This window comes from Actinoplanes flavus (assembly GCF_017592555.1).
Lineage (GTDB): Bacteria > Actinomycetota > Actinomycetes > Mycobacteriales > Micromonosporaceae > Actinoplanes > Actinoplanes flavus.
Window position 1 is genome coordinate 337,244 of the sequence record NZ_JAGFNS010000003.1, and the last position, 57,476, is coordinate 394,719.

At 71.7% G+C, this 57,476-nt stretch carries 48 protein-coding genes, 1 pseudogene and 1 riboswitch (1 of these 50 cut by a window edge); of the genes and pseudogenes, 25 read left to right on the forward strand and 24 right to left on the reverse strand.

The genetic code is table 11. The annotated features are described in order from the left end of the window. Positions 1–110: 110 nt before the first annotated feature. The gene (locus J5X75_RS44000) at positions 111–923 is read right to left on the reverse strand and encodes a C40 family peptidase (protein ID WP_307797960.1); all 813 of its coding nucleotides are present in this window, start codon (positions 921–923) and stop codon (positions 111–113) included. A 6-nt stretch (positions 924–929) separates the two neighbouring features. Beyond that, a riboswitch (cyclic di-AMP (ydaO/yuaA leader) is annotated at positions 930–1,067 on the reverse strand. Positions 1,068–1,507: 440 nt separating this feature from the next. On the opposite strand from J5X75_RS44000, the gene J5X75_RS06840 reads away from it, so the two are divergent. The 4 genes from J5X75_RS06840 to J5X75_RS06855 all read left to right on the forward strand — a co-directional run bounded on the left by J5X75_RS06840 (position 1,508) and on the right by J5X75_RS06855 (position 7,255). Further along, positions 1,508–2,728, forward strand: coding sequence for a Mur ligase family protein (locus tag J5X75_RS06840; RefSeq protein ID WP_208466509.1), 1,221 nt, complete (start codon positions 1,508–1,510; stop codon positions 2,726–2,728). Next, positions 2,718–3,431 (forward strand): type 1 glutamine amidotransferase, encoded by a 714-nt coding sequence (locus J5X75_RS06845; RefSeq protein WP_208466421.1) that lies wholly within the window; start codon positions 2,718–2,720, stop codon positions 3,429–3,431. Before J5X75_RS06840 ends, J5X75_RS06845 begins: the two co-directional genes overlap by 11 nt. Before the next feature lie 50 nt (positions 3,432–3,481). Next, positions 3,482–4,225: a TVP38/TMEM64 family protein gene (locus J5X75_RS06850; RefSeq protein WP_208466422.1), complete on the forward strand. Its 744-nt coding sequence runs from the start codon at positions 3,482–3,484 to the stop codon at positions 4,223–4,225. Between the two features lie 108 nt (positions 4,226–4,333). Beyond that, positions 4,334–7,255 carry a tetratricopeptide repeat protein gene (locus J5X75_RS06855; protein WP_238487406.1) on the forward strand — a complete coding sequence of 974 codons (2,922 nt, stop codon included), beginning with the start codon at positions 4,334–4,336 and terminating at the stop codon, positions 7,253–7,255. 41 nt (positions 7,256–7,296) lie between these two features. Here J5X75_RS06855 and aroA read toward each other — a convergent pair whose 3' ends face one another. Beyond that, positions 7,297–8,550, reverse strand: a complete 1,254-nt coding sequence (gene aroA, locus J5X75_RS06860) for a 3-phosphoshikimate 1-carboxyvinyltransferase (protein ID WP_208466423.1) — start codon at positions 8,548–8,550, stop codon at positions 7,297–7,299. A gap of 65 nt (positions 8,551–8,615) precedes the next feature. Continuing rightward, a complete protein-coding gene (leuS, locus tag J5X75_RS06865) occupies positions 8,616–11,417 on the reverse strand; it encodes a leucine--tRNA ligase (RefSeq protein ID WP_372450846.1) in 2,802 nt (933 codons plus the stop codon). 435 nt (positions 11,418–11,852) lie between these two features. On the opposite strand from leuS, the gene J5X75_RS06870 reads away from it, so the two are divergent. From J5X75_RS06870 to J5X75_RS06880, 3 genes are read left to right on the forward strand one after another with little or no spacing between them, the layout of a single operon-like run. After that, a complete protein-coding gene (locus J5X75_RS06870) occupies positions 11,853–12,887 on the forward strand; it encodes an AAA family ATPase (protein WP_208466425.1) in 1,035 nt (344 codons plus the stop codon). 2 nt (positions 12,888–12,889) lie between these two features. Further along, the gene (locus J5X75_RS06875; RefSeq protein WP_208466511.1) at positions 12,890–14,188 is read left to right on the forward strand and encodes a DUF58 domain-containing protein; all 1,299 of its coding nucleotides are present in this window, start codon (positions 12,890–12,892) and stop codon (positions 14,186–14,188) included. Continuing rightward, positions 14,185–16,635, forward strand: coding sequence for a transglutaminase TgpA family protein (locus J5X75_RS06880; RefSeq protein ID WP_208466426.1), 2,451 nt, complete (start codon positions 14,185–14,187; stop codon positions 16,633–16,635). The genes J5X75_RS06875 and J5X75_RS06880 overlap by 4 nt, the downstream gene beginning before the upstream one ends. A 226-nt stretch (positions 16,636–16,861) precedes the next feature. Here J5X75_RS06880 and J5X75_RS06885 read toward each other — a convergent pair whose 3' ends face one another. The 8 genes and pseudogenes from J5X75_RS06885 to J5X75_RS06920 all read right to left on the reverse strand — a co-directional run bounded on the left by J5X75_RS06885 (position 16,862) and on the right by J5X75_RS06920 (position 28,137). Further along, a complete protein-coding gene (locus J5X75_RS06885; RefSeq protein WP_208466427.1) occupies positions 16,862–17,251 on the reverse strand; it encodes an SCO2097 family morphological protein in 390 nt (129 codons plus the stop codon). A 328-nt stretch (positions 17,252–17,579) separates the two neighbouring features. Next, the gene (locus J5X75_RS06890) at positions 17,580–18,815 is read right to left on the reverse strand and encodes an alkaline phosphatase family protein (RefSeq protein ID WP_208466428.1); all 1,236 of its coding nucleotides are present in this window, start codon (positions 18,813–18,815) and stop codon (positions 17,580–17,582) included. A 160-nt stretch (positions 18,816–18,975) separates the two neighbouring features. Continuing rightward, the gene (locus J5X75_RS06895; protein WP_208466429.1) at positions 18,976–19,731 is read right to left on the reverse strand and encodes a methyltransferase domain-containing protein; all 756 of its coding nucleotides are present in this window, start codon (positions 19,729–19,731) and stop codon (positions 18,976–18,978) included. Between the two features lie 26 nt (positions 19,732–19,757). After that, entirely contained in the window at positions 19,758–20,132 is a 375-nt protein-coding gene (locus J5X75_RS06900; RefSeq protein ID WP_238487407.1) for an SSI family serine proteinase inhibitor, read from the reverse strand. Between the two features lie 64 nt (positions 20,133–20,196). Further along, positions 20,197–23,718, reverse strand: coding sequence for an error-prone DNA polymerase (locus tag J5X75_RS06905; RefSeq protein WP_238487408.1), 3,522 nt, complete (start codon positions 23,716–23,718; stop codon positions 20,197–20,199). A gap of 12 nt (positions 23,719–23,730) precedes the next feature. Next, a complete protein-coding gene (locus J5X75_RS06910) occupies positions 23,731–25,584 on the reverse strand; it encodes a DNA polymerase Y family protein (RefSeq protein WP_208466431.1) in 1,854 nt (617 codons plus the stop codon). Positions 25,585–25,850: 266 nt separating this feature from the next. Beyond that, positions 25,851–26,600: pseudogene (gene imuA' / locus J5X75_RS44005) on the reverse strand (DnaE2-dependent mutagenesis accessory factor ImuA'); the annotation flags it as partial. Positions 26,601–27,735: 1,135 nt separating this feature from the next. Next, the gene (locus tag J5X75_RS06920; RefSeq protein WP_372450851.1) at positions 27,736–28,137 is read right to left on the reverse strand and encodes an SAV_6107 family HEPN domain-containing protein; all 402 of its coding nucleotides are present in this window, start codon (positions 28,135–28,137) and stop codon (positions 27,736–27,738) included. 581 nt (positions 28,138–28,718) lie between these two features. Between J5X75_RS06920 and J5X75_RS06925 the strand changes: the two genes are divergently transcribed. The 7 genes from J5X75_RS06925 (at position 28,719) to J5X75_RS06955 (ending at position 34,794) form a co-directional block, all read left to right on the forward strand. Then, a complete protein-coding gene (locus J5X75_RS06925) occupies positions 28,719–29,525 on the forward strand; it encodes an SDR family NAD(P)-dependent oxidoreductase (RefSeq protein WP_208466433.1) in 807 nt (268 codons plus the stop codon). A 30-nt stretch (positions 29,526–29,555) separates the two neighbouring features. Continuing rightward, positions 29,556–30,029: a YbaK/EbsC family protein gene (locus tag J5X75_RS06930; RefSeq protein ID WP_208466434.1), complete on the forward strand. Its 474-nt coding sequence runs from the start codon at positions 29,556–29,558 to the stop codon at positions 30,027–30,029. 36 nt (positions 30,030–30,065) lie between these two features. Further along, positions 30,066–30,833 carry a monooxygenase gene (locus J5X75_RS06935; RefSeq protein WP_208466435.1) on the forward strand — a complete coding sequence of 256 codons (768 nt, stop codon included), beginning with the start codon at positions 30,066–30,068 and terminating at the stop codon, positions 30,831–30,833. After that, positions 30,830–31,387: a GNAT family N-acetyltransferase gene (locus tag J5X75_RS06940; RefSeq protein ID WP_208466436.1), complete on the forward strand. Its 558-nt coding sequence runs from the start codon at positions 30,830–30,832 to the stop codon at positions 31,385–31,387. The genes J5X75_RS06935 and J5X75_RS06940 overlap by 4 nt, the downstream gene beginning before the upstream one ends. A gap of 3 nt (positions 31,388–31,390) precedes the next feature. Continuing rightward, positions 31,391–32,116 carry a carotenoid biosynthesis protein gene (locus tag J5X75_RS06945; RefSeq protein ID WP_208466437.1) on the forward strand — a complete coding sequence of 242 codons (726 nt, stop codon included), beginning with the start codon at positions 31,391–31,393 and terminating at the stop codon, positions 32,114–32,116. Then, positions 32,113–33,195 (forward strand): glycosyltransferase family 2 protein, encoded by a 1,083-nt coding sequence (locus tag J5X75_RS06950; RefSeq protein ID WP_208466438.1) that lies wholly within the window; start codon positions 32,113–32,115, stop codon positions 33,193–33,195. The genes J5X75_RS06945 and J5X75_RS06950 overlap by 4 nt, the downstream gene beginning before the upstream one ends. Before the next feature lie 162 nt (positions 33,196–33,357). Further along, positions 33,358–34,794 carry a phytoene desaturase family protein gene (locus tag J5X75_RS06955; protein ID WP_208466439.1) on the forward strand — a complete coding sequence of 479 codons (1,437 nt, stop codon included), beginning with the start codon at positions 33,358–33,360 and terminating at the stop codon, positions 34,792–34,794. Between the two features lie 12 nt (positions 34,795–34,806). Here J5X75_RS06955 and J5X75_RS06960 read toward each other — a convergent pair whose 3' ends face one another. The 3 genes from J5X75_RS06960 to J5X75_RS06970 all read right to left on the reverse strand — a co-directional run bounded on the left by J5X75_RS06960 (position 34,807) and on the right by J5X75_RS06970 (position 38,356). Beyond that, positions 34,807–36,441: a substrate-binding domain-containing protein gene (locus J5X75_RS06960; protein WP_238487410.1), complete on the reverse strand. Its 1,635-nt coding sequence runs from the start codon at positions 36,439–36,441 to the stop codon at positions 34,807–34,809. A 179-nt stretch (positions 36,442–36,620) separates the two neighbouring features. Further along, positions 36,621–37,379, reverse strand: a complete 759-nt coding sequence (locus J5X75_RS06965; RefSeq protein ID WP_208466441.1) for a class I SAM-dependent methyltransferase — start codon at positions 37,377–37,379, stop codon at positions 36,621–36,623. A gap of 53 nt (positions 37,380–37,432) precedes the next feature. After that, positions 37,433–38,356 carry a LysR family transcriptional regulator gene (locus J5X75_RS06970; RefSeq protein ID WP_208466513.1) on the reverse strand — a complete coding sequence of 308 codons (924 nt, stop codon included), beginning with the start codon at positions 38,354–38,356 and terminating at the stop codon, positions 37,433–37,435. Positions 38,357–38,520: 164 nt separating this feature from the next. Here J5X75_RS06970 and J5X75_RS06975 point away from each other — a divergent pair, with 164 nt between their 5' ends. From J5X75_RS06975 to J5X75_RS06990, 4 genes are all read left to right on the forward strand, one after another. Beyond that, the gene (locus J5X75_RS06975) at positions 38,521–39,168 is read left to right on the forward strand and encodes a succinate dehydrogenase cytochrome b subunit (protein WP_307797965.1); all 648 of its coding nucleotides are present in this window, start codon (positions 38,521–38,523) and stop codon (positions 39,166–39,168) included. A 2-nt stretch (positions 39,169–39,170) separates the two neighbouring features. Next, the gene (locus J5X75_RS06980) at positions 39,171–41,120 is read left to right on the forward strand and encodes a fumarate reductase/succinate dehydrogenase flavoprotein subunit (RefSeq protein ID WP_208466443.1); all 1,950 of its coding nucleotides are present in this window, start codon (positions 39,171–39,173) and stop codon (positions 41,118–41,120) included. Beyond that, positions 41,120–41,863: a succinate dehydrogenase/fumarate reductase iron-sulfur subunit gene (locus J5X75_RS06985; protein WP_208466444.1), complete on the forward strand. Its 744-nt coding sequence runs from the start codon at positions 41,120–41,122 to the stop codon at positions 41,861–41,863. Before J5X75_RS06980 ends, J5X75_RS06985 begins: the two co-directional genes overlap by 1 nt. A 124-nt stretch (positions 41,864–41,987) precedes the next feature. Beyond that, complete coding sequence (locus tag J5X75_RS06990; protein ID WP_208466445.1) at positions 41,988–42,560, forward strand: cadmium resistance transporter; 573 nt, start codon at positions 41,988–41,990, stop codon at positions 42,558–42,560. 82 nt (positions 42,561–42,642) lie between these two features. On the opposite strand, the gene J5X75_RS06995 is transcribed toward J5X75_RS06990, so the two are convergent. After that, positions 42,643–43,047, reverse strand: a complete 405-nt coding sequence (locus tag J5X75_RS06995) for a nuclear transport factor 2 family protein (protein ID WP_208466446.1) — start codon at positions 43,045–43,047, stop codon at positions 42,643–42,645. Positions 43,048–43,114: 67 nt separating this feature from the next. On the opposite strand from J5X75_RS06995, the gene J5X75_RS07000 reads away from it, so the two are divergent. Next, positions 43,115–43,684: a TetR/AcrR family transcriptional regulator gene (locus J5X75_RS07000; RefSeq protein ID WP_238487411.1), complete on the forward strand. Its 570-nt coding sequence runs from the start codon at positions 43,115–43,117 to the stop codon at positions 43,682–43,684. 197 nt (positions 43,685–43,881) lie between these two features. Here the strand turns inward: J5X75_RS07000 and J5X75_RS07005 are convergent, their stop codons facing one another. Further along, entirely contained in the window at positions 43,882–44,484 is a 603-nt protein-coding gene (locus tag J5X75_RS07005; protein ID WP_238487412.1) for a TetR/AcrR family transcriptional regulator, read from the reverse strand. Positions 44,485–44,530: 46 nt separating this feature from the next. Between J5X75_RS07005 and J5X75_RS07010 the strand changes: the two genes are divergently transcribed. Next, the gene (locus tag J5X75_RS07010) at positions 44,531–45,925 is read left to right on the forward strand and encodes an FAD-dependent monooxygenase (RefSeq protein WP_208466447.1); all 1,395 of its coding nucleotides are present in this window, start codon (positions 44,531–44,533) and stop codon (positions 45,923–45,925) included. On the opposite strand, the gene J5X75_RS07015 is transcribed toward J5X75_RS07010, so the two are convergent. After that, positions 45,903–46,403: a hypothetical protein gene (locus J5X75_RS07015; protein WP_208466448.1), complete on the reverse strand. Its 501-nt coding sequence runs from the start codon at positions 46,401–46,403 to the stop codon at positions 45,903–45,905. The genes J5X75_RS07010 and J5X75_RS07015 overlap by 23 nt on opposite strands. A 7-nt stretch (positions 46,404–46,410) precedes the next feature. Next, a complete protein-coding gene (locus tag J5X75_RS07020; protein WP_238487499.1) occupies positions 46,411–47,112 on the reverse strand; it encodes a TetR/AcrR family transcriptional regulator in 702 nt (233 codons plus the stop codon). A gap of 86 nt (positions 47,113–47,198) precedes the next feature. Here J5X75_RS07020 and J5X75_RS07025 point away from each other — a divergent pair, with 86 nt between their 5' ends. Next, complete coding sequence (locus tag J5X75_RS07025; RefSeq protein ID WP_208466450.1) at positions 47,199–47,915, forward strand: DUF2306 domain-containing protein; 717 nt, start codon at positions 47,199–47,201, stop codon at positions 47,913–47,915. A 69-nt stretch (positions 47,916–47,984) separates the two neighbouring features. Here the strand turns inward: J5X75_RS07025 and J5X75_RS07030 are convergent, their stop codons facing one another. The 3 genes from J5X75_RS07030 to J5X75_RS07040 form a co-directional block, all read right to left on the reverse strand. After that, entirely contained in the window at positions 47,985–49,439 is a 1,455-nt protein-coding gene (locus J5X75_RS07030; protein WP_208466451.1) for a glycoside hydrolase family 18 protein, read from the reverse strand. A 510-nt stretch (positions 49,440–49,949) separates the two neighbouring features. Next, positions 49,950–50,390, reverse strand: a complete 441-nt coding sequence (locus J5X75_RS07035) for an HNH endonuclease (protein ID WP_208466452.1) — start codon at positions 50,388–50,390, stop codon at positions 49,950–49,952. 182 nt (positions 50,391–50,572) lie between these two features. Next, positions 50,573–51,643 (reverse strand): polyprenyl synthetase family protein, encoded by a 1,071-nt coding sequence (locus J5X75_RS07040; RefSeq protein WP_208466453.1) that lies wholly within the window; start codon positions 51,641–51,643, stop codon positions 50,573–50,575. Positions 51,644–51,909: 266 nt separating this feature from the next. Here J5X75_RS07040 and metF point away from each other — a divergent pair, with 266 nt between their 5' ends. Together metF and J5X75_RS07050 are read left to right on the forward strand one after the other, a co-directional pair. Then, positions 51,910–52,833, forward strand: a complete 924-nt coding sequence (gene metF / locus J5X75_RS07045) for a methylenetetrahydrofolate reductase [NAD(P)H] (RefSeq protein ID WP_208466454.1) — start codon at positions 51,910–51,912, stop codon at positions 52,831–52,833. Between the two features lie 116 nt (positions 52,834–52,949). After that, positions 52,950–53,615, forward strand: a complete 666-nt coding sequence (locus tag J5X75_RS07050) for a CDP-alcohol phosphatidyltransferase family protein (protein ID WP_208466455.1) — start codon at positions 52,950–52,952, stop codon at positions 53,613–53,615. A 79-nt stretch (positions 53,616–53,694) separates the two neighbouring features. On the opposite strand, the gene J5X75_RS07055 is transcribed toward J5X75_RS07050, so the two are convergent. The 3 genes from J5X75_RS07055 to J5X75_RS07065 are packed head-to-tail and all read right to left on the reverse strand — an operon-like array spanning position 53,695 to position 54,729. Beyond that, positions 53,695–54,045 carry a lycopene cyclase domain-containing protein gene (locus tag J5X75_RS07055; RefSeq protein ID WP_208466456.1) on the reverse strand — a complete coding sequence of 117 codons (351 nt, stop codon included), beginning with the start codon at positions 54,043–54,045 and terminating at the stop codon, positions 53,695–53,697. Then, entirely contained in the window at positions 54,042–54,374 is a 333-nt protein-coding gene (locus J5X75_RS07060; protein WP_188121739.1) for a lycopene cyclase domain-containing protein, read from the reverse strand. The genes J5X75_RS07055 and J5X75_RS07060 overlap by 4 nt, the downstream gene beginning before the upstream one ends. A 4-nt stretch (positions 54,375–54,378) precedes the next feature. Then, the gene (locus tag J5X75_RS07065) at positions 54,379–54,729 is read right to left on the reverse strand and encodes an Rv2175c family DNA-binding protein (RefSeq protein ID WP_208466457.1); all 351 of its coding nucleotides are present in this window, start codon (positions 54,727–54,729) and stop codon (positions 54,379–54,381) included. 35 nt (positions 54,730–54,764) lie between these two features. Here J5X75_RS07065 and J5X75_RS07070 point away from each other — a divergent pair, with 35 nt between their 5' ends. Next, complete coding sequence (locus J5X75_RS07070; protein WP_208466458.1) at positions 54,765–55,433, forward strand: hypothetical protein; 669 nt, start codon at positions 54,765–54,767, stop codon at positions 55,431–55,433. 91 nt (positions 55,434–55,524) lie between these two features. Beyond that, positions 55,525–57,476 carry the 5' portion of a Stk1 family PASTA domain-containing Ser/Thr kinase gene (gene pknB / locus J5X75_RS07075; protein ID WP_208466459.1) on the forward strand. 37 nt of this gene lie beyond the right edge of the window, so 1,952 of the gene's 1,989 nt are visible here — the first part of the coding sequence; the start codon lies at positions 55,525–55,527; the stop codon falls past the right edge of the window.

Here is a 57,476-nt window from a genome sequence, read left to right on the forward strand (position 1 = left end):
CGCCCCCGGGGGGGCGGGGGGGGGGGGGGGGGGGGGTGGGGCCGCGGGGGGGGGGGGGGCCCCCCCCCGGGCCCCCCCCCCACAGCGCCGTTCCTTATCTACTACGGGCGCTACGCGACGAGGCGCCGTACCACGTAGTTGCTGTTCCAGATCTTGTGCTTGCCGACCCGGGCCCCGCTGTGCGGCGAGTCGTAGACGTAGCCGTTGCCGGCGTAGATCCCGGCGTGGTAGCCGTACGACCCGTTGCGGAAGATGATCAGGTCACCGATCTTCTTGTTGCTCTTCGCGACGGACTTGCCGTACTTCTGCTGCGAGTTCGCCTTGTGCGGCAGGCTCTTGCCGGCCGCCTTCTTGTAGACGTACTTGGTGAAGCCCGAGCAGTCGAAGCGCTTCGGGCCCGCGGCGCCGAACAGGTACAGCGCGCCCTTGTGCTTCTTGGCCTCGGCCAGGACCTTGGCGCCACTGGCGCGGACCTTGACCTTGACCTTGGTGGTGGCCTGCTGGTTGTACCCGGTCCCGGTGAACAGGGTCCGGACCCACACCGTCTTCGTCGGCTTCGCGGTCAGCGTGACCGCGCCGCCCTTGACGGTGTCGGTGTCCCAGGTGCGCCAGGCGCCGTTGCTCCAGCCCTGGAGACGGACCGTGCCCTTGGCGACCTGGCCGGTGGCCGGGTCGATCACCTTCGCGGTGATCTTGAGGGTGGAGCCCCAGGCCAGGTTTCGGGTGCTGGCCTTCGTGGCGATCTGGGGCGTGATCTTCGCGGCTGCCGCACTCGCGGTGACCGGGGTGACGGTGGCGGTCGCGGCCGCCGCCGGCGATGCGGCGACCAACTGGCCGGCGCAGAGGCAGAGCCCCAGGGACAGTGCGACGGTACCGGTGCCGACGGACGTGCGACGACGCCGGCGCGAACTGTGTTCGTGCACGGTAGAGAAATCCCTCCGGCACGCCTGCGAGGTTAGCTGTCGGGTTCGGGCGGGAAGGCATGCCCGGCCGCGGATGGGTGCGGCTTCACCCCGAGGTCGCTCCCGGATGCGTCGCCCGTGGAAGCCGGGCGGCGCGGGAGAGACCGGATATGGGTCCCCCGTCCCTGCCCCCGATTGCCTTGTCGTGGTCTGGCCAACTGCGGTGTCGCACCGTCCGGTCCGGGGCAGGGCTCGGCGTGAACCGGTCCGGTGCGGCCGGCGGGCGGTGTGCCGCCGGCGAATCTTTGCTACCTGAATTCGGCCATGATCGTCAGCGCCGCATTGATCACTCTCCGTGTTTGGCATATTTGTTGCTGTCCAATTTGTTACCTCCGCGAGACAAATGCCGCTACGTAAAGTGTTGAATCGGTGACTCTTGGTCGAGGGTTACGGGTGAATCAGGACACAGAAAAAGTCCGTCACCCTGTTGGGAGCACGTCCGAATCGTCCGGACCCCGGAAAACCCGAAGTGGTCGGTGATCTTGACCGTCTGGCAACTCGACGTAACCTTCGCGTCCGGTACCCTCGCTGGCGTGACGGACGGAATGCCTCTCATCGCCAAGGTCGCGACCTCCGTGTCGAAGACCGCGGCCGCGCTCTCCAGGGCCGCCGGTCGCGGCGACGGCTCGGTGATCGGTGGCTGGATCGGCCTGAAGATCGACCCCGATCTCCTCGCCCACCTGGCGGCGGGCCGCGCCGTCGCGCTGGTCTCCGGCACCAACGGCAAGACCACCACGACCCGGCTCACCGCCGCCGCCGTCGGCGTGCTCGGCCGGGTCGCCACCAACTCGTTCGGCGCCAACATGCCGACCGGCCACACCTCGGCGCTGGCGAAGGAGGGGCACACCCCGTTCGCCGTGCTGGAGGTGGACGAGCACTACCTGGCCCAGGTCATCGACCAGACCCGGCCCAAGGTGGTGGCCCTGCTCAATCTCTCCCGCGACCAGCTCGACCGGGCGAAGGAGGTGGCCATGATGGCGCAGCTGTGGAAGACCACGCTGGCCGGCCACCCCGACATCCGGGTGGTCGCCAACGCCGACGACCCGATGGTGGTGTGGGCGGCCGCGAGCAGCCCGCAGACCACCTGGTTCAGCGCCGGCCAGCGCTGGCACGACGACTCGTTCGTCTGCCCGGAGAGCGGCCACCCGATCGAGCGGTCCGGTGGCGACTGGTGGTGCACCGGCTGCCCGCTGCGCCGCCCGCGTCCGCAGTGGGTGGTCGAGGACGAGGGCGTCATCGACCCCCGCGGCGACTGGCACCTGGTGAAACTCCAGCTGCCCGGCCGGGTGAACATCGGTAACGCGGCCACCGCGCTGGCCGTGGCCGCCGAGTTCGGGGTCCGCCCGATCGAGGCGCTGCCCCGGCTCTCCCGGGTCGCGTCGATCGCCGGGCGGTATGCCCAGGTCGACCGTGACGGCCGCAACATCCGCCTGTTGCTGGCGAAGAACCCGGCAAGCTGGCTGGAGGCCTTCGACATGGCCGACCAGGCGCCGACACTGCTCTCCATCAACGCCCGCGACCCCGACGGCCTGGACACGTCGTGGCTCTACGACGTCGACTTCTCGCCGTTGCGCGACCGGCCGGTGCTGATCACCGGTGACCGCGCCTTCGACCTGGCGGTCCGGCTCCAGGTGAACCACGTGCCCTTCCGGCACGTAAACAGTTTCGACGAGGCGCTGCGGTCCGTTCCGCCCGGCCGCCTCGAGGTGATCGCCAACTACACGGCGTTCCAGGACATTCGAGCGGAGTTGGACCGTGTCAACTGAGTCCCTGCGGATCGTGTGGATCTACCCGGATCTGCTGTCGACGTACGGCGACCGGGGCAACATGCTCATCCTCGCCCGCCGGGCGGCCGACCGTGGCATCCCGGTGGAGACCTACGAGGTCCGCTCCGACCAGCGGATGCCGAACAGCGCCGACATCTACCTGATCGGCGGCGGCGAGGACGGCCCGCAGGCCCTGGCGGCCCAGCGGCTGCTCACCGACGGCGGCCTGCACCAGGCGGTCAACCAGGGCGCCGCGATCCTCTCCATCTGCGCGGGTTACCAGCTTCTCGGTCACTCGTTCTATGCCAAGGGGGCCAAGTGCGCCGGGCTGGGACTGCTCGACATCACCTCCGACCGGGGCGAGACCCGGGCGGTCGGCGAGTTGCGCGGTGACATCGACCCGCGGCTCGGCCTGCCTCCACTGACCGGATTCGAGAACCACGGCGGGCGGACCCACCTGGGCGCGCACGCCGCACCACTCGCCCGGGTGACCGGCGGCATCGGCAACGACGGCCAGACCGAGGGCGCCTGGGCGGGCAAGATCCTGGGAACGTATTCGCACGGCCCGGCGCTGGCCCGCAACCCGGCGATAGCCGATCTGCTCCTTCGCTGGTCCACCGGCGCGGATAGGCTGACTCCCCTCGACGACACCTGGAGTGAGCGCCTCCGGAACGAACGGCTCGCCGCGACGAACGCGGTTTAGACCGGCACCACCGAGTCCTGAAACGACGACAGTTGGGGCGGTAGGCCTGCATGACCGACAACCTGATCGACCCGCGAGGCACCGAAATCCCCGCGGACCCTCAGGCCACTGACCGGGCTGCCGCCCCCACCGCCTGCACCCCGCTGGGGTGGAAGCGCCGTCTGATCCGATTCTCCCTGCTCGGCGCCGGAGTGGGCGCTCTCGCCGGCCTCGCCGCCGTGCTGCCGCTGCGGGACATCGCCGACACCCTGTCCGCCATGGGCCCGAGCGCCGTGTTCGCGGTGGCCTTCCTCGGCGGCATGCTGCTGTCGGTTCTCGTCCCGCGGACCCTCATCACGATGACCTGCGGCGCCCTGCTCGGCGCCGTCACCGGCTCCGCGGCCGCCCTGGCCGCCGCGGTGATCGCCGCGGTCGCCACCTACTACGCGGGCCGCTGGGCCGGGCGCGGCGCCCTCCAGGCCCGTGCCGGGAGCCGCCTGGCCCGCCTCGACGGCTGGCTGAACCGTCGCGGCCTCGCCGCGGTCCTGCTGGTCCGCTTCCTGCCGCTGGCCCCGTTCGGCCTGGTCGGCTACGCCTACGGCACCACCAGCGTGTGCCGCAAGCGCTACCTGCTCGGCACCACCATCGCCGCCATCCCGTCCACGGTCACCTACGCCGTGATCGGCGCCGCGGTCGTCGCCCCCGGCGAGATGAACTTCCTCACCCTCGCCCCGGCCGCGTTCAGCTTCGTCCTCTCCACGGCGATCATCCTGCGCTGGCGCCACACGGCCCGCCGCGCTCCCCTGCCCGCCTGATCGGCGCACCGCCTCCGCACGCCCGAAGGTCGGATCGCCGACCGTCTGTCCGATGGCCCGGGACGGCGCGGCGGTCCATGATGGCGCGATGACGACCGGGCCGGACCGATGAGGCTGTGGCGGCGGCTCACCGGTGACAGCTCCACGCACCACCAGGCGATCTCCAACAGCCTGGTGTTCGGTGATGTGATCCAGATCAGCCAGGTCACCGGCGATGTCGTCGTTCAGGCGCGGATGCCCCCGCCGTACCGGATCGAGGTGTTCTCCACCGAGGCGGATCCGCTGCCGCGTGATCTGGCCCGGGCACAGCCGAGCCGGCTGCTGCTCCCTCGGCACCGGGTGGTGCCGTTCGCCGGACGCGACGACCAGCTGGACGACCTGGCCGGATGGGCCGCCGACACGGCCACACCGGTCCGCCTCCTGCATGCCCCCGGCGGGCAGGGCAAGACCCGGCTGGCCGGCGAATTCGCCCGCCGCTGCGGGGGACAGGACTGGGCGGTGTGGCGGGTGACGCACAGCGCTCCCGCCGGTGTCACCACGTCCAGCCGCGTGCCGCTGCCGCCGGACGGCAAGGTCCTGGTGCTCGTGGACTATGCGGACCGGTGGCCGCCGTCGCATCTGCTGGCCCTGCTCGGCGACCTGGTCAACATCGCGGTGCAGGCCCCGTTGACCCTGCGGGTCCTGCTGTTGGCCCGCTCCACCGGGTACTGGTGGCCGGCGGTGACCAGCCGCCTGGACGGTGACTTCGGCGTGACCGCCGATGACGTGCCGTTGGCGCCGCTGCCCACGACTCTGGACCGGGCCGAGCTCTTCACCACGGCGGCGGCACACTTCGCCGACGCGCTCGGGTCCGGCAACGGGTGGCCGGACCCGTCCGGTCTCGACCGGCCGGCCTACACGCAGGTTCTGGCCGTGCACATGGCCGCCCTCGTCGCGGTGGAGGCCCGCCGGCGGGACTCCCCGGTCCCGGCCACCCCGCACGCGGTTTCCGCCTTCCTGCTGCGCCGCGAGTACGAACACTGGCAGCGGATGAGCGGCCGGGCCGAAGATCCGCTGCTCAGCTCGGCCCGGCAACTGCACCGCACGACCTGCCTGGCCACCCTGGCCGGGCCGCTGCCCCGCCCGGCCGCCCAGGAGATTCTCACCCGGTCCGGTCTTGCCGGCACCGTCCCGGACGCCGATCAGCTCATCGACGACCACCGCGTCTGCCAGCCCGCCGCCGACCCCGTGACCGTGCTGGAGGCGCTCCGCCCGGACCGGCTCGGTGAGGATCTGATCGCCCTCACCACCCCTGGCCATGCCCACATCGGCGCCGACGTCGCCGGGCTCGCGGACGACTGGGCCCTCACGGCGCCCGCGGCAGTGGCCGGCGCGGGCGACACCCCGGCCTGGGCTGCCGGCACCGTCACGGTTCTGACCGAGACCGCCCACCGGTGGCCACACATCGCCACAGGTGTGTTGTATCCGCTGGTCAGCGCGTACCCGGAGTGGGCGGTGAGGGCGGGTGGGGCCACCCTCACCCGGTTGGCGGAGATCCCCGGCGTCGATCCGGACGTCCTGGCCGCCGTCGAGCCGCTGCTACCGGCCACCCGGGACGTCGACCTCGACATCGCCGCAGCCGCGATCACCGGTCGGCTGACCCGGCACCGCCTCGATCGCACCACCGACCCCGCCGAACAGGCCCGCCTGTACAGCGTGCACGCCTTGTGCCTGTCCAGCGTGGGACAGGACGCCGAGGCCCTGGAGCCGGCCAAGAAGGCGACCGCCCTCTATCGGCGGCTGGCCTTGCTGCCCGAACTCGCGGTGGCGGTCGGCAACCTCGGCGGGATCATGGCCGGGCTGGGTCGTCTGGAGCAGGCCCTGGCCCTGGCCGAGGAGTCCGTGGGCCTGCTGCGGAAGCTGGCGGGCACCGCTCCGGAGACTCACTCGCCCGCTCTCGCCATCGCACTGACCAATCTCGGCGTACGGCTCGCCGAGACCGGCCGCCGGGAGGAGGCTCTGGCCCCGAGCGAGGAGGCCGTCGCCATCCAGAGGCGGCTCGCCAGAGCGGACCGGGAGCACCACCTGCCCTTCCTGGCGGTCACGCTGAGCAATCTCGGCGTGCGACTTTCCGAGATCGGTCGCCCCGAACACGCCCTGCGCCCGGCTCAGGAGGCCACTCGGATCCTGCGCCGGCTGGCGAAGGCCGAGCCGCAGCGGTTCCTACCCGAGCTGGCCGCGTCCCTGCTGAACCTGGGCGTCCGGATGGCGGAGCTGGGCCGCCGGCGACAGGCGCTGCCGCCGACCGCCGAAGGCATCGCCCTCTTCCGTCGCCTGGTCGAGGCCAACCCGCGGGTGCATCTGCCGGCGCTCGCCGGGGCGCTCGCCAACCTCGGCGTCTGGCTCTCCCAACTCGGCCGCACGGAGGAGGCGCTACCGCCGTCCGAGGAAGCGGTCGCCGCGTACCGCCGCCTGGCCGAGGCCGACCCACTGGTGCACCGGCCTTTCCTGGCCGTGGTGTTGATGAACCTCGGCGCCCGGTTGGCCGAGGTCAGCCGCACCGAGCAGGCGCTGGCGCCCACCGAGGAGGCGGTCGCCATCCTCCGCGGGCTGGCCGACGCGAGTCCGCAGTCGTACCTGCGGCCATTCGCGACGGCGGTGGGCAACCACGCCGTGTTGCGAGCCGAGCTAGGACATTCGAAAGCGGCGCTCGGGGCGGCCCGGGAGGCCGTCACCGTCCACCGGCGGCTGGCCCGTTCCGACCCGGCGGAGCGCCTCGGCCTGGCCGGAGCGCTGGAGGCGTACGCGGCAGTGTGCGCGGAGTTCGGCGCCGATCAGCGGGGCGCGCTCGAGTCGGTCGACGAAGCGATCCAGATCTACCGGCCGCTGGCGCATGAGCAACCGGACATGTTCACCGAGGCCTTGATGGGGGCCTATCTGACCGGCACCGACGTACTGGAGCGGTTCGGGCGGTTCACCGAGGCGGCGCTGCTGCGCCGGGAGATCGGCCGCCTCACCAACGGGCCGAACCGCGGCCAGGGGCGCCGGTAGGACTCCCGGTCATCCGGGAGGACACCGCTCGCCCGGCGGCATCAGGCCAGGGTGGCCAGGTCGGTGAAGTAGCCGGGGTAGGTCTTGGCGACGCAGCCCGGGTCGGCGATCTCGATGCCGGGGGCACGCAGGCCGATCAGCGAGAGGCTCATCGCCATCCGGTGGTCGTCGTAGGTCGCGAACCGGGTCGGCCGCGGCGCTCCCGGGTGGATGGTGAAGCCGTCGGCGTCCTCGACCGCGTCGATCCCGGCCCGGCGCAGCTCGGTGACGACGGCGCCGACCCGGTCGGTCTCCTTGCCCCGGATGAACCCGATCCCCCGGACCCGGGTCGGCCCGTCGGCGAAGACGGCGACCGCGGCCAGCGTCTGCGCGGTGTCCGAGATGTCGGCCATGTCGACGTCGATGCCGCGGAGCGAGCCGCCGCGGACGGTCACCGCGTCGGCGGTACGGGTCACCGAAGCGCCCATCCGTTCCAGGACGTCGGCGAACCGTACGTCTCCCTGGAGGCTCCCGGTGCCCAGGCCGGAGACGGTGACCCGCCCGCCGGTGATCGCCGCCGCCCCCAGGAAGTAGGAGGCCGCGCTGGCGTCCGGTTCGATCGTGTAGTCGGCCGGCCGGTAGGCGCCCGCCGGAACGGTGAGCCCGGTGACGGTCACCCCGAAGGCCGCCATCACCGCCTTGGTCATCTCCACGTAGGGCACCGAGACCAGCGGCGAGGTGAGGGTGACGTCGATCCCGCGCTCCATCAGCGGCCCGGCCATCAGCAGACCGGACAGGAACTGGCTGGAGATGTGGCCGCTGACCTCGACCGGGCCACCGTGCGCGGGCCCGGTGACCGCGGCCGGGAGGAAGCCGGGCCGGTCCAGCTCCTCGACGCGCGCGCCGATCTGCCGGAGCGCGCCGAGGACCGGGCCGAACGGGCGGGCCCGCAACTGTTCGCTGCCGTCGACGACGGTACGGCCGCCGAGCAGAGCCGCCGCCGGGAGCAGGAACCGTGACGTGGTGCCGGACTGGCGGGCGTCGACAGTCCCGGCGCCACCGGCCGCACCGGGGTCGATGCCGCGCACGACGACCGTACGATCGCTCTCGGAGAGGGTGACCGTCGCGCCGAGCGCGCCGACCGCGCCCATCATGGCCCGGGTGTCGTCGGCGAAGAGCGCTCCGGACAGGGTGGACGTGCCGTCGGCGAGGGCCGCGCAGAGCAGTGCCCGGTTGGTGATGCTCTTGGAGCCGGGCGGCCGGACGGTCGCGTCGACGGGCCTGGTGAGCGGGGCGACGGCGAGGACGTCAGGCATGCCGCCCATCCAAACAGGCGACGGCCCGCCGCGGCGTACCGCGACGGGCCGTGTCCACCCAGTGGTCAGACGACGACGCTGACCAGGCGTCCCTTGACCACGATGACCTTCTTCGGCTCCTTGCCGCCCAGCGCCTCGGCGACCGCGGCCAGCGCGGCGGCGCGGACCTCGGCCTCGCCGGTCTCCGGGGAGACCTCGACGCGGCCGCGGACCTTGCCGTTGACCTGCACCGGGTAGGTGATCGCGTCGGCGACCAGCTGGGCCGGGTCGGCGACCGGGAAGTCGGCGTAGGCCAGCGAGCCGTCGTGCCCCAGCTTGCTCCACAGTTCCTCGGCCATGTGCGGGGCGAACGGGGACAGCATCAGCACCAGCGGCTCGACCGCCTCGCGGGAGGCGACCGGCAGCGGGGTCAGCGCGTTCGTCAGCTCGATCAGCTTGGCGATCGCGGTGTTGAACCGCAGCTCCTCCATGTCCTCACGGACGCCGGCGATGACCTTGTGCAGGACCTTGCGGGTCTTCGGGTCCAGCGGCTCGTCGGTCACCCGGACGGCGCCGGTCTCCTCGTCGACCACCAGACGCCAGGCACGCTGCAGGAAGCGCTGGGAGCCGACGACGGCGCGGGTGTCCCACGGGCGGGACACGTCCAGCGGGCCCATCGCCATCTCGTACACCCGGAACGTGTCGGCGCCGTACTGCTCGCACATCTCGTCGGGGGTGACGACGTTCTTCAGCGACTTGCCCATCTTGCCGTACTCGCGGTTGACCTGCTGGTCGCCGTGGTACCACTTGCCGTCGCGCTCGACGACCTCCTCGGCCGGCACGATGACGCCGCGGTCGTCGCGGAACGCGTACGCCTGGATGTAGCCCTGGTTGAACAGCTTCTTGAACGGCTCGAACGACGAGACGTGGCCCAGGTCGAACAGCACCTTGTGCCAGAAGCGGGCGTACAGCAGATGCAGAACGGCATGCTCGACGCCGCCCACGTACAGATCCACGCCACCCGCGTCCCCCGGCTTGCGCGGGCCCATCCAGTAGGCCTCGTTCTCCGGGTCGACCAGGACCTTCTCGTTGTGCGGGTCCAGGTAGCGCAGTTCGTACCAGCAGGAGCCGGCCCACTGCGGCATGGTGTTGGTCTCGCGGGTGTAGGTCTTCGGGCCGTCGCCCAGGTCCAGCTCGACCTGCACCCAGTCCTTCTTGCGGGACAGCGGGGTCTCCGGCTCGGTGTCCGCGTCGTCCGGGTCGAAGGTGCGCGGCGAGAAGTCGTCGACGTCTGGCAGCTCGACCGGCAGCATCGACTCGGGCAGCGCGATCGGCAGGCCGGTCTCGTCGTAGACGATCGGGAACGGCTCACCCCAGTAGCGCTGCCGGCTGAACAGCCAGTCCCGCAGCCGGTAGGTGGTGGCGCCGCGGCCCTTGCCGTTCGCCTCCAGCCACTCGATCATGGCGGCCTTGGCCTCGGCGACCTCCTTGCCGTCCAGCCAGTCGCTGTTGATCGCCGGTCCGTCGCCGGTGAAAGCCCCTTCAAACCCTTCAGGAGCCTTCACCGTACGGATGATGGGCAGTTCGAAGACCTCGGCGAAGGCCCAGTCCCGCTCGTCCTGGCCGGGCACCGCCATGATCGCGCCGGTGCCGTAGCCGGCCAGCACGTAGTCGGCGACGAAGACCGGGATGCGGGCGCCGTTGACCGGGTTGGTCGCGTAGGCGCCGGTGAAGACGCCGGTCTTGACCTTGCCGTCGGCGGTCCGTTCCTCGTCGGTCTTCGCGGCAGCGGCCGCCCGGTAGGCGGCGATCGCCTTCGTGGGGCTCTCGTGACCGCCGGTCCAGACCGCGTGCGTCCCCTCCGGCCAGGCCGCGGGCGTGATCCGCTCGACCAGCTCGTGCTCCGGGGCCAGCACCATGTAGGTGGCGCCGAACAGGGTGTCCGGGCGGGTGGTGAAGACCTTGATCACGCCGCCGTCGACCGGGAAGTCGACGTGCGCGCCGCGGGACCGGCCGATCCAGTTGCGCTGCATCAGCTTGACCGGCTCCGGCCAGTCCAGCGCGTCCAGGTCGTCGACCAGGCGGTCGCCGTAGGCGGTGATCCGCATCATCCACTGCTTCAGGCTGCGCTGGAACACCGGGAAGTTGCCGCGCTCGGAGCGGCCGTCCGGGGTGACCTCCTCGTTGGCCAGCACGGTGCCCAGGCCCGGGCACCAGTTGACCGGGGCCTCGGAGACGTACGCCAGGCGGTGGCCGTCGATGACCTTGCGCTTCTCGGCGGCGGACAGGCCGGCCCACTCCGGGCCGCGCTCGCCGGCCTCGTAGGAGGCGATCAGCTCGCTGATCGGGCGGGCCTTGCGCACCGACGGGTCGAACCAGGAGTTGAAGACCTGCAGGAAGATCCACTGGGTCCAGCGGTAGTACTCCGGGTCGGTGGTCGAGAAGGACCGGCGGTCGTCGTACGCCAGGCCCAGCCGGCGCAGCTGCTGCCGGTACCGCTCGACGTTCGCCGCCGTGGTGACCGCCGGGTGGGTGCCGGTCTGCACCGCGTACTGCTCGGCCGGCAGGCCGAACGCGTCGAAGCCCATCGGGTGCAGCACGTTGTAGCCGGCCATCCGCTGGTAGCGGGTGTAGCAGTCGGTGCCGATGTAGCCCAGCGGGTGACCGACGTGCAGGCCGGCGCCGGACGGGTACGGGAACATGTCCTGGACGTGCAGCTTGGGCGCACCCGCTCGGGGGTGCGCGGGATCAGCCAGCTCACCGACCGGGTTGGGCGCGTGGAAGGTGCCCTTCTCGGCCCAGTGGTCCTGCCAGCGCAGCTCGATCTCGCCGGCCGTCGCGGCGGTATAGCGGAACGGTGGGGTCTCGGTCTCGCTCATCTTCACCATCTCGTCTACGTCTCGTCTTTTCTCGGAAAGAGGGCATAAAAAAGCCCCTCGCGCAGGAGGGGTAGCCGTGCCTGGTCCGACTAACGGATCAGCACGGCCGGCTAAGGAGCAGGAAAGACCGAGCCATGCGTGCATGATACCCCTCCCCCGTCACGGACGGCGACCGGTATGGCGGGCGCGTGAAATACTCCCGGCTGTCCACAGGCGACCGCCTTTGGGCGGCGGATGACACGCGTTCGTCCGGTATCCCCCGAAAACCGATATCAACAGGGTCACGATCAGGCCTTTCGGCGATGCGGATGTACGGGGATAACCTGTGGGGACGGGTGGCGAGCGCCGGGGCCCACGGCCGCTGGGCGCCCGCGACCTTACGGTGCCCCTTGACGGTGGGTGATCTCCGCCTAACGGGGGTAGACACGTATTTGGAGGAGGCCCGTGACAACGCCGACCTGGGGCGAGCCGTCAGGCCCGCTGACGAGCGCCGAGTTCCGCGCCGCGACGCAAGCCATCATGGCCAACATCGAACAGGTCATCGAGGGCAAGAGCGCGACGGTCCGACTGGCACTCGCGGTCCTGATCGCCGAGGGCCACCTGCTGATCGAGGACGTGCCGGGAGTCGGCAAGACCAAGCTCGCCAAGGCCCTGGCCCGCTCGATCGACTGTTCGGTGCGGCGCATCCAGTTCACGCCCGACCTGCTGCCCAGCGATGTGACCGGGGTCAGCGTCTACAACCAGGAGACGCGGGACTTCGAGTTCAAGCCGGGCGCGGTCTTCGCCAACCTGGTGGTCGGCGACGAGATCAACCGGGCCTCGCCGAAGACCCAGTCCGCCCTCCTGGAGTGCATGGAGGAGCGGCAGGTCACCGTCGACGGCACCACCTACGAGCTGCAGGCGCCGTTCATGGTGGTCGCGACGCAGAACCCGATCGAGATGGAGGGCACCTACCCCCTCCCCGAGGCGCAGCGCGACCGGTTCACCGCCCGGATCGCGATGGGCTACCCCGACCCGCGGGCCGAGCTGGCGATGCTCAGCGGCCACGGCGACCACGACCCGCTCAACGACCTGCGGGCCGTGGCGGACGCCGCCCTGGTCCGCCGGCTGATCGAGACGGCCCGCGCGGTGCACGCCGCCGACGCCGTCCAGCAGTACGCGATCGCCCTGGTCACCGCCACCCGGGAGGCTCCGGAGATCCGGCTCGGCGCGTCGCCCCGGTCCACGCTCCAGCTGCTGCGCACCGCCAAGGCGGTGGCCGCGCTGGAGGGCCGTGACTACGTGCTCCCCGACGATCTCCAGGCGCTGGCCGTGCCGGTCCTCGCGCACCGCATCATCCCGACCGCGGACGCCCAGCTCAACCGGCGGACCACGGACGCCATCGTGTCCGAGATCGTGCACCGGCTGCCGCTGCCGCACGCCCGCAATCCCTACGACACCCGTGACGGGCGCGCGTCGTACGAGTCACGGGGGCGGTGAGGATGCGGGAGGCGCTGCGGGGGCTCACCACGCGCGGCCGCTCGTTCCTGGCCGCGGCGATCGCCGCCGCGGTCTCGGCGCTCATCCTCGGCGAGCGTGACCTGCTGCGGGTGGCGGTGCTGCTGGCCGCCCTCCCGCTGCTCGCCGCGTGGTATGTCGGTCGCAGCCGCTACAAGCTGGCCTGCACCCGGTCGCTGGAGCCGGGGCGGGCGCCGGTCGGGTCGAGCGCGCGGGTCATCCTGCGCCTGCAGAACCTGTCCCGTCTCCCCACCGGCACCATGCTGCTGGAGGACCGCCTGCCGTACGCGCTGGGCAGCCGCCCCCGCGTCGTGCTGGAGCGGCTCGGGGCACACCAGGCCAGCTCGGTGGCGTACACGGTGCGCGCCGACATCCGCGGCCGCTACCCGATCGGCCCGCTGATCGTCCGGCTCACCGACCCGTTCGGGCTGTGCGAGCTGACCCGCTCCTTCCCCAGCGTGGACCGGCTCACCGTGATCCCGCAGGTGGTGGCGCTGCCCCGGGTCCGCCTCGCCGGAGAGTACGCGGGCACCGGCGACAGCCGCGCCCGTTCGGTGGCGGTGCACGGCGAGGACGACGCGGCCACCCGTGAGTACCGTCGCGGCGACGATCTGCGCCGGGTGCACTGGCGGTCCACCGCCCGGACCGGCGAGCTGATGGTCCGCCGCGAGGAGCAGCCCTGGGAGAGCCGGGCCACGATCGTGCTGGACACCCGGGTCTACGCGCACCGCGGCGAGGGCCCGACGGCCAGCTTCGAGTGGGCGGTGTCGGCGGTCGCCAGCATCGCGGTGCACCTGCGCGAGTCCGGCTACAAACTGCGCCTGGTCACCGGGACGGGCACCGACATCGACGCCTCCGAGGCCGGCGGCGAGAGCCTGATCCTGGACACCCTGGCCGACGTGAAGGCGGAACAGAACGGTGACATCTCGATCCTGGTCGAGCACGTCCGGCAGCGCAGCGACGGCGGCCTGGTGATCGGCCTGTTCGGCGCGCTCACCACCGCCGAGGCGGGCCTGCTCGGCCAGCTCCGCGGCAACGGCGCCACCTGCATCGGGTTCGCGCTGGACAGCTCCACCTGGGTGCCGCTGGCCGACGGCGAACGGCAGGAGGCCGACCGGGAACACGCGGCCGCGTCGCTCGCCCTGATCCGCAGCGGCTGGCGGTCGGTCCCGGTGACGCACGGCGACACCCTGGCGGCGCTCTGGCCGACGGTGGCGCGGGGCTCGCAGGGCTTCGCGTACCGCGCGGCGATGGCCGAGACGGTCAGCGGGGTCGTCCGATGACCGGCCGGCGTCGCCTCGGACTCGTCGCGGCGGCGGCCACGCTGCTCGCCGCGGCGCCGCTGTCGTCGATCTTCAAGGACTGGACCTGGCTGATGCAGTGCCTGCTCACGGTGCTGCTGATCCAGGGTGCCGCGGTGGCCACCCGGACCTTCCGGTTCCCCACCTGGGCGCAGACCGCGAGCATGGTGGCCGCCTTCGTCCTGTCGCTGACCTGGCTCTTCCCGAGCGGCGGGGAGTTCTTCATCCCGCAGCCGGACACCTTCGGCCACTGGATGGATCTGATCCACCAGGCCGGGGAGGACACCCGGTCGTACGGCGTGCCCGTCCCCGACCGGGACGGCCTGCTGTTCGTCACGGTGCTCGGCGTCGGCGTCGTGGCCATCGCGGTCGACCTGCTGACCGCGGTGTTCCGCCGGCCCGCCCTGGCCGGTCTGCCGATGCTGGCCATCTACTCCATCCCGGTCGCGATCTACCTGGACAGCGTGCCCCCGGTGCCGTTCATGATCGGCGCCGTCGGTTACCTGTGGCTCCTGGTCGCCGACAACGTGGACCGGGTGCGCCGCTTCGGCCGCCGGTTCACCGGCGACGGACGCGACGTGGACGTCTGGGAGCCCTCCCCGCTGGCCGCCGCCGGGCGCCGGATCGGCCTGGTCGGCGTGCTCGCGGCCGTGCTGCTGCCGCTGGCGGTGCCCACCGTGAGCGGTGGCCTGCTCTCCCGGATCACGCAGAGCGGCCCGGGCATCGGCAACGGCCCGGGCACCGGCAACGGCGGCCGGATCAACCTGTTCGCGTCGCTGAGCGGGCAGCTCAACCACTCCCAGACGGTCAAGCTGCTCCAGGTGACGACCGACGAGCCGGAGCCGTTCTACCTGCGGTTCGGCGTCGCCGAGGTGCTGACGGAGAACGGTTTCGCCCACGACACCCCGAAGGGCGACTCGCTGAGCAAGGGCCTGCCCGATCCGCGGCAGGTGGCGGCCACCAGCGCGGCGAGGTACGCGCAGTACCACGCCCAGGTCCAGGTCACCGACCGGCTCCAGCAGAACATGGCGCCCCTCTACAGCTATCCGGTGGGGGTGGGCGACCTCAACGGCAACTGGGCGTACGACCCGAGTCAGCAGGTGCTGTTCTCCGGACGGGCCACCACCAAGGAGCAGAAGTACGACGTCACGTACCTGCGGCCCACGTTCAACGCCGCCGCGCTGCGCCAGTCGGACTCGCTCGATCCCGGTGACCCGCTGATGGCGTTCACCGCCCGGCCACCGGACGCGACGGTCGAGCAGAAGGTGGCGGCGCTGATCGCCGGCAAGGACAACGACTACGACAAGGTCCGGGCGATCTACGACTTCTTCTCCCAGGAGAACGGGTTCAAGTACAGCCTGTCCGTGCCGTCGACCGGGAAAGCCTCGGAGATCGCCGAGTTTCTGAACAACAAGGCCGGCTACTGCCAGCAGTACGCGGCCGCGATGGCGTGGATGGTCCGCGCCGCCGACATCCCGGCCCGGGTGGTGTTCGGTTTCACCCGCGGCAAGCCGATCGGCAACGGCACCTACGAGATCACCAACCGGAACGCGCACGCCTGGACCGAGGTCTACTTCCAGGGCTTCGGCTGGGTGCCGTTCGACGCCACGCCGTCCGCCTCGGTCACCGGCTCGGCCCGCTCGGCGTGGGCGCCCGACGTGGACCGGCCCGCCCCGGCGGCCTCCACCTCGACCGGCCCCGGCGCGACCGGCGTCGACTCGTCGGCGGGCCCCGGCGCGGCCGAGCGCCCCAACCGGGCGGAGATCGAGGGCAACCAGACCGGCGCGGCCGGCCCGATCGCCGACGAGACCTCCTGGACCGGCCTGTGGATCGCCGGCGGGGTCGCGCTGATCATCGCGTTGCTGCTGGTGCCGGCTCTGCGCCGGATCCTGGTCCGCCGCCGGAGGCACGCCGCCACGGTGCCGGCGCCGGCGCCTGCGGTCCTGTCCGCCGAGGGCGGTGAGGGGATCACCGACATCACGGTGACCAGCGAAACCGGCCGGGCCCGTGCGGACGCCCACGCCGCCTGGGACGAACTCATCGACTCGATGATCGACTACCAGGTGCCGGTGGACCCGACCGAGACGCCCCGGATCACCGCCCAACGGCTGATCCGCGAGTCGTCCCTCACCGGCGACCCGGCCGAGGCGGCGACCCTGCTGGGCACCGCCGAGGAACGCGCCCGCTACGCCCGGCTCCCTCTCCAGGGCGCCGAACTCGCGGTCGCCCTCTCCCGGGTCCGCTCCGGCATGGCCGAGGCCGCCCCCACCGGGACCCGCCTGCGCGCCACCCTCCTGCCGCCGTCGGTGCTGCTCAGCTGGCGTCTGGGCGTGGCGGAGTGGTCCACCCGGGCGGCCGAGCGGATGAGCAGCCTCGGGGAGTCCCTGTCCCGCTTCAACCCGCGCCGCCTTCTGAACCGGGCACGCTGAGATCCACTACAGCGCGAGGCGCCACTCACTGCGAGTGGCGCCTCTTCAGCGGTACGGGTAAACGACGCTCACGGCGAGCCGGGGCCGTGCGCCGAGCGGGCGGGTGCTCCACGGGGTCGGCCGGGCTCTCGGCAGGCTGGGGGTATGACGACGGCGGGTATGACGACGGCGGCCGGATGGTCCGGCCGCCGGTCATCGGAGCCGGCCTGTCAGCCGGCTCGGTGGGTCAGCGATGCCCCTCCGGGCGTTGGCGCCACCGGTCCTCGAGCCGCTCCAGGAAGCCGCCGCTCTTACGGCTCGCGCGGGTGCGGCGGGTCGCCGTGCCCCCGACCGATTTCAGGTCGGGCGCCTGGCTGCGGCGCCTCGACTGCATCGCGAAGGCAGCGGCACCGAGCATGACGACGAAGCCTGCCACGCCGAGCGGCGTGTTCTGGTCGACCGTCCCGTAGACGACCAGAGCCAGACCAAGGACGATCACGAACGCGGCGATGAGGAGCCGGCGCCGTGCGTGGAAACGCGGGTCGCTGGCCCGCACAGCCGAGGCGAACTTGGGGTCCTCGGCAAGCGACCGCTCGATCTGATCGAACAGCCGCTGCTCGTGCTCCGAGAGCGGCACGGCATTCCTCCCCGGGCGCATGTCCGGCCCCGCAGCGGGGTCGGGGTGGTGCAGGTGTGATGATGCGGGGCAGCCGTCGGCTGCCTTATCACGCAAGTCTACGAGCGGGTCGGCGGGTCGGAAAGCGGGACGACGACCGAGTGCGGGTGATTTTCGGGGTACCGAAGATCGGTTCGTCCCAAAAGACCGATCATCGCGCCGCACAACCCGTCCGTCACGGCAGCGTGTGTCCCTGATCACCGGCCGTGAGCTGCCTGGACACATGATCCCACGAAGACCCCGGCGGACACTCGCGAAATCCAGACAAATCGATTGAAGCAAATAGATCTTATCGGGCGATCAAGAACGGAATCGTCATCTCGGCCGCGGTACCGGAGCCGTGGTAGGCGATCAACTCGCCCACTCGCGCCGGTTCCCAACCGGAGGCGAGCACGACGGCCCGGCGCCGGCACATCACCACCACGTCCCCGAGACGATCGGCGTGCCGGGGCGGGACCGGGCCGTACCAGCCCTCGGCGATCGCCTCGTCCCGGGACAGCACGCGGGCGTCGTCACCGAGGACCGCCCGCCAGTTCGCCATGACGTCGTCCCGGGCGCCGTCCGCGACGTACAGGTAGCGGACCCGGGGCTCGCCGGTCACACCGATCACCCCGGCTCCGAGGACCGGGTCGGCGCCCAGGTCGTACCGGGCGGCCGCGGGCACGTTGAGCTGGCCGTGATCGGCGATCACCAGGAGCGCCGCGCCGGCCGGGAGGCCGTGCACCAGCCGGTCCAGCATCCGGTCGACCCCGCGGATCGCCGCGCGCCAGCTGTCCGAACAGACCCCGTCCAGATGCCCGGCCCGGTCCAGATCCGGGTGGTAGCCGTAGACCAGGCCGGGACCGGAGCGCAGCGCCGCCAGCATCCCGTCGGTCACCGCGGCGCCGTCACCCGCACCCCTGTACCGGCCGCCCCGGTTGGCGGCCAGGCTGAGACCGGTCCCCTCGAACTCGGGCGCGCTCACCACGGTGACCGGCACCCCGGCGTCCACGGCGACCTCCATCCGGGTCGGCACCGGCTGCCAGTCGCGCGGATCCGGGTCGTCAGCCCATTGGATGTGGTTGAGCACCCGCCCGTCCGGACGGCGCAGGGTGAACCCGAGCACGCCGTGGGCGCCCGGCGTCGCTCCGGTGCCGAGCGTCACCAGGCTGACCGGCGTGGTCGACGGGAACCCGGCGGTCAGCACCCCACTCTCGCCGAGCCCGTCTCCCGGACGGCCGCCCCGGGCCAGGTCGGTGAGAACCGGGGCGAACGGGGCGGCCTGCGGCAACTGGTACGTCCCCAGCCCGTCCACGAGCAGCACCCCGACCCGGTCCACCCCGTCGAGCCGCTCCCCGAGACCGAGGACGTCGACCGCACCCGGCACCCCGAGCACCGCGCACACGCTGGGCAGCAGGTCGGCGAGACTGCCCGCTCCGTAGGCGGGCGTCACGGTGCGGAACGCCTCCTCCGGCAGCCCGTCCTCGGGCACCGCCCCGACCGGCCGCGGCCGCTCCGCGAACAGTCCACCCCCGGAAACCGTCATCGCCACCCTCCTACCAGCAGCCCGGAATCCGTCCAGCCGGCCGTGAGAGTTGCCTCGGCCCCCTCGAAACAGCGCTCAGAGCCGGCTGGCAACCGGACCCGGCCGGCCGTCAGGGGATCCGGCCGCCCCGCCCGGGGGCCGGGACCGGGGTGGCGGCGGGTCATGGCCGGGTGACGGCCGGGCGGCGGGCGAAGAGGTGCAACTGGGAGGCGACGTCGCGGAACGGGGGCCGGGCGCTCAGTTCCAGTTCGAGTTCCAGCACGGCCTGCGGGTCCTCCTCCAGCACGATCGCGGGCAGGAGGTCGGCGATCACGCGTACCCCATGGGTCTCCTCGACCTGGAGCCCCGCGGCGGTGAGCAGATCGCCCGCGCCCGCCGCGTCGTAGCGGCGCAGCAGCGTGTCGCGCGGCCCGGCCCGGCCCGCCGGGTCGGTGACCAGCGCGGCCGCCGCCTTCAGATGGCCGTTGACGGCGCGGCCGAGGATCGCCGCGGCCCGGCTCGCCACCAGCACGCTGGCCGCGCCGCCCGGGCGGAGCGCGGCGGCGATGGCGGCGACCACCCCGGCCGGTTCGTCGACCACCTCGAGGACGGAGTGGCAGAGGATCAGGTCGGCGCTGCCCGGCTCGACGAGGGAGGCGAGCGCGTCGCCGTCGCCCTGCACGGCACGGACCCGGCCGGCGACGCCGGCTTCCGCGGCCCGGCGGGTGAGGGAGGCGAGCGCGTCGGGGCTGGAATCGATGACGGTGACGGTGTGGCCGGCCTCGGCGAGCGGAACGGCGAACCCGCCGGTGCCCCCGCCGACGTCGAGGACGGTCAGCTCGCGACCCTGCCGCTCCAACTCCCGGCGGAGCACCGCCCAGACCGCGGCGGTGCGAGCCGTGACGTGCGGACGACCGGTACGCGTAGAAGTTTCCACGAGGGCAGCGTAACCGTGACGTCCATTCAGAATTGGAACAGCACGCCCGTGGCGCGGGCCATCTCGCACGTGTTGCCGTAGGTCTGCTGCCACCGGACGCTGCGGCCCACCCAGGTGCCCTGCACCCGGGCGGTGACCGGCGCGTAGAGCAGCATGCAGAACGCGTCGCCCGGCTTGAGCCGGGCCGGGTTCCCGTCGATGTCGCGCAGCACGGCACAGGCCTGAGCGGCCCGGGGGTGGTCGCCGCCGGCCGGGTCGCAGGTGAGATGGACGACCTTGGCCTGGTAGGTGAAGGTGAGCTTGGAGAGGGCGGCGCCTCGCGGGCCGGCGTCTCCGGTGACGGCCGCGGCCGGGCCGGTGGCACCCGCCACGGCGGCGAGCGCCACGGCAAGACCGATCATCGTACGGATCATGAGGCCCCCCGGATGGTTTTCCCGAAGCACCATATACCCCAAAATGCACGAATCACCGGAAATCGCGGGACGCGGGTGTCACCGGTGGGCTGATCGCGTCGAGCCGGTCCGCCACCAGGTTGAGCACCCCCTCCACCTTCTCCAGCCGGCCGCGCACCAGCAGCGCCGCACTCATCCGGGCCACCTTCCGGTAGCGCTGCCACAGACCCGGCGAGCAGGTCACGTTCAGCATCCCGGTCTCGTCCTCCAGGTTCACGAAAGTCACCCCGCCCGCGGTGGCCGGACGCTGCCGGTGAGTGACGATCCCGCCGACCCGGATCCGGGTGCCCGCCTCCACCGCGGCGAGCCGCTCGATCGGCAGCGCCCCGGCCCGGTCCAGCTCCTCGCGCAGAAAACGGGCCGGATGCGTCTCCGGTGACAGGCCGGTCGCCCACACGTCCGCGACCAGGATGTCCACGTCGCTCATACCGGGCAGCACCGGCGCCTCGGTGCCGGTCACCGTGCCCGGCAGACGGTCCGGCTTGTCCTGCGCGGCCGCCCCCGCGGCCCACAGCGCCTCCCGGCGCGAGAGCCCGAAACCCGCGAACGCGTCGGCCGTGGCGAGAGCCTCCAGGTGGGCGGTGGAGCATCCGGTACGCCGGGCGAGATCCGTCATTGACCGATAAGGACCATGGGTACGGCGTTCCTGCTCGATCCGCTCGGCGAGGTCGGCACCGATCGTACGAATGCTGGAAAGGCCCTGACGGACGGCCGGGCCACCGATCCCCCAGGCGTGCGGTGGCTCCCCGGCCGCGGATCTCCACCGGCTCTCCGGCGTGGTCTCCAGCGTCGCCATGGCATCACTGCGGTTGATGTCCGGCCGGCGCACCTCGACCCCGTGCCGGCGCGCGTCGTCGACCAGCGTCTGCGGCGAGTAGAAGCCCATCGGCTGCGCGTTGAGCAGGGCCGCGCAGAACGCCGCCGGGTGGTACCGCTTCAGCCAGGCGCTCGCGTAGACCAGGTAGGCGAAGCTCATGGCGTGACTCTCCGGGAAGCCGTAACTGGCGAACGCGGAGAGCTTCACGAACAGGTCGTCGGCCAGCTGTCCGGTGATCTGGTTGGCGGCCATCCCGTCGTACAGTCGCTTTTTGATCCTCTCCATCTTCTCGATCGACCGTTTCGAGCCCATCGCCCGCCGCAACTGATCGGCCTCCGACGGGTCGAAGCCGGCGACGTCGATCGCCAACTGCATCAACTGCTCCTGGAAAAGCGGCACACCGAGAGTCTTGGCCAGCGCGTTCTTCATCAGGGGATGCGGCACGCGAGGCGCCTCCAGGCCGTTCTTCCGGCGGATGTACGGGTGGACGGAGCCGCCCTGGATGGGCCCCGGGCGGATCAGCGCCACCTCGATGACCAGGTCGTAGAACTCCCGTGGCTTGAGACGGGGCAGCGTGGCCATCTGGGCACGGCTCTCCACCTGGAACACCCCGACCGAGTCGGCCCGGCAGAGCATCTCGTAGACCTCGGCGTCGTCCAGCGGCATCGTCCCGATGTCCAGCTCGTCCTCGATCATGTCGTACGCGTAGTGCAGCGCCGACAGCATCCCGAGCCCGAGCAGGTCGAACTTGACCAGATCGACGGCGGCGCAGTCGTCCTTGTCCCATTGCAGGACGGTGCGGCCCGGCATGCGGCCCCACTCGACCGGGCAGACCTCGATGATCGGCCGGTCACAGATCACCATGCCGCCCGAATGGATGCCCAGATGACGGGGGAAGGTTTGCACCTCGTTGGCGAAGTCGCGCACCATCTCCGGCATGTCGGTGTCGGTGGCGGCCACATCGCCCCAACGGTCGATCTGCTTGCTCCAGGCGTCCTGCTGGCCCGGCGAGAAACCGAACGCACGGGCCATGTCCCGGACCGCCGACCGGGGCCGGTAGGAGATCACGTTCGCCACCTGGGCGGTGTGCTCCCGGCCGTACTTCTCGTAGACGTGCTGGATCACCTCCTCCCGCCGGTCCGACTCGATGTCGACGTCGATGTCCGGTGGGCCGTCCCGCTCCGGGGCGAGGAACCGTTCGAAGAGCAGGTTGTAGCGCACCGCGTCGACATTCGTGATCCAGAGCGCGTAGCAGACCGCCGAGTTGGCCGCCGAACCCCGGCCCTGGCAGTAGATCCGCTTCTCCCGGCAGAACCGGACGATGTCGTAGACGACCAGGAAGTAGCCGGGGAAACCGAGCTCCTCGATCATGCGGAGCTCGTACTCGATCTGCTGATAGGCCTTCGGGTTCGCCGACGGTGGGCCGTAACGCTCAGCCGCGCCCTCCATCGTCAGCTTCCGCAGCCAGCTCATCTCGGTGTGCCCGTCACCCACCGGGTAGTCCGGCAGCCGGGGCGCCACCAGGTCCAGGTCGAACGCCAGATCACCGCCGTAGACCGCGGCGTTCTCCAGCGCGCCCGGATAGCCGCCGAACCGGCGGGCCATCTCGGCGCCGCTGCGCAGATGGGCGGTGCCGGCCGCGGGCAGCCAGCCGTCCATCTCGTCCAGGCTGCGCCGGGCCCGGACCGCGGCCAGGGCGGTCGCCAGCCGGCGGCGCGACGGGGTCGCGTAGTGCACGTTGTTCGTCGCCACCACCTCCAGGCGACGACTGCGGGCCAGCTCGAACAGGGCGTCGTTGCGGTCGCCGTCGATCGGGTCGCCGTGGTCGGTCAACTCCACGGCCACGTTCGGCGCGCCGAACAGGGACACCAGACGGTCCAGCTCGTACGCCGCCCGCTCCATGCCCCCGGTGGCCAGCGCCGACGGCACCGTCCCCTTCCGGCAGCCGGTCAGCACCAGCACGTGATCCCGCAGGGTCTCGGCGACCCGCTCCAGGTCGCCGTAGTCGGGGCGGCCCTTCTCCCCGCCGCGCAGCTGCGCCTCGGAGATCACCCGGGCCAGCCGGGCATACCCCTCGTGGCCGTGCGCGAGAGCCAGCAGGTGCGTGCCCTCCGGATCCGCCTCGCCGTTCTGCGGCCGGGACAGGCCCAGCGACAACTCGGCCCCGAAGATCGTGGGCAGGCCCAGTTCGCGGGCCGCCTGCGAGAAGCGGACCACACCGTAGAAGCCGTCGTGATCGGTGACCGCCAGGCCGGTCAGGCCGAGCCGGGCCGCCTCCTCGGCCAGCTCCTCCGGGTGGCTGGCGCCGTCCAGGAAACTGAAGTTGGTGTGACAGTGCAGTTCGGCGTAGTCGACCGTCCCCTCGGCCCGGACCAGTCCCGGCGCCGGGCGGTAGGGCTCCCGCTTCCGGCTCCAGGCCGGCGAATCGCCGCCGTCGCCGTCCACGATCAGCGGATCCACCACCTGCTGCGCGGGAATCGCCCACAGCGCCCGCCGCCCACCCTTCCCTTCCGGCTCCGCCTCCGCCGCCAGGCCGCTCTCCCCGTCCGCCTCCGCTGCCGGGCCGCTCTCCCCGTCCGCCTCCGCTGCCGGGCCGCTCTCCCCGTCCCCCTCCGCCGCCGGGCCGCTCTCCCCGTCCGCCTCCGCCGCCGGGCCGCTCTTTCCGGACAGCGCCCTCTCCAGCCGCCACCAGGGCACGTCCGGGTTGTGGAAGCTCATCGAAACTCCTGCTCAGTCATAGACGGCCTCGACCATCCAGTGGCCGCCTGCGAGGGTCAGCAGCAACGCGCGCCCGTCCGCGAGCACCATCTGGAACCGGGCCCGCCGCCGCGACTCGCCCGCCGCCCACCAGCGCTCGTCCACCGGCCACGGCCCGGCCCAGCCGGTGATCGCCACCGGCTCCCGCCGGCCCACCGTCAACGTCGCGGGAGTGCCGGTCAACTCGAGCCGCGCGCTCACCCCGACCGCCCGGCCCTCCGCGTCGGCGACCACGGCCGGCAGCGGATGCTCCAGCACCACGGCCGGCGAAGGCCGCGGCAGCCGCCCGGGCCACGGCGGCAGGGCGGCCGGTTTCCGCCCGGCACGCCGGGGCCGACCGGCCCTCACCTCGACCATCGCGAACCCGGCCGTCCCGCCCCCGTCCCCGGTCGTCTCAGGCCGCACCACGCCGAACGTCTCGACCCCGTTGGAAGGCTCGGCCCGGAGCCCGCCCACCAACCTCAGATGGGAGGCGCGCCGCTCCACCCCGGCCCCCTCCCCCTCGTCGCCGGCCGGAATCGGTGCGACCAGCCGCAACGGCGGAGCCACCGCCCTCTCCAGAACCGGAACCGTCTCGATGCCGGGAATCGGCTCGGCCTGCTCGGCGACCGGCCGTTCCGGTTCCCGTTCGTCGCCCCAGGGCACCAGCCGCACCCGGTCGTCCGCCGACCGGCCGCCACTCAGCACCGGCGTGACCACCGCTTCCGGGCCGAGCAGACCCTGAACCCGGCTGAACGCCCGGTGCGCACGGTCCCGTTCCGCTCCGGTCTCACCCCAGAGCCCCGGTTGCAGTCCGACATGAGCCAGCACCCCGTCCGGAACCAGCCGCAACCGCACCAGTCCCGCGGTGGGCTGTGCCGTCCTTCCGCGCCGCGCGCCGGTGAGCCAGCCGTCCAACTGCCATCGCACCCGTTCGGCGATGGCGGCGGCCCCGAGCAGACCGTCGTGCCGCCACACCCGGAACAGCTCCTGACCGTCCGCGGTGACTGCCTCCACACCGAGCCGGGTACACGCCAGCCCGTGCGCGGCCAGCCTCTCGTGCAGGCGTTCGGCCAGCGCCCGCCCCGCGAAGGCCGCCACGTCCACCCGGGCGAGCGGCTCGTCGTAGGTCTCCTCCACGGTCAGATCGGCCGGTGGCCGGCGCACCGCGAGCGGCCGATGATCGCCCCCGGAGGCGAGCCGGTGCGCCAGGGCCCCGGAGAACCCGAACCGGGTCAGCACGTCCCCCGCCGGCAACGCCGCGAAATCGCCGAGCGTCTTGACCCCGAGCCGCTTCAGCAGGTCGGTCAGCTCCGGCTCTTCAAGAGCCTCGATCGGTACGCCGGACAGAAAGTCCCGGCTACCTCCCGCCTCGACGATCCGTCCCGTCCGCGCCGCGATCCCGGCCGCGAACACCCCGTCGGCGAGCCCGATCTGGCACTCCACCGCGCACTCCAGGGCGACCTGCTCGACGATCCGCTCAGCGGCCGTCTCCTCCCCGCCGAAGTAGCGGGCCGGCCCCCGGGCGGCGACCGCACAGGCCCCCGGCCGGATCACCTCGACCCCGGCCACCACACCTTCGATCGCGACCACCACCGGCTCGAACGCCCGCGCGTCCCGCCCCGGATCGTGCTCCACGACCACCAGTTGCGGGCAGCGTCCCTGCGCCTCCCGCCGCCGGAGCCCCCGCCGCACACCTTCCCGCCGGGCCGCCTCGGAACAGGCCAGCACCCGGTTCCCGAACATCACCGCGACCGGCTCGGCCGCTGGCACCCCCGCCACGATCTCCGCGGCCACCACCGGCCAGTCCGGACACCAGACCAGCAGGGTACGAACAGCCGCCTCCACTAGCCCCTCACCAGCGCACACGTCAGGTCCGCCCCCGCCTCGGCCGGAGAACCCGGAGGACACAGCAGAAGCGGTACCGAACCCGAAACCCGCCGGACCACCGAAGACGGAGTCACCCGGCCCGACGAAGGCAACGCCGAACCCGACCCCGCCACAAAGGACGAGACCGCCCCGGTCAGGGCCCCCCCAGACGACGACCCGGACGACGGCCCAGCCAAGGACGACACGGACGGCCGAGGCGACACGGGTGACGGGGGCGACACGGACGGCCGAGGCGACACGGGTGACGGGGGCGCTACGGACGGCCGAGGCGACACGGGTGACGGGGGCGCTACGGATGGTGGGGGTGGCAGGATGGTGTCCCGGACCGTGACGCCCGGCATCCACATGGTGATCTCCCGGGGCCGGGTGGCCGCGCCCCGCCCGCGGGACACGACGGTGACCTCTCGACGGCGCAGCCGCCCCCGGCCGGATCCGAGACCCTCCCAGCGGCCCTTGCCGACTTCGAGGGTCACGTCGGCGCCGGACCACTCACCGAACGGCACCAGCACGCTTCCCCGCTGCCGGGCCCGCGCGGCCAGCCGGCTGGTGACGGACGCCGGCACCGGCCCGGGAACCGCCGCGACCACCACGTCCACGCCGTCGATCAGCGCGGCCACCACGGTGGGCCAGTCCGGCCCCGGGTCGGGCACCAGCGCGAGCCGTTCCAGCACGATGCCGCTCTCCGCGGCGGCGAGCGCGCCCAGCGCGGGTACTCCGACCACCGCGCACCAGGAGCCGTTCCGCGAGGCGGCGGCAAGCAACGCCAGCATCAGCGAGGTCCGGCCACCGGCGGACACGCTGCGCCCGGCGGCGACGGCCACCGTGCTCCCCCGCCGTAGCCCGTGCCCCGGCAACAGCCCACTCAACTCGGGTGCCACCGGCAGCAGCCGGTGCACCCCCGGTTCACCGGTCCCGGTCGCCGTCCGCACCAGTTCCGCGAGGGCGGCCGCACCATTGATCATGCGCCCTGCCACGTCATGCCCCGCTCTATCGCACAATCCCCGTCAATTCACTGCTCACCGGCCACCGCCGCCGCGCAACCGCCGAACCCGGCTACTCGGGCCAAGGCCCGACCTACCAAGCCCGGCCCACCAAGCCCGGCCCACCAAGCCCGGCCCACCAAGCCCGGCCTGCCAAACCCACCCCTCGGGCCAAGGCCCAACCGCCAAACCCGACCGCCAAGCCCAGCCACTCGGACCAAGCCGCCTGCCAAGCCCGGCCACTCGGACCAAAGCCCGACCGCCAAACCCGACCCGTCAACCAGCCCGCCAAACCCCACCCCTCGGACCAAGGCCCAACCGCCAAACCCGACCGCCAAGCCCGGGCCACTCGGACCAAGGCCCGGCCCACCAACGCCCCGGCCCGCCAAGCCCGGCCCGCGAAATCCGGCCCACCGAGATCTGACCTGTCAAGGCAGCTCCTGCCCGCCAAGCCGTCGCCCGTCGAAGTCCGGCTCATCCCGACCTGCCGAGATCCGGTCCACACAGCCCGGCCGGTAAAGCCCGGTCCCGCCGTAGCCCGAGACCCGAGCTGCCGGGATCCGAGCTGCGGCACTAGGCCTGCTGGCATCCGGGCCACCAAAATCGCACCTACCGAAACCCGTGCCGCCAAACCCAGAGCCGCGGAAGAACCGAGCCGCCGAAGCGCGGGGCCACGGAAAACCGGGCCCAAAACCTCGGGCCGCAGAGAACCGGACCGCCGATCCCAGGACCACCGGACCCAGGACCGCGGATAGCCGGATCATCGAGTCCCAGACCGCCGCGACGCGGGACCCGGTCCGTCAGGGCTTGAGCCAGTGCGGACCAGCTGTCGACGCCCTCACGAACCCACACCCGGTGAGGCGGGCCGCACCCGGCCGGGCTGCCGCTGAGCCGGGCTACCCGGGCCGGGCGGCCGGCGCGCGGCCGAGGGGACGGCCGATCCGCAACGGCAGACGAGCGGCCCGCGACGGCGGACGAGCGATCCGCAACGGCGGACGAGCGGCCCGCAATAGCAGACGGCCGATCCGCAACGGCGGACGAGCGATCCACGACGGCAGGCGGCCGATCCGGGACGGCGGACGAGCGATCCACGACGGCGGACGAGCGATCCGGGACGGCGAGCGGGCGGTCACGCGGCCAAGGGTGGCTGGTATGTCAGCCCGAGCGCGGACTCCGCCACGGTGACGAACTGCTCGGCGGCGCGCACCAGGTCGTCGGCCTCGCGGGCGCTCACGACATGAGGGATGCCGGCCTCGGCCGCCGCGCGCTTGCCGGCGCCGAGCGCGAAATAGCCGGCCCAGTCGCTGAACTCGGGCGCCACCAGAACCAGCAGGGACCAGACACTGGTCGCCCGGCTGCGGCGGCCGGGCGCGGATGGCCGGGCCCGGGCGGCGAGCAGGGCGGCGGCCGCGCGCAGGGCGGCCAGATGCGCCGCCGCGTAGCGCAGCCCGTCAGGGGTGGTGTGCGCCGCCTCGATCAAGCCCGCCCGCGCGAGCGACAGCAGCTGGGACGGTGTGCGGTGCGGCAGCATGTGAGCCGGGACCGTGGGCGAATCCGCCCGGGGGGCCGCGCCGGCGCTCGCCGGACCGGGAGCCGCCGTGAGGCCGGGGGCCGTGGTGCTCGCCATCGTCGTATCTCCTCGCCTGTTTCGCATCCGACGTGGTGGGTCGAACCGATCGCTGCGGAGGAAGACGCAGCATGCCGTGCCGGGAACCGGAGCTCCGAAATGGGCAGCCGGAGCCCCGGCGGGCGGCCCGTCCGGGCCGCCCGGCGGCAAGCCGGCCGGGTGTGAAGCTTCCCCACACCACACCCGGCCGGCACCGCCGGCGGGTCCGTCGCCCACCACCGGGGGTCGGGGGTGGCGGGCGACGGCCTGCCTTGAGGCCCGGACCCGCGAATGCCCGGACCAGGGTGTGCGGCGCTTCGCGGGCCACCGCACCCGGGACACGTGCCGCGAAACACGATCCCGGAGCCGAACGAACACCCTTTCGAACATCCGTTCTAACTACCGCAGAGACTAACACCCCCCTCCGACAAAATGGCAACCTTCGCGGCTCGTGCCACCGGCTTTTTCGAACGGATGATCGACGGCTTCGTGACTACCATGGCGGCATGGCGACGATCGTGGTGACCGGGGCGAGTTCCGGAGTGGGTCTGGCCGCCGCGGAGCGGTTCGCCGCCCGCGGCGACGAGGTGGTGCTGGTCGGCCGCGATCCCGGTCGGCTGGCCACCGCCGTCGAAAGGGTGACGGCGGCCGGGGGCCGGGAGCCGGCCGCCTTCCGGGCCGACTTCGAGAGTCTCGCAGAGGTGCGTGCGCTGGCCGATCAGCTGCGCGCGGCGTACCCACGGATCGACGTGCTGGCGAACAACGCCGGCGGCATGGTCGGGGAGTTCCGCCGCACCGGTGACGGCTTCGAGGCCACCATCCAGGGCAATCACCTGGCGCCGTTCCTGCTCACCGGCCTGTTGCGGGAGCAGTTGCGGGGCGGCCGGGTGGTGAACACCGCGTCCCGGGCGCACATGCAGGGCAGTCCCGATCCGGAGCGGCTCGACGGCGATCCGGGGAAATACAGCTCGTGGCAGGCCTACGGGGCGAGCAAGGCGGCCAACATCCTGTTCACCGCCGAGGCGGCCCGCCGCTGGCCGGAGGTGTTCAGCGTGTCCTTCCACCCGGGTGTGGTGCGCACCAACTTCGGCACCGGCCGGGTCACCCGGCTCTTCTACAAGTACGCGCCCTTCCTGGTCACCCCGGAGAAGGCCGGTGAGCTGCTGGTCTGGCTGGCCACCACGCCCGAGGCGGAGCTGGTGGACGGCGGTTACTACGTGGGCCACACCGTCACCCGGCCGGCCGCCCACGCCCGCGACAGCGCCCTGGCCGCGCGCTTGTGGGAGGCCAGCGCCAAGGCCGTGGGCCACTGATCGAAGCGGACAGTCGGGCAGGATGGGGCGATGCACAACCATCCCAACGTCATCGCGGTCCGGGAGGCGCTGAGGGAAGCGGGCGCCGACGTGGCCGACATCGTCATCCTCGACGAGGCGGTGCACACCGCGGCGGCGGCCGCCGCCGCGCTGGACGTGACGGTCGGCCAGATCGCCAACTCGCTGATCTTCGACGCCGACGGTGAGCCGCTGCTGGTGCTGACCTCGGGCGCGCACCGGGTGGACACCGCCAAGGTGGCCGCCTCGATCGGCGTGGCGAAACTGCGCCGCGCCACGCCCGAGTTCGTCCGGGAGCACACCGGCCAGGCGATCGGCGGGGTCGCCCCGCTGGGCCATCCGAAGCCGGTGCGCACCCTGGTCGACGTCGATCTGGAGGGTTATCCGGTGATCTGGGCGGCCGGCGGCGTACCCCGGTCGGTCTTTCCGATCACCTATCCGGAGCTGGTCCGCGTGACGGCCGGGAGCCCCGCGGAGGTCGCGTGACCGGGAGCCTCGCGGAGGCCGCGGTACCGTGGCGCGATGACCGATGATCTGGTCAGCCTGCACGTCTGGCGGGTCCCGCGGCAGGCCGTCGGCTCCGCCATGCTGCGCATGGCTTTCGCCCGCCGCCATCTCGAAGCCCGCCGCCGTCTCGAGGGGCTCCGGTTCGGCAGATTCCTGGGTACGGGCACCGGCTCCACTTTCGGCCCCGGCGACACCGATCTGACCCGCTGGGCCGCCATCACCGTGAGTGACCACCCGGTCCGGTTCCCCACGTGGGATCGGATCGCCGTGAAGCGGGTGCGGCTGGATCTGGAGCCGCTGGTCAGCCGCGGTGAGTGGGGTGGCGTGAGCCCGTTCCGGCCGCGCGGAGGGCCACACGGAGGGCCACTCGGAGGGCCGCACGGAGGGCCACAAGGAGGGCCACACGGAGGGCCGGCCGGCCGCTGGGACGGGATGGTGCTGGCGCTGACCCGGGCCCGGTTGCGGCCGTCCCGGGCGCTGCGGTTCTGGCGGGCGGTGCCGGCGGTGGCCCGGGAGGTGGCGGCGGCGCCGGGGCTGCTGGCCCGTTTCGGGGTGGGTGAGGCGCCGATCGGCTGGCAGGGCACGGTCAGCGTGTGGCGCGGCGCGGCGGATCTCACCGCCTTCGCGTACCGTCAGCCAGAACACCGCGCGGTGATCGCCCGCACTCCCACCGACCGGTGGTATGCGGAGGAGCTGTTCGCCCGTTTCGCGGTGCTGGACATCAGCGGCGACCGCACCGTGCTGGGGTGGACCGCTGACGAGAAGGAGCGGACGACGCGATGAGGCTCGTTGCTTGGCAGCCGGATGATCTGCTGCGCCGGCTCGACGACGTGGTGGCGGTCTACGGCGAGGCGATGGGCTATCGCAAGGAGCTGTTGCAGACCCGCCGCGGCTACATCGGCTCGCACGCGCGGCGGCCCGGGTTCCGGGCGGTGGCCACGCTGACCGCGGAGGGCCGGGTCGCCGGGTTCGGGTACGGCTACACGTCCGCTCCCGGCCAGTGGTGGCACGACCAGGTCCGGTCCGCCCTCGACGAGCCGGCCCGGCATCGGTGGCTGGCCGACTGTTTCGAGGTGGTCGAGTTGCATGTCCGCCCGGCGGCGCAGGGTCACGGGATCGGCGCCCGGCAGTTGCGTGCCCTGCTGGCGATGGCCGACGGCGCGACGGTGCTGCTGTCCACTCCGGAGGCCGACGAGCAGACGTCCCGGGCCTGGCGGCTGTACCGGCGGTTCGGGTTCAGTGACGTGCTGCGCCATTTCCTGTTCCCGGGGGACGAGCGGGCGTTCGCGATCCTCGGGCGGGAGATCCCGATCGTCGAGCGGCAGGCCGGCGGTTGAGCGGTGTGGTTCCTGCTCGGTGGGCTGGTGCTGGCCCAGGTCTGGTATCCGCTCACCACCGGTGACACCCGTGCCGGGCTGACCGTGGCGACCGTGCTGATCGGCGTGCTCCTGTCGGTGACGCACGCGCTGCTCAGCCGTGGGGTGCGGGCCGCGGCCGCGCTCATCGGCACGGCGGCGCTGGGTGGTTTCGCGGTGGAGGCGGTCGGGGTGGCGACGGGTTTCCCGTTCGGCTCCTACGACTATTCCGGTCAGCTCGGGCCGAGGCTGCTGGGCGTACCCCTGATCATTCCGCTGGCCTGGACCTGGATGGCCTGGCCGGCGTGGCTCGCGGCGGTGCGCGTGGCCGAGGGCCGGGTGGCCCGGATCGCGGTCGCGGCCGGCGGTCTGGCGGCCTGGGATCTGTTTCTCGATCCGCAGATGGTCGCTGAGGGTTACTGGCGCTGGCATGACCCGGTTCCGGCGCTGCCCGGTGTGCCCGGCGTTCCGGTCGGCAACTACCTGGGCTGGCTCGGGTTCGCGCTGCTGTTGATGACGGCGCTGTCGTTCGCGGTCGGCCCTTCCGTCGCCACGCCCGGTGACGGCCCGATGCTGGCGCTCTGGTTGTGGACCTACTTCTCGTCGGTTCTCGCGCACGCCGTCTTCCTGGGGCTGCCGGCGTCCGCGGTGTGGGGTGGCGTGCTGATGGGGGCCTTCGTCCTTCCGCTGCTGCCCCGGCTGCGCGCATGATCGCCTGGCTCGCGCTGGCGCCGTTGCTGCTGCTCACCGCGCACACCGTGGTCAACGCGCTGCTGCTGCGCCGCCCGCGCCGGGACGCGGTCACCGGCGAGCGGGTCGCCGTCCTGCTGCCGCTGCGCGACGAGGCCGGGCGGGTCGCCCCCTGCCTGGAGTCGCTGCTGGCTCAGCGCGGCGTCCCGGATCTGAGCATCCACGTTCTCGACGACGGCTCCTCCGACGGCACCGCCGGCGTGGTCCGGGGGATCGCCGCCGGGGACGAGCGGGTGCGCCTGCTCACCGGGACCGGCCCGCCCGCGGGCTGGCTCGGCAAGCCGAACGCCTGCCGGCAACTGGCCGACGACGCCGCGGACGCGGACGTGCTGGTCTTCGTCGACGCGGACGTGGTCCTGGAACCGGATGCGATCGCCGGGGCGGCCGGGCTTCTGCGGCGTGCCGGGGTGACGCTGCTCTCGCCGTACCCGAAGATCGTCGGCGCCGGGCGGCTGGTGCAACCGCTGCTGCAATGGTCCTGGCTGACGTTTCTGCCGCTGCGCGGCATGGAGCGTTCGCCGCGGCCGTCGCTGGCCGCGGCCGGCGGTCAGTGGCTGGTCCTGGATCGCGCCGGCTATCAGCGGGCCGGCGGCCATGCCGCGGTCCGCGACGACGTGCTCGAGGACATCGGCCTGGCCCGCGCGGTGAAACGCTCCGGCGGCCGGATCGCCCTCGCCGACGGCTCCCGCCTGGCCACCTGTCACATGTACGGTTCCTGGCGGGAACTCGCCGACGGTTACGGCAAATCGCTGTGGGCGTCGTTCGGCTCCGCGTTCGGCGCGGCCGCCGTCGTGGTTCTTCTCCTCCTGCTGTACGCCGTGCCGGTCCTGTTCCTGGCGAGTCCCTGGTGGGACGTCGCTCTGGCGGCCTGCCTGCTCGGGGTGACCGGCCGGGTGATCAGCGCGGTGGCGACCGGTGGCCGGGCCGTCCCGGACGCGTTCGCGCATCCGCTCTCGATCGTGCTGTTCGGCTGGCTGGTCGCCCGCTCGTTCCACCGGCGGCGCCGGAACCTGCTCAGCTGGCGGGGTCGTGTTCTGTGACCTCGACCCGGCAGGTCCGCCCGGCGGGGCGTTACGGCCCGGACCCGCCGGTCAGCTCGCGGAAGCTCCGGGGACGGGTCGTGTGCGGTGGGGGGCGGCTTTTCGCGTACCCGAAGACGGCACTCAGGGTGATCATGCGGGGAGCGCGCGGGAGGCGATGCGGTGAGTGAGATCGTGGTGATCGGCGCCGGGGTCGGCGGGCTGGCCGTGGCGTTGCGGCTTTCCGCCGCCGGGCATCGGGTGACCGTGCACGAGCGGGCGGCGCGGCCGGGCGGGAAGCTGGGTGTGCACGAGCGGGACGGCTACCGTTTCGACACCGGCCCGAGCCTCCTCACGCTGCCGGAGGTGTTCGCCGACCTGGGTCTGGATCTGCGGCCGCGACCGCTGGATCCGGTGGTGCGGCACGTCTTCCCGGACGGTGTGACGCTCGATTCGTCCTCCGATCACGGTGTCTTCCTGGAGCGGATCGGCGCGGCGCTGGGCCCGGAGGCGGCCGCGGACTGGGACCGGTTCTGGCGGCGGGCCGCGCGGATCTGGCACGCCTCGTGGGAGTCGGTGTTGCAGCGTCCGGTGAGTGCCGCGTCGCTGGCGCGGCTCTCCTGGCGGGTGGGTGATCTCGCGGCGATCGCGCCGTGGTCGTCGTTGCGGGCGCTGGGCCGGCGTCATCTGCGGGATCCGCGGTTGCGCATGCTGCTGGACCGGTATGCCACCTATACCGGGACGGATCCCCGCCGCGCGCCCGCGGCGCTCGCCGCGATCCCCTACGCCGAACTCACGCACGGTGGGTGGTATCTGCCGGGCGGTCTGGTCACGCTCGGTGACTCGCTGCACGCCCGGTGCGCCGATCAGGGGGTACGGGTGAGGCTGCGCTCCGAGGTGACGGCGATCGAGGCGGACCACCGGGTGCGCGGGGTGCGCCTGGCGTCGGGTGAGTTCCAGCGCGCCGACGTGGTGGTCTCCAACGTGGACGCGGCCACCCTCTACCGGGATCTGCTGCCCGCGCCGAAACCGTTGCGCGGGCTGGCCGACCGGAGCCTGGCCGGGTTCGTGCTGCTGCTCGGCGTGCGCGGGGAGACTCCGGAACTGGCCCATCACACGGTGTTCTTCCCGGCCGACTACGACGCGGAGTTCGACGCCGTCTTCGGGGCGCCCGGGCGGCGGGCGCGGCCGGTGGACGATCCGGCGGTGTTCGTCACCCGGGCCGACGATCCGCTGGTTCGGCCGGACGGCCGGGAGGCGTGGTTCGTGCTGGTCAACGCGGCACGGCAGGGCACCGGCTGGTCCGCTGTGGACTGGCGGCGGCCGGGGCTGGCCGGGGCGTACGCGGATCACGTGCTGGCGGTGCTCGCCCGGCGCGGGCTGGACGTGCGCGGGCGGCTGGAGTTCGCCGAGACGCGTACGCCGGCCGACCTGGCCGAAGCGACCGGGGCGCCGGGCGGGGCCATCTACGGAACCGCGGGTGGGCTGCTGCGGCCCGGCAACCGGGGGCCGGTGGACGGGTTGTACCTGGTCGGCGGGTCGGTGCATCCGGGCGGTGGGCTGCCGATGGTCACCCTGTCCGCCCGGATTGTCGCCGATCAGATCGGCCCGGCCGTCTAGCCGGGTCTCGCGCTAGTTGGTGGCTCGCGCTGCCAGGAAGGCCTTGGCCATGGCGGAGGCCAGGTCGGCCGGGTTCTTGGCGGCGATCGCCTGGCCGCCGGTGGCCTTGGCCATGCTCTGCAACGCCGGCATGTTCGCGTCCGGGCCGTAACCGACCGCGATCACCGGGACCGGCCGGGCCGGGTCCCGGCCGGCCGCGAGCCGCCTCTGGAACTCCTGCTGGGGCATGGCGAACCTGGTCCCGCCGTCGGCGCCGTCGGTGAGCACCACCACGACCGAGGGCTTGCCGGACCTCACCTCGTCACGCATCGCGTCGACACCGTCGAGGACGGTCTGGTAGAGCGGCGTGCCGGCGTTCGACTGCGGCCGGTACGTCTTGATCTTCTCGGTCAGGGCGTCCCGCCGCTTCTTGCCCCCGGCGTCCCCGTTGATCGGCCCGAACGACACCTCCTCGGTGTGCGCCGGACTGTTCGCGGCGCCGGCCCCGAAATACCACATACCGATGGTGGTGTCCCGGTTGAACAGCTGGGCCGCGCTCGCGCCGGACTCACGGAGCAGGGACGCCTTGGTGGCCGGACCGCCGCCGATCTTCTCGTTCATCGAACCGGAGGCGTCGATCAGGAGCAGCACCTGGAAGGCGAGGTTCTGGAATCCGGCCCACTGCCGGGCCGGGTCGAGCAGGGCCTTGCCGGTGCCGGGCAGGCGGGCGCCACCGGCCGTCGGCTCGGCACGGAAACCGGCCTCGGTGAGCGCCTGCTTGGTGATCGCGGCGCGCAGCCGGTCGGCCAGGCCGGTCTTGGCGCCCTTGCGGATCGCGTACGGGTAGTCGGCCTCGACCATCCCGTCGGAGGGCGCCGCACCGGTGAGCGCCACCCGGTGCCCGCCCTTCTGGTAGGCGAGGAGTTGCTGCTCGACCAGCGGGAAGACGCCGACGTCGTAGACCGCGGAGGTGGTGTCGGACTGCGCGGCCATCCGGCTGAGCAGGCGGCCCGGGTCGGCGGCGGCGTCGGTCAGGCGGCTGCGCAGGGTGAGCGCCCGGAGCTGGGCGATGCCGGGGTCCTTGGCGGCCAGGGCGGTGGCCGCGTGCACGCCGTGCACGCTGAGCAGGCCGGTGCTGGTCTTCAGCGGGTCGGACATGATGGCCACCGGGATCCGTTCGCCGGCCACCCCCTCGATCAGCTCGTTCCAGCTGGTCTTGCCGTCCTTGATGTACAGACTGCCGATCGCCTCGGGCGCGGCCAGCACGACCGGCGAGTACGCCAGGGTGGCCCCGGAGGTGCGGAAGGCGAGCTTGTTCTCCTCGGCGATGCGCAGCCAGGCGCTGCTGGACGGCACCCACACGTCCGGCTGGTCCACCGCGGCGAGGGTGACGCCGGGCTCCTCGGCCCGGACCAGGATCGGCGCGCAGCGCTGCCCGGGCGGGTGGAGAGTGGTGGCCGCGGCCCGGATCACCGGCTCGATCTCGGGCGCCGCGGCCACGGTCAGCTCCGGGTCGGGGCAGGGGGTGACACTGGGTTGGGTCGACGACGGCAACGGGGCGGCGCTGGCCTGCGTGGCCGGCTGGGCGGACCCGTTGCGCATGAGCTGCCAGGCGACCCCGCCGGCGACCAGCAGGACCACGATCACCAGGGCGGCGGAGAGCAACATGCGGCTGCGAGCCTGCGGAGGTTCGTCGCCCCAGTCGCCGTGGTTCGGCGGGGGCAACTCCCTTGGCCACTCATTGTCGGACATGTCACCCAACCCCGTCGTAATGGTCGGTACCGATGCGTGCCGGATAGTAGTCCGGGATTCATGTCTCGCAATGGTTCAGCGGGTAAAGCGGCACATCACGGCAGCATTCGAGGCTCAGCGATCGCGATCACTATCAGTTCACCGTCCCCGCTGAGCCCGGGTGGCTCACGGCCCCACCCGCCGTAGATCTGATCCACCCGGAAGCCGGCGGCCCGCAGCGAGTCGCGCAGCTGGATCTCGTCGCGGAAGCGGTGGGCGGCCGAACTGGTCAGCTCCAGCCCGTCGTCGAACCGGTAGTGGTGGAGGACCGACACCACGTCCTCGTCGGTCGAGGCGACCTCGCTCCACGCCTGCACCACCGAGCCGTCGGCCAGCACGATGTCCCGCCGGGTGTCGTCCGGCGCCCACTCCCGCCACGGGAGGCCGGACGGGTCACGGCTGTCCAGGACGAGCCGGCCGTCGGCGACCAGCGAGCCGCGCAGGCGGTGCAGCGCCCCGGACCAGTCCTCGTCGGTGACGATGTGCTCGGCGACGTGGCCGGTCATGAAGGCGGCGTCGAACGCCGCCCTGGCCGGCAGGTCCTCGAAGGACCCCTGGAGCCAGCGGACCCCGGCCGCCCCGGACTTGCGGCGGGCCGCGTCGAGCGCGGCGGGGGCCGGGTCGACGGCGGTCACCTCATGGCCGGCCCCGGCCATCGCGATGGCCAGCCGTCCGGTCCCGCAGCCCATGTCGAGGACCCGGGGCGCGGTGCGCTCGGCGAGCACCCGCATGAAGAAGTCGTCCTCCCAGCCCCACAGGCGCTCGGTGTCGTAGACCTCGACCAGCCGGGGATGCCGGTACTCGCCATGCCACACACTCGGATGCTAAACGCGGGGTTCCCACTTGACTACCCGAAGTGGACGGTGGATCACAGAGCGCGTACCCCGAACGGGAGTTCACCGGCCGCGATGTGCTCGATGACCGCCTCGCGCAGGGCGGCCGCCGCGTGCGGCAGGATGGCGGCCCGGCGCTGGGCGAGCGCGATGGTCCGCCGCATGCCGGGCGGGGCCAGGGGCGTGGCCCGCAGCAGCGGCCGGTTGGCGAGCACCATGCTGGGCACCAGGGCCACCCCGAGACCGGCCTCGACGAAGGCCAGTACGGCGTCCATCTCGCCGCCCTCCACCGCGAACTTGGGGGTGAACCCGGCCCGCTCACAGGCCTGCAGGGTCACGTCACGGATGTCGTACCCGTCGCGGAACATCACCATCGGGGTGTGCCGCAGCTCGGTGAGGTCCAGCTGCCGGGCCACGGTGGGCGCCGGCCCGGAGGCGACCGAGGCCACCACGAGGCTCTCCCGGAGCAGCTCGACGGTCTCCAGGGCCGGGTCGGCGCCCTGCTCGGGCAGCACGATCAGGGCCAGGTCGAGGGTGTGGGCGAGCAGTTCGGCGATCAGGTCCTGGGAGCTGCCCTCGGTCACGTGCAGCCGGATGCCGGGGTGCTCGGCGCGGTAGTCGCGCAGCACGGCCGGGAGCAGGGAGGAGCAGAGGCTGGGGGTGGCGCCGAGCCGGACCTCGCCACGGCGCAGGCCGACGATGTCGGCGACCGCGTCCCGGGCCGCGTCGGCGTCCGCGATCATGCGCTGAGCGAGCGGCAGCAGCGTCTCGCCGGCCACGGTGAGGGTCACGCCGCCGCGGATCCGCTCGAAAAGGGGGGCTCCGAGTGACATTTCCAGGGTGTGAATCTGCTTACTCAAAGTAGGTTGGGAGACGCCGAGTTCGTCCGCCGCTTGGGTGAAATGTCTAAACTCCGCCACCGCTACGAAGTACCTGAGTTGTTGCAGCTGCACAGTAATAGCCTATATCTATGGTAGGCCGACCCGGCATGCATTAGACGAATCGTTCGGGACTTCCTACCTTCCAACTCGTGGCGGTAGACACTCCTATTCCGAAGACGGCCAACGCGGCGGGTGCGACGGCACGCCCCACGCCGCGGAAGTCGGTCCGGCCCTCGTCGGTCATCCTCAAACTGGTCATGGCAGTCAGCGGCGCGCTGCTGGTGCTGTTCCTCTTCGCGCACGCGGCGGGCAACCTCAAGATCTTCGTGGGCGAGACGGACTTCGACCACTACGCGGAGTGGCTGCGGGAGCTCGGCACGCCCCTGCTGCCGCACGGCTGGTTCCTCTGGATCCAGCGGATCGGCCTGCTGGCCGGCATCGGCCTGCACATCTGGGCGGCCACGGTGCTGACCATCCGCGCCAAGAAGGCCCGGCCGGTCAAGTACGCGCACCGGCCCAAGATCCAGGGCAGCTACGCCGCGCGCACCATGCGCTGGGGCGGCGTGATCATCGTGCTGTTCGTGATCTACCACATCCTCGACCTGACGACCGGCACGTTCAACCCGGCCGGCGGCGACTCCGACCCGTCCGCCCGGGTCGTCGCGGGCTTCGCCCCCGAGCGCTGGTACGTGACCCTCTTCTACACCCTCGCGGTGGTGTCCGTCGGCTTCCACCTGCGGCACGGCATCTGGAGCGCGTTCCGCACGCTGGGCCAGCAGACCACCAAGGGTGAGCGCCGGGCCCAGGCCGTCGCGCTGGTCCTCTCGGTGGTGCTCGTCGCGATGTACCTGTCGGTGCCCTTCGCGGTCCTGACCGGATTGGTGGGTTGATCATGGTTGCTAACGAATTCTGGGCCGAGGGCGAACCGGTCGTCGACAAGGCCGCCCCGGACGGGCCGGTCGAGACCCGCTGGGAGCGCCGCAAGTTCTCCGCCAAGCTGGTCAACCCGGCGAACCGCCGCAAGCTGACGGTCATCGTGGTCGGCACCGGCCTGGCCGGCGGCTCGGCCGCGGCGACCCTCGCCGAGGCCGGCTACAAGGTCAAGTCGTACTGCTACCAGGACAGCCCCCGCCGCGCGCACTCGATCGCCGCGCAGGGTGGCATCAACGCCGCGAAGAACTACCGCAACGACGGCGACTCCGTCTACCGCCTCTTCTACGACACGGTCAAGGGCGGCGACTTCCGGGCCCGCGAGTCGAACGTCTACCGGCTCGCCCAGGTGTCGGTGAACATCATCGACCAGTGCGTGGCCCAGGGCGTCCCGTTCGCCCGCGAGTACGGCGGCCTGCTCGACAACCGCTCCTTCGGTGGCACCCAGGTGTCCCGGACCTTCTACGCCCGGGGCCAGACGGGTCAGCAGCTGCTGCTCGGCGCCTACCAGGCGATGGAGCGGCAGATCGGCCTCGGCAACATCGAGATGAACGCCCGGCACGAGATGCTCGAGCTGATCATCGTCGACGGCAAGGCCCGCGGCATCGTCGTGCGGGACATGGTCACCGGCGAGATCACCACCGAGTTCGCGGACGCCGTGGTGCTCGCCTCCGGTGGCTACGGCAACGTCTTCTTCCTCTCCACCAACGCCAAGGGCTGCAACGTCACGGCGTCGTGGCGGGCCCACCGCAAGGGCGCGCTCTTCGCGAACCCCTGCTACACGCAGATCCACCCGACCTGCATCCCGGAGTCCGGCTCGCACCAGTCGAAGCTGACCCTGATGTCGGAGTCGCTGCGTAACGACGGCCGGGTCTGGGTGCCGAAGCGGGCCGAGGACTGCCAGAAGCCCGCCGGGGAGATCGCCGAGGAGGACCGCGACTACTACCTGGAGCGGATCTACCCGTCGTTCGGCAACCTGGTGCCCCGCGACATCGCGTCGCGGGCCGCCAAGAACGTCTGCGACGAGGGCCGCGGCGTCGGCCCCGGTGGCCTCGGCGTCTACCTGGACTTCGCCGACGCGATCAAGCGGCTGGGCCGCAAGGCCGTCGAGGCGAAGTACGGCAACCTCTTCGAGATGTACGAGCGGATCACGGGCGAGGACCCGTACGAGACGCCGATGCGCATCTACCCCGCCGTGCACTACACGATGGGCGGCCTCTGGGTCGACTACGACCTCCAGTCGACGATCCCCGGCCTGTTCGTGGTGGGCGAGGCGAACTTCTCCGACCACGGCGCCAACCGGCTCGGCGCGTCCGCGCTGATGCAGGGCCTGGCCGACGGCTACTTCGTGCTCCCGAACACGATCAGCAACTACCTCGCGGCCGGCCCCTTCCCGGCCGTCTCCGAGACGGACGCCCCGGTCGTCGAGGCCCGCAAGGAGGTCGAGGACCGGATCGCCAGGTTCCTGTCGATCGACGGCGACCGGACGGTGGACTCGTTCCACCGCGAGCTCGGCCAGATCATGTGGGAGTACTGCGGCATGGAGCGGACCGAGGAGGGCCTCACCAAGGCCGTCGGTCTGATCCGGGCGCTCAAGGAGGAGTTCTGGACCCGGGTGAAGGTGCCGGGCAAGGGCGAGGAGCTCAACCAGAACCTGGAGAAGGCCGGCCGGGTGGCCGACTTCCTCGAGCTCGGCGAGCTCATGTGCATCGACGCGCTGCACCGCCGCGAGTCCTGCGGTGGTCACTTCCGGGCCGAGAGCCAGACCTCGGACGGTGAGGCGCTGCGCCACGACGACGAGTTCAGCTACGCCGCGGCGTGGGAGTACTTCGGCGCCGACGGCAAGCCGACCCTGCACAAGGAAGACCTCAACTTCGAGTACGTCCACCCGAGCACGCGGAGCTACAAGTAATGGACATCAAGGTCAGGGTGTGGCGTCAATCCGGTCCCACAGCGGGCGGGAAGATGGTCACCTACGACGTCAAGGGCATCTCCCCGGACGCGTCGTTCCTCGAGATGATCGACGTCCTCAACGAGACGCTGATCCTCAACGGTGACGACCCGATCGCGTTCGACCACGACTGCCGCGAGGGCATCTGCGGCGCGTGCAGCATGGTCATCAACGGTGTGGCGCACGGCCCGGAGAAGGCCACCACCACCTGCCAGCTGCACATGCGGAAGTTCAAGGACGGCGACGTGATCGACGTCGAGCCGTGGCGTGCCGCCGCCTTCCCGGTGATCAAGGACCTGGTCGTCGACCGGAGCGCCTTCGACAAGATCATTCAGGCCGGTGGTTACATCACCGCCCCGACCGGCACCGCGCCGGACGCCCACGCCACCCCGGTGCCGAAGAAGGACGCGGACGCCGCGTTCGAGGCGGCCACCTGCATCGGCTGCGGCGCCTGCGTGGCGGCCTGCCCGAACGGCTCGTCGATGCTCTTCACCGCGGCGAAGATCGCCCACCTCGGTCTGATGCCGCAGGGCCAGCCCGAGCGGGACAGCCGCGTCATCGACATGCTCCAGGCACAGGACGACGCCGGTTTCGGCGGCTGCACCAACGCCGGCGAGTGCACCACGGTCTGCCCGAAGGGCATCCCGCTGAGCCTCATCGGCCGCCTCAACAGCGACTACCGCAAGGCGATCAGCAAGCGCTGATCCCCCGGCTCCAGGTATCGGGCACAACGGCGTGCCCGATACCCGGCTTCTTCGGATGCCCGGCACAGCGTCGTGCCGGGCATCCGTTTCTTCTGCCCCTCTCGGCGCGCCCTAGGATCCCGGCGTGGGTTCGGTACTGGCCGCCGTGGGCGTCTTCGTGGGCACGAACGTCGACGACCTCATCGTCCTGACGGTTCTCTTCCTCTCCGCCCGGGCCTCCGGCAAGCCCCGGCCCTGGCAGATCTGGGCCGGTCAATACCTCGGCATCGCCACCCTGGTGGGCGTCTCGCTGCTCGCCGCGCTCGGCCTGGCCCTCGTCCCGGACCGCTGGATCGGCCTCCTCGGCCTGCTGCCCATCGCCCTCGGCGTCAAAGGCCTCATCGGCGCCCTCCGCGACGGCTCCGACGGCGAGCCGCCGATCGCCGCCGCCGGCCCGCTGCCCATCGCCGCCATCACGATCGCCAACGGCGCCGACAACATCGCCGTCTACACACCCCTCTTCCGGACGTCCAGCGTGGGCGAGATCGTCGTCTACCTCGTCGTCTTCGCCATCCTCGTGGCGGTGTGGTGCCTGACCGGATCACTGCTCGGCTCGCACCGCAAGGTGATCGCGGTGGTCGAGCGCTGGGGCCACTGGCTCGTGCCGCTGGTCTTCATCGCCATCGGGTCACTGATCCTGATCGAGGCCTACACCTGACCGAGAGCCTGGGCAAACGCTGGGGCCACCAGCTCGTGCCCCTGGCCTTCATCGCCATCAGGCCGCTGATCCCGATCGAGGCCTACGCCTGGCCGAGAGCCTGGACGATGGCCATGGTGTGCTGATACTCCCGCCAGTGGGCTAGTTTGCCGCCCCTGGTCCGGAGCACCCCGATGAAAGGCGCCGACGCGGTCACCCCGGTCCCGGTGTGAGTGCCGGCCAACTCGTACTCAACGACGATCACCTCTGGGTCCGCGGTCTGGTGGATCACCACGTCGCGGCAGTCGTCGAAGCGCACCGGGAACGACGCCCGGCCCGCCCGCGTGAACTCCAGCACCCGCTGCTTGCCCTCGGTCCGCACCGGCCGGCCCGGGGCGGCGAACGGCACCTCGACCACCACGTCGTCGGCGAGCAGGTCGGGATCGTAGGTCGGCTGGTCGGCGAGCCAGCGGGAACGCATGCTGTCGAAGATCTCGGTCGGTGTCACAGCGATCCTCCCGATAAGATGAGTAGGCACTCGACTTGAGGTCCAGGATAATGAGTGGAGACTCATTTTGGAAGAGGTTTCTTCGCGGCCGGCCGGCGGCCCTCCGCTGCGCGCCGACGCCCAGCGCAACCGGATCCGCATCCTGGTCGCCGCCGAGGAGGTGTTCACCGAGACCGGGCCGGGCGCCTCGACCGAGGAGGTGGCGCGGCGGGCGGGCGTCGCGATCGGCACGGTGTTCCGGCACTTCCCCACCAAGGGCGACCTGCTCGGCGCGATCATGAAGCGGCTGCTGGCCGAGCTGATCGAGTCGGCCGGCGAGCGCGGTGGCGGGGAGGGGCTGTTCGAGTTCTTCACCGAGCTGACCGCCCAGGCGTCCTACAAGCGGACGGTCGTCGGCCTGCTCGAGAGCGGCGGGACAGCCGTCCGCCTGCCCGAGGCGGTCGGCCATCTCAGCGAAGCCGTCGGCGGGCTGCTGAGCGAGGCGCAGGCGGCCGGGACGGTGTCACCCTCGGTGGAGCTACCCGAGGTGATGGCCTTGCTGGTCAGCGTCACCCACGGGGCGCTGCACGGCGGGTGGGACGCGGAGTTGCGGGAGCGGACCCTGGCGGTGGTGTTCGCGGGCCTTCGACCACGCTGAGCCGCCCTCCTCCGGGCACTTGCGTGGCCGCGGGGCGCGCGGAGCGTACCGGGAAGGAAGCCGGACCGGGCTGCTCAGCCCGCGTCGCCGCCGAGGCCGGCATGACCGCCCCGGCCCGCACCCGCAAGACGTACCCGCAATGATCAGCTCGCGCCGTCGCCGAGGCCGCCGTGACCGCCCGCCCGCACCCGCGATGATCAGCTCGGGCCACCGCCGAGGCCGGCGTGGAGGAAAGAGGTCAGCGTCTCGATCGCCTCGTCGTCGGAGACTTCGGGAGCGCGGCCGTGGCCGCCGAGGTAGGTGGCGGCGAAACCGGACAGCGTCGTGGTGAACAGCGAGGCCGCCACCAGCGGATCACCGGGCAGATCGAGGCCGCGCATGTGGTCGGCGATGTGGTGCAGGTCCGGTTCGAGCAGTTCCTGGCTGCGGCGGGCGAAGCCCTCGTCGACGATGGCCGCCTGCTGCAGCGCGACCATGAGCGGGCGATGGCGGCGGTGGAAGTGCCAGTAGGCCGAGACGTGCCAGCGGACCGCCGCGCGATCCCGGAAGTCGTCGAGATGGCCCTCCAGCTCGGCACTCTCGTCGCCCTCGGCGAGCAGGTCGGCGAGCAGCGCCTCGAGCAGCGCCTCCTTGCTCGCGAAGTGCTTGTAGAAGGAGCCGGTCGCCCGGCCCGCCTCGGTCGTGATGTCGGTGATCTTGGCGTTCAGATAGCCGACCCGCTCGAAGACCCGGATCGCGGCCGCCTTGAGCTCCGCCTCGGTCTGCGCCGCCTGCTGCTTGCGCATCCCCACTGCCGCCATCCGAACCTCCTTGACCGGGAGATTAGCAGTGCCCTATGGTGAATTCATGTTCACTGAATCTCGATTCACCATGATCGTGGGCGCCGGGCCGACCGGGCTCACCCTCGCGCGCCAGCTCTCCCGGCACGGCGTGCCCTACCGGATCGTCGAGCGGTCGGAGCGGCCCTTCGACGGGTCCCGCGGCAAGGGGCTGCAGCCACGCACGCTGGAGGTCCTCGACGATCTCGGGCTGATCGACCGGTTCCTGGCCGCCGGCGCCGACTATCCGTCGCTGCGCGCTCACATGCCCGGTGGCCATCACGATTTCCGGCTCGACGAGTTGCACGAGCCGACCCCCTCCGTGCCCTGGCCCAACCTGTGGATGGTCCCGCAGTGGCGCACCTCCGAGTTGCTCGCCGAGGGGATCCCGGTCGAGTTCGGGGTGGGTGTCACCGAGCTGGAGCAGGAGGAGGGCGGGGTCCGGGTCACGCTCAGCACCGGCGAGGTGGTGCGGGCGCGCTATGTGGTGGGCGCCGACGGCGGGCGGAGCACGGTGCGGCGGGCGCTCGGCGTGGAGTTCGAGGGCGAGACCCACGAGGAGGAGCGGCTGATGATCGCCGACGTCCGGTTGACCGGCCTCGACCGCGATCACTGGCATGTCTGGCCGGGCTCCGAGCGCGGGTCGTTCCGGCTCGGGTTGTGTCCGCTGCCGGGCGGTGACTGGTTCCAGCTCACGGCTCCACCCACCAGTCTCTCCGCCGGGCAGCTGGTCGCCTCGGTCGACCCGTCGATCACGGTCACTGAGGTGGGCTGGCGGTCCGAGTTCCGGGCCAACATCCGGATGGTGTCCCGCTTCCGGGTGGGCGACGTGTTCCTGGCCGGCGATGCCGCGCATGTGCATTCACCGGCCGGTGGGCAGGGGCTCAACACGGGAATCCAGGACGCGTACAACCTGGGTTGGAAGATCGCGACGGGTGACGACCGTGTGCTCGACACCTATGAGGAGGAGCGCCTGCCGGTCGCGGCAGACGTCCTCGGCATCAGCACCCGGCTGCACCGCGGCCACGTCGAGGGCTCGGCGGATGCAATGCGCCGCGACGATCCGGTGCTGCGGCAGCTCTCGCTCAACTATCGGGGCGGCACGCTGGCGGCCGAGCACCGGCCCGAGCCGGGCGCGGTGCGAGCCGGCGACCGCGCGCCGGACTCCCCTCTCGCCGAGGGCCGCGTCTTCGATCTGCTGCGCGGCCCCCATGCCACGCTCCTGGCCTTCGATTGGGCCGGGCCACTGCCGGAGTTCACGGTCCCGATCCATCACCTTCAAGACCCCAAGGGGTACGCGGCCCGCGCTTACGACATCGACGAGCCGACACTGGTGCTGGTCCGGCCGGACAACTACATCGGCTGCGTAACCCGGGACCCGGCCGACGTGACCGCCTACCTCAAGCAGATCGCGGTCCTCTGATCCCGGCCGCTCGCAAACGGTCGACCGCCGCGCGCAGTGGGGCGGGGAAATCGGGGACGCCGGGATCCGCCAGGTCCTCCAGGACGGCGGCGACCAGGTCGTAAAGGGCGCCGGGAGGCGCGTCGGGGGCGGCGAACAGGGTTTCGCGGACCAGCGCGGCACGCGGGAAGCGGGCGTCCCAGCGGCGATCAGCGCCGATTCGCCGGTGCAGTTCTATGGCACGTCTGCGCAGCTCGGGGGCGGTGTCGCCGTATCCCTGATCCAGCTCGGCACGATGCGGGCGGGAAGCACGCTCCGCAGCCTGTGCCAAGCGGTGCCGGCGTTGCTCCGCAGCTTGACGGCTGGTCAGGCCGAGCGCCTCGGCGATCTCCGGCCAGGTGGCACCGGCACGCCTGGCACGGTCGATCAGCTCCAACTCGTCCGCGTCGAGATTCGCGCGCCGGGCCGGGATCTGGCGCAACCGTTCCAGATCTGCCATTCCGCCGTCAGTTCCTTGCCGACATGAGGAGTTCGATGCCGTCGAAGAGACGAGACAGACCGGTCTCGAAGGTGACGTCCTCGGCTTCCGGGGCGAACACGCCGTCGGCGATCGCGGCGGCCAGTGCCGGGAACCGGTCAGCGGTCACCAGGCTGCCGATCAGAGCGCCGTAGGCGTCCTCGGTCACGTCCGCCTCACCGGTGAGCAGGACCGCCATGATCTGCGCCTCGCCGCGCACGTAGTAGAGGGTCGCCATGACCGCTTGGAGGCGCTCGTGGCTGGTGAGCGGTGTGCCGTCGAAGGCTGACAGGCCGCGGTCCAGCCAGGCGAGCTGACCGGGTTCGAGTGGTGGGCGGCCGGCCGAGGCATGGAGGATCCACGGATGGCGGTGGAAGACCGCCTGCAATCCCCGGGCCCACGTCCCGAGACCGACGCGCCATCCGGGCGGCAGCGTCGGCGGCTCGCCCGGTGCGGCGTCCTGCATGAAGACGAGCAGTTCGTCCTTGCTGGCCACGTGCCGGTAGAGGGACATCGGCGCACTGCCGAGACGCTCGGCGAGACGTGCCATGGAGAGCGCCGCGAGGCCGTCGTGGTCAGCGATCTCGATCGCGGTGGCGACGATCCGGTCCAGGGTCAACGCCGGCTGCGGGCCGCGGTTGCGGCGCTCCTCCAGACCCCAGAGGACCTTGAGCGTACGGGGAATCTCCATCGGCACGGACTCATCCTAGGCACTTCCCCGTTTATTGCGTATGGCATACGCTCTATGCGTATCACATACGCAGTTAGGAGCGTGACGTGACTCGATGGTGGCAGCGCCCGTGGATCGTTCCTTTCGCGGCGATCGTGGTGATCTTCGTGGCCTTCTCGATCCCGCCGTATCTGAGCTTCGACCCGGCGCGATCCCGCGTCCCGCAGCCACCGGAGCTCGGCGTCGCGCACTTCTGGCTGCTCGTGCCGCACGTGCTGTTCGGCAGCGTGGCTCTGATCAGTTCGGTCTTCCAGATCTGGCCATGGTTCCGCCGCCGGCATCCGGTCGCACACCGGCGGCTCGGCCGGGTCTACGTGTTCGGTGGCGTCCTGCCCGCCGGTGTCGCGGCCCTCACGATCGGCTCGCTCACCCCGTTCGGACCGGCCACCCGGGCCAGCAATGTGCTGCTCGCGGCAGTCTGGCTCTACGTGACCGTGAAAGGCTGGCAGGCCGCCCGCCGACGCCGGTTCGGCGAGCACCGCCGGTGGATGATCCGCAGCTTCGCTCTCACCGCCTCGATCATCACCAACCGTATCTGGGGCGCGATCTTCGTGATAGGCCTGATGCCACAGCTGGAGACGACCTTCCACGGGGATGAAGGACTCCTGGCATGGGTGGCCTCGGCCGCGACGGCCTGGCTCGGGTGGACCATTCCACTGCTCATCGCCGAGTGGTGGCTGGAGCGCGATCGTTCCCGCCGTGGGGCGGGGCCCCGCCGAAGCGCCGAGCCGGCTGAGCCCTGGGATCGGATCACCGCCTCATAGCCGGGCCGCCGAGCCGGATACGCGAGTCGCCCGGCAGCGCACCGGGCGACTCGCTCCACAGGACTCAGATCAGCCGGTGAACTCGGCGAAGATCTTGCTGAACTCGTACGGCTGCTGGGTGATGTTCGTGCACTGGAACAGCGCGCCCGTGCAGGCGTTGCGGTCCCGGGTCATCTCCCAGAAGGAGAGCTCACCGAGGCGGTTTCGCTGGGCGAACTCGACCAGGTCACGGGCGTCCGACTGATCGAAGACGCCGTTGTCGTCGTTCACGCCGAGCATCGGCGTGACGCCGATCATGCGCCACAGCTCGGCGCTGCTCATGCTCGGGTAGAGCGCGGCGAGTTGGTTGTAGGTGCCCTGCGCGGCCTGCTGCGCGAAAGCGCCGTAGTCGCCGCTCTGGTAGTAGTCCATCGCCATGAGGTTGACCACGTCCAGGCTCACCCCGGCGTCACGTGCGGACCGCACGACGTTGAGGCCGTTGTGGTCCAGGCCGGTCGGCAGCACCGGCAGGGTCAACGAGACTTTCAGGTCCGGATTGCCGGCCTGCAGCAGCGCCATCGCCTGCGAGCGGCGCGCGATCGAAGCGGGCTCCGCCACCGCGGCACCCTCGATGTCGAAGTCGATGTACTTCAACCCGTAGGTGCTGATCACCGCCTGATATTCGGCGACCAGGGCGCTCACGTCGGTGCACGGCTGTGCGAGTTCGGCGCCCGTCGCCCCGCCGAACGAGATCTTGACTTCGCCGCCCGACTCCCGCAGCGCCTCGATCTGGTCCAGGTACCAACCTTCGCGCGGGTCGTAGGCGTTGAACCACGACGCCTTGCAGCCGACCGGGGAGGTGATGAAGGCAAGGGTGAAGTTTTTCAGCGTGCTCGCGGTCGCCTCATCGGCCAGCACCGGCGTCGGCCAGGCGCCCATGTCCAGGTACGGCGCCACGCTCAGTGTGGGACCGCTCGGAGGCGACGGCGTCAAGGTCGGGGTGGGCGATGGCGTGGGCGTCGTGGTCGGCGTCGGCGTCGGTGTGGGCGAGGACGTCACGGTGGGCGCGGGCGTAGGCGAGGACGTCCCGGTGGGCGACGGTGTGGGCGAGGACGTCACGGTGGGCGACGGCGTCGCTGAACCGTCGCAGGACACGCCATTGACGGTGCAGTTGACCGGCGCACCCGAGCCGCCGGAGACCACGAACCCGAAGAAGACGCTGCCGCCCGCCGGGACCGTACCGTTGTAGTCCTTGTTCCGGGCGATGACATGCTGGCCGCTGACGCTGGTCTGAGCGTCCCAGGCACTGGACAGGCCCAGTCCCGGCGGCAGGTCGAACGCCACGGTCCAGCTGCTGATGGCGCTCTGCGTACTGTTGATGATGGTGTATTTCGCCTGGTATCCGGTACCCCAGTCGCTGTCCTTGCTGAACGCCGCGGTCACGTTTCCGGCAGCCTGGGCCGGCCGGGCCAGGGTCGCCGCGCCGAGGGCCAGAACGGCGGCTCCGAGGACGGCCAGCTTCCGGGCAAGCCTGCGTCTTGCCATGGTCAACCTCCCGATCGGTACCGATATGAGCTACACGCACATCTCGGTATGGAATAGAATGATCAGTCCGCATCCCGCGCGAAATCCTCCAGCGCGTGCTGATCCGCACGGGCGGAGAGAATCCGAATGGAGAAGGTCGAGCCGCGCGGAATCAGCGCAGCCTGCTCAGCCCTCTGCGCAGAGGGTCGCGCGGACGGAAACGGCGGCGCAGACCCGGGCTCTGCGGCCCAACCGTCTCCGCACCCGGGCAGAAGAGTGGCGCCGGCGACGTCAACCGTGCGCCCACGGGTCACGCTAACCGAACCCGGCGATCGCCTGGCCGGAAATCGGAATGTGCGGGGCGCCCGGCACGGGCTTCCGCGGGATGCCCTGTGCGGGGAATCGAAACCATCTCGTTCGGCGGGAGAAAGCCGCACGCGCCTTGCTAAGGGTGGGCGGCCGGCGGGTCCCCGTGTAAACCCGCCGGCCGCCGCTTGAGGGGAAGGTCTGGCACTGCCGATGGCGCCGCGATCAGGTGAGGGTTACCGCCCAGATCGGGGCGAACGGGGTCACCCGGAGCGGCATGCGGGCCTCGGCGGGGGTGCGGTCGCGCTTGCGGTTGTTGCAGCGACCGCAAGCCGCGACGGTGTTCAGCCATTCGTTGCGGCCACCTCGCGAGCGGGGCACGACATGGTCGATGGTCGAGGCGGAGTCACCGCAGTAGGCGCACTTCCGCCCGTCCCGCAGCAGCACACCGGCCCGCGACCACGCCGGCCCGCGCCCGCGCCGCCACCGCGTCACCACGTAGGAGACCAGCCGCACCACGGTCGGCACCGGGTAGACCCCGATCCGGGTGTCCGGCTGGGCCTCGTGCACCACGGCGACCTGGCGGAACAACATCCGGATCGCGTGCCGGAGGCTGACCCGGTGCAGCGGCCCGCAGTCGGCATTCAGAACCAGAACCGCACTCATTTCGTCACCCCCCGGAAAATCGTTTGCGCAATAGGGAATCCACAGGTCAAGGGCGCTCCACCCCGACGGATTCGCTGAGGAGAAAAATAGGCTGCGGCATCGACCACCGACAACCGAATAAAGATCCCGCAACGCAGCGAGGCCCCGACAAGCGGGGCCTCGGAGGGGGGTGCGTGTTGCGGTCAGACGGAACGGCGGGTGGAGGCCTCGGCCAGGGCGTGCAGGACGGTTCGGGCCTCGTCCTCGATGGGGGCCTCGGCCAGGGCGGTCAGGGCCTCGGTGGTCAGGGTTTCGATCCGGGATTCGGTGGCGGCCAGGGCGCCCGCTTCCCGGATGATCGTCCGAAGGCGTTCGACGCCGGTGTCGTCCAGGGCCGGGTCGCCGAGGGCCGACTCCAGGTGCTGCCGGGTGGCCTCGTCCACCGCCTGGTAGGCCGCGGCCACCAGATAGGTTCGCTTGCCCTCGCGAAGGTCGTCGCCGGCCGGTTTGCCGGTCTGGACCGGGTCGCCGAAGACGCCCAGGACGTCGTCCCGCATCTGGAAGGCCTCGCCGAGCGGCAGGCCGAACGCCGCGTACGACGCGAACACCTCGGGGCCGCCGCCGGCCAGGGCCGCGCCCAGCAGCAGAGGGCGTTCGACCGTGTACTTCGCCGATTTGAAACGGGCCACCTTGCCGGCGCGTTCCAGGGACGTGTCGCCGGTCGCCTGGGTGAGCACGTCCAGATACTGGCCGACGGTCACCTCGGTCCGCATCTGGTCGAAGACCGGACGCGCCCGGGCCAGGTCGGCCAGTGCCATCCCGGACGAGTGGAGCAGCTCGTCGGACCAGACCATGGCCAGGTCGCCGAGCAGCACCGCCGCCGAGTCACCGAACCCGGCCGCCGGGCCCCGCCAGCCCTCGGCCGTGTGCAGCAGCTCGAACCGCCGGTGCACCGACGGCTCCCCGCGCCGGGTGTCGGACCGGTCCATCAGGTCGTCGTGGATCAGCGCGCTCGCCTGCACCAGCTCCAGCGCCGAGACGGCCGCCACCACCTCGTCCGAGTCGGCGCCGCCCGCGCCGCGGAAACCCCAGTACGCGAACGCCGGCCGCAGCCGTTTGCCGCCACCGAGCACGAACGCCGACACCGCGTCCGCCACCTCGGCCAGCGCCGTGTCGATCTCCAGCAGGTGGGCGCGCTGGGTGGCGAGGAAACCGGAGAGCGCCTTGTCGACACGTGTTCGCAGGCCGGCCGACTCGAGCGGAGAGTTCGTCACGGAGTCGACGCTATCTGGTCGTCCGTCCCCCTGTTCGGTCGTATCACCGTGATCCACCGGTCGGCCCCACGCGGCCACGGACGGTCACCTGCCCGGAGCGCGCGTCGCGGCCGCGACGGCTCACCCGGATCCCGGGGTACGGCGAAACGGCGCACCTGATATTGCGGACGCTTCCTCGCGTACCGGAAAAATCAGACCGCCTAGAGTGACCGGCCCGGACGTTCGGGCGGATCATCGAGGGCCGTGTGACCGGTAGAGTGCTCACCGTGTCTCTCGGACTTCCCTCCCGGCTTCCCGGCGGGCCGTCGGTCGGTGAGCTGATCCGCGGCCCGGTGCCCACCTTCTCGTTCGAGTTCTTCCCACCGAAGACGCCGGCCGGTGAGCAGCTGCTCTGGCAGGCGATCCGGGAGCTGGAGTCGCTGCGGCCCAGCTTCGTCTCGATCACCTACGGGGCGGGCGGCACCACCCGGGACACCACCGTCGCCGTCACCGAACGTGTCGCCACCGAGACGACGCTGCTGCCGATGGCGCACCTCACCGCGGTGAACCACTCCGTCGCCGAGTTGCGCAACGTCATCGGCCGGCTGGCGGGTGCCGGCATCAGCAACATCCTGGCGGTTCGCGGCGACCCGCCCGGCGACCCGATGGGCGAGTGGGTGCGGCATCCCGACGGGATCCTGTACGCGGAGGACCTGGTCCGCCTGATCCGTGCGGCCGGTGATTTCAGCGTCGGGGTGGCGGCGTTCCCCTACAAGCACCCGCGCTCGGCCGACGTGGAGAGCGACACTCGGCACTTCGTCCGCAAATGCCGGGCCGGGGCGGATTTCGCGATCACCCAGATGTTCTTCGACGCCGAGGACTATCTACGTCTTCGCGATCGGGTCGCGGCCTCGGGCAGCGACACCCCGATCGTGGCCGGAGTCATGCCGGTGACCCGGATGGCCACCATCGAACGGTCCGTCCAGCTCTCCGGCGCGGCCTTCCCGCCAGCTCTGCTCGAGCGGTTCGAGCGGGTCGCCGGGGACGAGGAGGCGGTGCGGGCGCTGGGCATCGAGACGTGCGTGGAGATGTGTGCCCGGCTTCTGGACGAGGGTGTTCCCGGGATCCACTTCATCACCCTGAACCGGTCCACCGCGACCCGGGAGGTCTGGCAGCAGCTGGCCCCTGCCGAGGTCGCGACCGCCGCCTGACCGGTGCGCCCGGTTCCCCGGCATCACGCCCCGTCGCCCGCGGCCAGCTGCCCGGCAACGCTGTCTCGGGGCCCGCGAGACGGCGCTGGAAGCCAGCCGGGGTTCGGGGGTTCGCCGTGACCTGGGATCAGTACGCGGAGGTGTGGGCGGGGCTGCACGGCGGCTTTGATCCGCGACGGGCGTCGGTGCTGGTGCGTGGGTGGGTGCGGCTGGCGTACCGGATCGGGTCCTGGCTCGGGGCCCGGCGGGTCACGCCGTTCACGGTGACCCTCGCCGGGGTGCTGTTCTGCCTGGCCGTGCCGCTCGCCGCGCCGGCCGGGGCGCCCGGTCTCGCGTTCGGCGCCGCGCTGGTGCTGGTCGCGGCGGTCGCGGACGGGCTGGACGGGGCGGTCGCCGTGATCACCGGGCGGGTCAGCCGGGCCGGATACGTGTACGACTCGGTCGCCGACCGGATCGGTGAGGCCGCCTGGCTGGCCGCCTTCTGGCTGGCGGGCGCACCGGCCTGGCTCACGGTCGGCGCCGGGGCGGCGAGTTGGCTGCACGAGTACGTTCGCGCGCGGGCCACGGCCGCCGGCATGCCGGACATCGGCGTCGTCACGGTCGGGGAACGGCCCACTCGCGTCGCCGTCACCGTCGCAGGATTGATCGTCGCTTCGGCGGCCGCCGTGGTCGCCCCCGGCCGGGTCACCACGGTGCTCGCCGTCACCGTCGCGGCCTGGCTGATTCTCCAGCTCGTCGGGCTGGCGCAGCTCACCGTCGCGGTCCGCGCCGCCCTCCGCTGATCCGGCCGGGGCGTTACGCGCACTCGGAGAGCAGCGGTCCGCACCCACCACCGAGATGCGACATCCTGATGGTGATTTTTCAGTTGCGAAGGCGGCGGAGCAGGGCGCTGCCGTCGCCGGCCGCGGGGGTGCGCTGGATGCCGCGGCGGCCCAGGGTGATCCAGATGGAGAGGGTGAGCAGGACCAGGGCGAAGCCGAAGAGGAGGTCTTCCACCGGGGCGTGGACGAGGCGCCAGCCGATGATCGCCGCCGGGTCGTAGACGACGATCTCGCGCCCGGTCAGAATGCCGTTCGATATCAACTGAAACGTGAAGATGATCGGGTATGTCGCCCAGAACACCAAACGGGTGACTAAACGGGTACGAAGGACGAACAGGTCGATCGCCACCACGACAACGACGCCGAGAAGTGCTGCTGTGGTGTATGTCACAATTCCTCGTCTCCAGCCGGGCGGCGCAGTACGGCCCGGACCGCCTCGAAGCCGAGAATGGCGCACAACGGCACGACCAGGAAGAAAAGCACCTCGTCCAGGGGCAGATCGCCGGGCAGGTGAACGCCGGTGATCTGCTCCGGGTCGAATGTCCAATGCCCAGCGGCTATGGCGGCCAGATCCCACAGGATGAAGACCGCCGCCACGGGCAGGATCGTCAGGATCAGGCGGCGCCCGCGGCGAAGCACGTTGACCTTGAGGATCGGCTCCAGCCAGAGTGCCGCCAGCAGGCACCCGGCCAGGACGGACAGGTAGCCGAACTGCCGCATCCGGTCAGAAGCCGAGGGCCTGGGCGCGCCGCTTCGCCTCGCGGGCGAGCGGGCCGCCGAGGGCGGTGGCGGCGTTCCCGCCGAGGGCCTCGTCCGGTTCGTAGAGCCACCGGAGGGCTTCTTCGTCGTTGTACCCGGCGTCATGCAGCAGGGTCAGAACGCCGGGCAGGTGCTTGAGCACGGTCGCGTTGGCGACCAGTTCGGCCGGCACCACCCGGATGCCGTCCCGGCGGACCGCGAGCAGCGCGCGCTCACGGATCAGCTGGTGCACCTTACTGATCGGCACACCAAGCTTTTCGGACACATCCGGCAGGGTGATCCATCCGGCCGGGCCGGTGGTTACGGGTTCGGTCACCTGTACAGCGTGCCAGACAGATCGGAGGACAGTTGATGAGCCTGTGGCGGAGCATCCGCGGGGAGATGGCCGGGGCCTGGCGTTCGGTCTGCTACGACCTGGGCCGCCGGCCGGCCGCCGGGGAGCAGCGCCCGGACGTCACCTCGACCGGGATGTCCACCTTTCCGGAGTCCCTCGTGGATCTGCCGGAGGGACCGCGACGGACCGATGCCCGGCCCCCACGGCGATTTGTCGCGGTTACCACGTTCTGTGCGCTCGGGCTGACCGGCGCGGCCGGGTCCTATCTGGTCGCCACCACGACGTTCGCCGGGCGGATGGACGATCGGGCGAGCATGCCGCCGGCGGTCGCGGCGCCGCTGCCGGACGAGGCGGAACCGGTGGGCGGGGTGGCCGGGATGGGCGCCGTGCCGGTGGCCCGGGAGCGACGGCCGCGGGTCGTCACGAAGACCACCCCGGATCCCGTTTCGAGCCCGGCGCGGACGACCGCACCCACCACCCGGCCGCCGGCCGTCGCGCGGACCTCCGCACCGGGCTGTGACTGCGAGACGCCACCGGCCCCGACACCTACCGCCGCGCCCTCGGCGACGTCCGCCGAACCGGACATTTCAGTCTCCCCGTCGCCGAGCGAAAGCGTGTCCCCCACCCCGGACATCAGCCGGCCAAGCGGCTCCGGTGATCGCCGCCACCGCCGCTGGCGTCACTGAAGTGCTGGTCACACCGGTCTAGGTACCCGTTTGGACTCAGCTGTGACATCCTGGGTCACCCCCGCTGGAAAGACACATACACTTCACGCCGATGGACACCACAGTCGCCGATACGTTGATCGGCACAACGATTGACGGGCGCTACCGGATCACCGGTCGCGTCGCCCGTGGTGGCATGGCGACCGTCTACCGCGCCACCGACGAGCGGCTCGAGCGCACCGTCGCACTGAAAATCATCCACCCCTCGCAGGCCACCAACGTCCACTTCGTCGACCGGTTCACCGACGAGGCCAAGACGATCGCCCGCCTCACGCACCCGAACGTCGTGGCCGTCTACGACCAGGGCCGCCACCAGGGTCTCCCCTACCTGGTGATGGAGTTCGTGCAGGGCAAGACGTTGCGTGAGCTGCTCAGCCAGCGGGTCAAGCTGACGCCGGTCGAGGCGCTCGCGATCCTCGAGCAGATGCTCGCCGCGATCGCCGCCGCGCACCGCGCCGGTCTGGTGCACCGCGACGTCAAGCCGGAGAACGTGCTGGTCGCCGAGGCGCCCAGCGGCGGTTCCGCGGACCTGGTGGACGCCGTGGTCAAGGTCGCCGACTTCGGTCTGGCGCGGGCCATCGAGGCGAGCACCGTCGACGACACCGGGCAGCTCATGGCGACCGTGGCCTACGTGGCCCCGGAGCTGGTGCAGACCGGTCAGGCGGACGCGCGTACCGACGTCTACTCGGCCGGCGTCGTGCTCTTCGAGATGCTCACCGGCCGGGTGCCGTACGACGGCTCCGAACCGATCGAGGTGGCCTGGCAGCACGTGGACAACGACGTGCCGGCCCCGTCCTCGATCGTTCCGGGCCTGCCGCCGGTCCTCGACCAGCTCGTCACCCGGGCCACCCGGCGTGACCCCGGCTCCCGGCCCACCGACGCCGGCGCCCTGCTGAGCGAGGTGCAGACGGCCCGCGACGGCCTCGGCGTCACCCACGTGGAGACGGCGATGCTGCGCCAGATCCCGGGCCGCGCCGCCGACGCCACCACGATCGTGCCCACCGTGTCCGCGCCCGACGCGACGGCCGTCGTGCCGCCGGTCCAGGGTGGCAACTATCAGGCGTCGCACCGCCCGTCCTGGGCGCGGCTGCCGGAACAGGGCGGCCGGAACAGCGCGCCGCACCGGCGGAACGCCCCGCCCGCCGCCGGTCTGGCCGGGTTCTTCGAGGACCGCCGCCGGGTCATGCTGACCGCGCTGGTCGCCCTGATGGCGCTGGTCGTGATCGGCAGCACCTGGTGGGTCACCTCCGGGCGGTACGTGGAGACCCCGCAACTGCTCACGATGAGCCAGGACCAGGCGGTCGCGTACGCGAAGCAGCAGGGTTTCGAGGTGTTCCTCGGTGACGGCCAGTACGACGAGATCGTGCCGAAGGGTTCGGTGGTCACGCAGGACCCGCTGCCCGGTTCGAAGATCGTCAAGGGCGACACGATCCGGGTGATCCTGTCGCTGGGCCCCGAGGTGCATCCGGTTCCGGAGCTGGAGGGTCAGGAGCTGACCTATGCCAAGGCCGAGCTGGAGGCGCTGAAGCTGAAGGTGAAGCAGGGCAAGGCGGTCTACAGCGACACCGCGCCGGAGGGTGTGGTGGTCTCCACCGACCCGAAGGCGGGCACCGAACTCAAGCCCGGTTCGACGGTGACGCTGGTGCTGAGCAAGGGCAAGGCGCCGATCACGGTGCCCAACCTGGTCGGCGAGAACATCAACAACGCCCGGACGATCCTGGCGCAGCGGGGCCTGCAGGCCGCCGAGGAGACGGTGGAGAGCGAGGAACCCGCCGACACGGTGATCGGGCAGAGCCCCAAGGCCGGCACCGGCGCGGAGAAGAACACCAAGGTCACCCTGCAGGTGAGCAAGGGTCCCGACCAGATCGTCCTGCCCGACCTGACGAACCAGCCGTGCCAGCAGGCGCAGGCCACACTGGTGGCCTCGGGCTTCCAGGTACAGATCAACATCGACCCGAACGCCACGGTCCGGCAGCAGAACCCGCCGGGTGGCACTCCGGTCCC

Excerpts from the sequence above, each read along its gene's own strand:
- J5X75_RS06940 (WP_208466436.1), top strand. The coding sequence starts at position 30,830 with ATGAGGCTCGTTGCTTGGCAGCCGGATGATCTGCTGCGCCGGCTCGAC.
- aroA (WP_208466423.1), bottom strand. The coding sequence starts at position 8,550 with ATGCCTGACGTCCTCGCCGTCGCCCCGCTCACCAGGCCCGTCGACGCG.
- J5X75_RS07030 (WP_208466451.1), bottom strand. The coding sequence starts at position 49,439 with ATGGCAAGACGCAGGCTTGCCCGGAAGCTGGCCGTCCTCGGAGCCGCC.
- J5X75_RS06925 (WP_208466433.1), top strand. The coding sequence starts at position 28,719 with ATGGCGACGATCGTGGTGACCGGGGCGAGTTCCGGAGTGGGTCTGGCC.
- J5X75_RS06890 (WP_208466428.1), bottom strand. The coding sequence starts at position 18,815 with ATGACGGTTTCCGGGGGTGGACTGTTCGCGGAGCGGCCGCGGCCGGTC.
- J5X75_RS07035 (WP_208466452.1), bottom strand. The coding sequence starts at position 50,390 with ATGAGTGCGGTTCTGGTTCTGAATGCCGACTGCGGGCCGCTGCACCGG.
- J5X75_RS06840 (WP_208466509.1), top strand. The coding sequence starts at position 1,508 with ATGCCTCTCATCGCCAAGGTCGCGACCTCCGTGTCGAAGACCGCGGCC.
- J5X75_RS06985 (WP_208466444.1), top strand. The coding sequence starts at position 41,120 with ATGGACATCAAGGTCAGGGTGTGGCGTCAATCCGGTCCCACAGCGGGC.
- J5X75_RS06855 (WP_238487406.1), top strand. The coding sequence starts at position 4,334 with ATGAGGCTGTGGCGGCGGCTCACCGGTGACAGCTCCACGCACCACCAG.
- J5X75_RS07010 (WP_208466447.1), top strand. The coding sequence starts at position 44,531 with ATGTTCACTGAATCTCGATTCACCATGATCGTGGGCGCCGGGCCGACC.
- J5X75_RS07070 (WP_208466458.1), top strand. The coding sequence starts at position 54,765 with ATGAGCCTGTGGCGGAGCATCCGCGGGGAGATGGCCGGGGCCTGGCGT.
- J5X75_RS06880 (WP_208466426.1), top strand. The coding sequence starts at position 14,185 with ATGACCGGCCGGCGTCGCCTCGGACTCGTCGCGGCGGCGGCCACGCTG.
- J5X75_RS06960 (WP_238487410.1), bottom strand. The coding sequence starts at position 36,441 with ATGTTGCTCTCCGCCGCCCTGGTGATCGTGGTCCTGCTGGTCGCCGGC.
- J5X75_RS07060 (WP_188121739.1), bottom strand. The coding sequence starts at position 54,374 with ATGCGGCAGTTCGGCTACCTGTCCGTCCTGGCCGGGTGCCTGCTGGCG.
- J5X75_RS06920 (WP_372450851.1), bottom strand. The coding sequence starts at position 28,137 with ATGCTGCCGCACCGCACACCGTCCCAGCTGCTGTCGCTCGCGCGGGCG.
- J5X75_RS06935 (WP_208466435.1), top strand. The coding sequence starts at position 30,066 with ATGACCGATGATCTGGTCAGCCTGCACGTCTGGCGGGTCCCGCGGCAG.
- J5X75_RS07015 (WP_208466448.1), bottom strand. The coding sequence starts at position 46,403 with ATGGCAGATCTGGAACGGTTGCGCCAGATCCCGGCCCGGCGCGCGAAT.
- J5X75_RS07005 (WP_238487412.1), bottom strand. The coding sequence starts at position 44,484 with ATGGCGGCAGTGGGGATGCGCAAGCAGCAGGCGGCGCAGACCGAGGCG.
- J5X75_RS06930 (WP_208466434.1), top strand. The coding sequence starts at position 29,556 with ATGCACAACCATCCCAACGTCATCGCGGTCCGGGAGGCGCTGAGGGAA.
- J5X75_RS06980 (WP_208466443.1), top strand. The coding sequence starts at position 39,171 with ATGGTTGCTAACGAATTCTGGGCCGAGGGCGAACCGGTCGTCGACAAG.
- J5X75_RS06905 (WP_238487408.1), bottom strand. The coding sequence starts at position 23,718 with ATGAGCTTCCACAACCCGGACGTGCCCTGGTGGCGGCTGGAGAGGGCG.
- J5X75_RS06950 (WP_208466438.1), top strand. The coding sequence starts at position 32,113 with ATGATCGCCTGGCTCGCGCTGGCGCCGTTGCTGCTGCTCACCGCGCAC.
- J5X75_RS06900 (WP_238487407.1), bottom strand. The coding sequence starts at position 20,132 with ATGATCGGTCTTGCCGTGGCGCTCGCCGCCGTGGCGGGTGCCACCGGC.
- leuS (WP_372450846.1), bottom strand. The coding sequence starts at position 11,417 with ATGGTGAAGATGAGCGAGACCGAGACCCCACCGTTCCGCTATACCGCC.
- J5X75_RS07020 (WP_238487499.1), bottom strand. The coding sequence starts at position 47,112 with ATGGAGATTCCCCGTACGCTCAAGGTCCTCTGGGGTCTGGAGGAGCGC.
- J5X75_RS06875 (WP_208466511.1), top strand. The coding sequence starts at position 12,890 with ATGCGGGAGGCGCTGCGGGGGCTCACCACGCGCGGCCGCTCGTTCCTG.
- J5X75_RS06850 (WP_208466422.1), top strand. The coding sequence starts at position 3,482 with ATGACCGACAACCTGATCGACCCGCGAGGCACCGAAATCCCCGCGGAC.